Raw genomic sequence first — 50,080 nt, forward strand, 5'->3', positions numbered from 1 at the left:
TGACTCCTGACTCCTGACTCCTGACTCCTGACTCCTGACTCCTGACTCCTGACTCCTGACTCCTGACTCCTGACTCCTGACTCCTGACTCCTGACTCCTGACTCCTGACTCCTGACTCCTGACTCCTATGCCCTCACGGAAAGACTTTCTCAGCAACCCCTAGTTATAATAAGGTGATTTTAACCACTATTATCAAATAGCTAATTTCCGGGAACTGTCCACCATGCTAAGGAATAAGCTTGAGTTGGTTCGTTGACTTGTTGTTGAAACTGCACACGAATTTTATATTTACCATTAGCAGGCACAGGACAAAAAATATGCTCTACATTGTCAATTTCACTCACAGAAGCACAAGTAGAAATTTCCGTTTTTTGTCCATCTGCTGATACTAGAAATAAATCTAGATCATTTAAACCTTTATCTATAAAAGTTTCATCTTCATCATATAATTGATTTTGGTTTTTATCATTTAATTCTACTAATCGATCCCAAGTTAAGGTGACAGCAACAAAACTATTTTGTTTTAATGGTTTTTCTAAACTATATTCTAAGGCAGAATTAGCATTAATTTTGTTATAATCCCAACCAATAGCCGGAACAGGTGTGGTAGGTTGCCATTGACCAAACATAAATTGTTGATAGGCACGAAAGGCGTTTAAATGTCCAGCACCCATTTGATCATCTAAGGGAATTTTGGGATTTTTGTAAGCATCGGAAATAAACCAATCTCGATTTTGCTTATCAACTAAAGTCCTGGTCATTCCCAACCGCAAACCATCACCACTGTCTTGAATTTTTTCGGCTGAATTTAATAATACAGCTTTCATAACTTGATGATTTCTTGCATCAATAGTCCAATTTGGTTGTTTAATTCTTAACTGTCTATCGGCAAATTCTTGTAATAATGCAATGGTAGCTGTTAGGTGAGGAGCAGCAAAACTTGAACCTGTAGCGTTGTTTAATTTACCATCGGGATTAATTACAGGAATATTACTACCAGGAGCAACTAAACCGATGGATCTGCGTCCACCAATATTAAATTCTTTACCTGCGAGGCGATCGCCTACTCCTTGATTATTTCCTGCTAAATTAGAAACATGAACTTTATTAAAAATTCCCTCCCTAGCAGATGAAAAAGCCACGTTAATTGCGTTAAAATTATCTGTAGGAATGGGAATCCCACCTTTGCCTTGATTTCCGGCGATCGCATACACCACATTATGCACCCGACTTGACCAGTCAATACATAAAGTCAGCAAAGCTTGACCATCTAAAACCGCATTTGGTCGAGGATCACGGTACAAAGGTTCACCAAAACTAAAGTTAATAGCACGAACATCACCACCATTTTGTAATGCTATATGTTGAGTGGATAAACACTCTTCCGCTTGACCCATATTTCTGGTAGATCCCACCGCAGAAGAATATAATTTTGCGTCTGGTGCAACTCCTGTCCAAGCTTTATCTTTACTGATCATCACCGTAGCCACATTATAAGCATGAGGGTCTACACCAGAATTTGATTTAGCTGGTGTATTGCGTAAAAACACAGCTACAGGAGAAATAGCGCGATTTTTAGAGACTGCTTTATCTAACCCAAACATACCAGGACGACCGATTTCTACCTGACCGATCGCAATTTTGCGCCCAGTTAAATTGTATGGTGGTTGATGTAATTTAAGTGCATCAATACCATTACTGCCCAGAGAACTGCTCAACTTTACAAATGCCAATACAGGCACAGTTAAACAGGAAACAGCCAAACCGCAGATTATCCAGAATTTTTTCATAGTCATTAGTTATTAGTCCCTAGTACAGCACGGCGTAAATAAACCAACCATTCTCAATCGCTAAAAAGCTTACGACCTATTATTTTTGACTTTTGACTTTTGACTTTTGACTTCCGCGAAGCGGTACTAGTCCCCAATCACCAATCCCCAATCACCAATTTCCAAAAAATCCATATTTTGTTACAATGCCTACAGACAAGGACGATTAAGAACCCGCTAACCATGACCCAAAACCCATCTCAAAAGCCTATAGTTATCTCTCCATCTATCCTATCAGCAGATTTTAGTCGTCTGGGTGACGATATTCGTGCTGTAGACAAAGCGGGAGCAGATTGGATTCACGTTGATGTAATGGACGGACGTTTTGTACCTAATATTACAATTGGTCCTCTGGTTGTGGAGGCGATTCGTCCGATTACAACCAAACCTCTGGATGTCCATTTAATGATTGTGGAACCAGAAAAATATGTAGAAGGTTTTGCTAAAGCTGGTGCGGATATTATTTCTGTACACGCTGAACATAACGCTTCACCTCACTTACACCGGACTTTGGGACAAATCAAAGAACTCGGTAAACAAGCTGGTGTTGTGCTAAACCCCGGTACACCTTTAGAATTAATTGAATACGTACTGGAACTGTGTGATTTAGTGCTAATTATGAGCGTTAACCCCGGTTTCGGTGGACAAAGCTTTATTCCTAGCGTAGTTCCCAAAATTCGTAAACTGCGTCAAATGTGTGATGAACGCGGTTTAGATCCTTGGATCGAAGTTGACGGTGGACTCAAAGCCAATAACACCTGGCAAGTTTTGGAAGCCGGCGCTAATGCTATTGTAGCGGGTTCTGCTGTGTTTAACGCTCCTGATTATGCAGAAGCAATCAATAACATTCGTAACAGTAAGCCTCCTACTAAGGAATTAGCGGCTGTTTAATTGAATACTGTTAACTGAATATAGCGTTTCCCAGTCTCATGAGGTACACCCTAATTTATTCTCACTCAATTCCCAATTCCCAATTCCCAATTCTCAATTCCCAATTCCCTAAGATAAAAAACTCTGTACCTCACTAACTTGGTAAATGCTATTTTACTTAAATCCTCGATTTCTTTGGGAAGTCGGGGGTTTATTTTTTTGATGAAATCTGGATTTTAGATCCCCGACTTCTTTTTTAAACTTGTCAATAATGAATAATGCCAGTATTTATTATGGGATAAGGGTTTTATTTAGTTTCTGTAAATTACTTGACAACTCAGTGATGGATACGTTACTATATTTTTCTTTTTATCACTCTTAAACTAAATGCGCTCTCGTCCCAAAACCATACCTGTAAACGCTCTGGGGCTGATTTTGTTATTCTTAAAGATTTGGCTAATTTCTCTTTAAATAATCTACATTTCTCTGGATTTTGTTTGTCCTCTAGACTGTACTTTGCCCAAAGGTAAACGTAATTTTTTCTCTCTAAAATTCTCCTTACTTGCGAACTACTTAACTTTATTCCTGTCTCTATTGCTAGATAGGGGTTGCTGAATAAACCTAAAACCTTGATATATCAAAGGTTAGAGGCTGATAAACACAGAAATTAGTGCAAGGGTTTTGAAGGGTATACCGGAAAAAGTGTGCATTTTTTGGGATTTCAAGAGATGGCAAAGAAATTTTCAAATCTTCTCCTGACTCCTGACTCCTGACTCCTGACTCCTATGCCCTCACGGAAAGACTTTCTCAGCAACCCCTAGATATGTCGCTAGTCTTGATGATGTCCATCTGCCAAATTCATATCCACATTCATCAGGGTTCGATAAAGTATGTCCACCAAGTTCCGATACTTGATCGGGCGTGGTTTTAGCTTACTCGATTTTCTTATAAACATACCGCATGGTAACAATTTTCCTGATACTAGGTGAGTAATGCTGAAACAGCAAATAAAGAACTTTAGAAAAGAACTTGAGAGTAGAGTTTTTTATGAACAAAAATACTATTTCTCGATTATGTGCTTATATCTTGATAGGGTTGATATCTTTAACAACTGTTATTAGTACAACTACCTCTGCATTACCTCCAGTAGTCAAAGCTTCCGCAGTTAACCAAACTCCTTTACCTAGTAGCAACTTAATTTGGCCGACTCAGGGGATAATTTCCCAAGGTTTCCGTAAACATCAACATGAAGGAATTGATATTGCGGGTGCTATGGGAACTCCTATTTATGCGGCTGCATCTGGTAAAGTGGTAAAAGCTGGTTGGGATGATTGGGGATTAGGTAATTTTATTGAAATTAAACACCCCGATGGTACTATGACAGTCTATGGTCACAATAATCGTTTGTTAGTTAGCAAAGGTCAAACGGTGACTCAAGGACAAATTATTGCAGAAATGGGATCAACAGGTAACAGTACAGCGCCTCATTTGCATTTTGAATTTTATCAAAATAGTCGATTAGCAATTGATCCTCTGAAACTTTTATCATCTTCCACCACTGCTAAACTACCCTTAGATAAACCAGTTTCACCTTCACAACCCGTTCCCATCAATGTTTCACCCGTAAAAGTTAATCACGAATGTACTGGAATTATAGTGATCACAGGTGAAACTGCAAAAGCTCGTATTCAAGTCTGTAACGAAAATGGTCAACTTTTTTATATTGGGCAATTAAAGCAAGATACGAGTCAAGCTGTCAAGATACTTGCTTGGAATGTTGGTGAAAATAAATATCGAGCAGATAACGGTTCTTTTTCTTACTTAGTTAGTCCAGAAAAAGTAGAAGTATGGCGCAATGGTAGTCAAATTCGTTCTGATAATTTTGATAATTTCCAGCAAGCTAGTAATTAGGGTTTGCTGAATAAACTTAAAACCTTGATAAATCAAGGGTTTCAGGTGGAAAATCAGGAAAAAAGTGCAAGGGTTTTGAAGGGTATACCGGAAAAAGTGTGCATTTTTTGGGATTTCAAGAGATGGCAAAGAAATTTTCAAATCTCCTCCTGACTCCTGACTCCTGACTCCTGACTCCTATGCCCTCACGGAAAGACTTTCTCAGCAACCCCTAATTAACTAGCAATTAAAAATACTGTTTAGTTCAGTATGTGATGATTACTTAAAAATACGGTACTGTGACAGTTGAAAGGCCGGAATAAGGTATTAACAACTCTGCTAAATTAGGAGTATAAAATACATCTAGATTAAATCTAGAAAAAAGCAAAGTCATTTTTTGCAATATCCCAATTATTTACATAAAGGAGCAGAAAATCATGGAATATATGGCTTATTCCTATATGTACATGGCTAATGAAGAGACTCCGGTTAATTTAGAATTGAATTTGCCCAAATTGCAGTTTAATTGGCAAAAATTACTCAAGTCTTCTGCTTGGTTAGCGTTAGCTGGTGTGAGTATTTTTGTTGCTTCCCTTGCTCCCCTTCAGCAAGCTTCCGCCGAATATGTCAGAACTAATGGTAGTTGTTTATTTATCCGTAGGGGTCCTAGCACCGCTAACTCATCTGTAGCTTGTGTACCTAATGGTACAAATATTGGCAATACTGGTAATGTGAGAAATGGTTTTGCTCAAATTACTTCTGGACGTTACCAAGGATATTATGTTGCGGAAAGATGGCTAGGTACTACTCCTGGTAGATATCGTCGTCATTCTGGGGTTGGTGTTGGTGGTCGAGTATTATTAAGACCAGGTGCTAGAGGTGAGCGTGTGAGAACTGTGCAAAGAGCTTTAGGGATCAGAGTTGATGGTGTTTATGGATCTAGCACTGCTAGTGCAGTTCGCAATTTTCAACGCCGAAATGGTTTGCTTGTAGATGGTATAGTTGGTCCTACTACTCGCAGGGCTTTGGGTATCAATTGATAATTGATAATTGATAATTGATAATTGATAATTTACCCAATTACCAATTACCAATTACCCATTACCAATTACTAATTCTCAAATAATTTTTCACAATTTGCAAAATGCGTTCTGCTGCATGGCCGTCACCAAAGGGGTTAATAGCATTAGCCATTGCTGTATAGGCTTCTGGGTTACTCAGTAACTCACTAGCAGCAGTAACAATACTTTCAGTTTCCGTTCCCACCAGTTTAGCTGTCCCTGCGGTGACAGCTTCTGGTCTTTCTGTGGTGTCTCTGAGAACTAACACGGGTTTACCAAGACTGGGAGCTTCTTCTTGTAAACCACCGGAGTCTGTTAATAAAAGGTGCGATCGCCCTATTGCTCCTACTAATTCACCATAATCTAATGGTTCTGTCAAAAAGATCCGGGGATGTTTACCCAATAATTGCTGTAAGGGTTCTCTCACAGTGGGGTTTTTGTGTAAAGGCAGTAATAAAGCGGTATCAGGAAATTTGTCTAAAATCTGTAAAAATGATTGGGCGATCGCTTGTAGTGGTTCACCCCAATTTTCCCGACGATGCACTGTAGCCAAAATTGTCCGATATTCACCCCAGTTTAAACCTGGTATCTCACAAGCTGGGTTGGTTGCAGCCACATTCAATAACGCATCAATTACTGTATTACCCGTTAAGTGAATTTCTCCTAAAACTCCTGAAGCTTGCAAGTTTTCCACAGCTAAGGAAGTAGGGGCAAAATGTAATTGAGTAATTTGGGAAATTAACCTTCTATTTGCTTCTTCTGGATAAGGATTAAATAAATCATCAGTTCTTAACCCCGCTTCCACATGACCCACGGGGATTTTTTGATAAAAAGCTGCCAAAGCAGCTGCAAAAGCAGTTGTTGTATCTCCTTGGACTATAACTAAATCTAAATTTAGTTCTTTAAATAAAGCTTCTAAACCTTGCAAACTCCTACAGGTAATATCATTGAGAGATTGTTTAGGCTGCATAATCTCTAAATTATGATCTTCCTTGAGGTTGAATAGCTGCATCACCTGTGCAACCATCTCCCGATGCTGTCCTGTAAGAATAACCTGTACTTTCACATCTGGAGAACTTTGGAAAACCTGAATTACTGGTGCTAGTTTAATCGCTTCAGGACGAGTACCTAAAATAATGCCAATTTTTTTAGTCATTAGTTATTAGTCATAAGTCATTAGTCATTAGATATTAGACATTAGACATGAGACTTTTGTCATTAGTTATTAGTTATTAGTTATTAGTTATTAGTTATTAGTTATTTTTACCCAATCACCAATCCCCAGTCACCAGTCACCAGTCCCCAGTCACCAGTCACCAGTCACCAGTCACCAGTCCCCAGTCCCCAGTCACCAGTCCCCAATCACCAGTCCCCAGTCACCAATCACCTGTTCCCTCAAACATGAAAAAACCCGGCTTAACCGGGCAGATGCACTGTTTGTCGAATTTAGCAATGTTATTTATTTGAGTTCGCAAGTTAAAGGACAAGCAGCATAAACCGTGGTTTGCACTTTTTCTGCTTCACCATGTAGCCAGCTTAACCATTTAACTTCCTTGGGATGAATGCCTTTAGCAGTTAGTACACCAGCCACGATCAAAACTGTCAAAACATTGAACATGATTAAACCACCTGCTACCAGCAACACAGCACTGACAGGCATTACAGATTGTAGGACTATCGACAACAGGCATCCGACCGTAGCCATTACTACAACTAATGGAAAACCGACAACCAACAAACATACTGCCAATGTGAAAGTCCAGATTAAAAAGCTTTTAATCATTAACAAGGAGTAGGTCTTCCCTTGATTAGAGCTTTGAGCCGAAACCATGACTTTTCCTCCCAAATACACAGCAAAGTTTAAATTTGAATTTCAGTTGTGCCTCGCTGTTGACGAGTTAACTGTTTTGATTCAGTGAAATCCAGTATATAGAAACTTATGGAAAAGATGAGCATTTCTTTACTAAACTTTACAGTTTATTTTTTGTAATTATGGATATCTCCTCAAATGCCCCTTTGTGTAGTCAGTCTTGCTTGAGCATATATCTTGAGGAATATAACCTTGTGGAGAGAATAGTCCAATCATGATCTCCGAAATTAATGACCTGCTTTACTTAACATTTCTTATCAAAATTAGGATTGCTTCTCATAATTCAAGAGACTGGGCTGAAAAAGTTATGCAGGACTGATGCAAAACAAAACGAAAGCAGGGGTAATCATGAATTACCCCTACGTAAGAATCAGGTTTTTAGTCCAATCTTGCCTAAGTCCTAAGTAGAAAGGCGTAAAAAACCGAAGTATGTAGGGGTTGCTGAGAAAGTCTTTCCGTGAGGGCATAGGAGTCAGGAGTCAGGAGTCAGGAGTCAGGAGAAGATTTGAAAATTTCTTTGCCATCTCTTGAAATCCCAAAAAATGCACACTTTTTCCGGTATACCCTTCAAAACCCTTGCACTAATTTCTGTGTTTATCAGCCTCTAACCTTTGATATATCAAGGTTTTAGGTTTATTCAGCAAACCCTATGTAACTAAAGGTAAAGTTGCCGCAAATCCTCTTCCCTGCTGCCTTCCATAGCTGACAAATTTCTCATCTGGGGGTAGAAAAATTAAGTATTTGTAATTTAAGGTAGAAAAATTGCGTAGCATTACAGAAATATTTATGTTTTAATACTGAAGGTTAACCTGTGTAAAACCAGGTTATATTGATGAAGATATATGACAGAATTACCATCTCGCAATCTACCACCCAAACCACCAGCACCACCAGCGCCACCGGTAGCAACATCTATGACACAACGTAATAATACACAAATGTTGCAGAATCCCAGAGTAGGTTCACCAGCTGGCAATGCACCACCACCAATGGCAGCACCAAGGGCAACAGTTCCGGCAACTTCTAAACCACCTGCGGGACTGACCCTAGCTCAAATTGTGCAAGAAGCTTTTGATCAAGGATATTCTGACGTTCACTTGGGGATAGGTGAAATACCCCGTTTCCGTAACCGAGGAGAAATTCAAGTAACGAACTATCCAGAAACGGATGATAGTTGACAGTTGATTGGGAAACATAAAATTGATTACCCAGTCACCAGTCCCCAGTCACCAGTCCCCAGTCCCCAGTCCCCAGTCCCCAAAAGCATAATGACCAAGCTAACCACAGACAAACTATCTCCACCCCAGTTGTTTAAAGGTATTGCTCTTTTTACACCAGGGGGAGATTTAATTTACTGTATTGACCCTAGTAAGCAAGGTCGATGGCATTTACATCTGTGTGGGGCTTTGCAGGAAATTCTGGATTTATCAGAGCCGCCGCATTTTTTAGTACCTTGTTATACGGCTACTATTGATCATTGGTTAAATCCACGGACACAACAAGTACAGACTTTTGCGGAAGCTTATCCGGCGGTGATGCGTCATCAGTCGGTGCTAAGGGCAATTTTTGGGACGGGGGATATAGTGTGGCAAACAGCACCTTGGCAAGAGGGTTTGTGCGATCGCATGGTGTTAGCTACTTATCGTTCTTCTTTTCCCCAACTCTGGGAAGATCATGATTTAATTGTGCGTTTAGATCGTGCAGATATACCATCCCGATATCAGCAAAATCATTTACATCCACAACAGGGAAAATTGAATGGTCAAGGTTATGTATTGCGTTTATTTGTGGCTGGACATAGTATGAATACTGAGCGCATTTTAGAAAATTTACACGATTTATTAGAGCGATCGCTTGGTTATCCTTACACCCTCAAGGTAATTGATGTTTTAACACATCCAGAGCAAGCAGAAATTGATCAGGTTTCGGCAACTCCTACACTCGTTAAGGTTTGGCCTCATCCAATTCGGCGTATAGTAGGAGATATAGATAATGTGGAAAAACTATTACAAATATTAGGAGCGAAGGATAATTGACAATTGACAATTGATAATTGACAATTGATAATTCGTAATTAACAAGCTGTGTATTCGTGTTTAAAATCAGCGTGATCAGTTCGTAAAACTATCATAAATATTATAATAAATATTATAACAAATATTATAATTAATATTATAATTAATATTATAATTAATATTATAATTAATAATAAAAATCAGCACTACTCTTACTACCTTCAAAGTTATGTATTTCACTTGGTTAGACAGCAATAGTTGGTTAATGGAAATTGGTGGACAGCGGATACTTTTAGATCCTTGGTTGGTGGACTCATTAACCTTTAATAATTTAGATTGGTTATTTAAAGGTTCTCGAACGCAAGATCGACAAATACCAGAAAATATAGATTTGATTTTGTTGTCTCAAGGTTTGGAGGATCATGCACATCCCCCCACTTTGAGAAAATTGGACAAGAATATTCAAGTTGTCGCGTCTCCCAATGCAACTAAAGTAGTAAAAGAATTGGGTTATAAAAATATAACCACTCTTGATCATGGTGAGATTTTCACTTTAAATAATCAAGTAGAAATTAAAGCTTTTCCCGGTTCTCAAATTGGACCAACTTTGTTAGAAAATGGTTATCTGATCACAGAGTTAGCAAGTGGTGGAAAATTGTATTACGAACCGCATGGAAATCACTCAACACAACTCCAGCAGTTTGCACCAGTAGATGTGGTAATTACACCAATTATTGATTTAAGTTTACCTTTGGGACTACCAATAATTAAAGGAATGAATAGTGCTTTAGAAGTTGCTAAATGGTTACAACCGCGAATTATTCTTCCTACTGCTGCTGGTGGAGATGTTCAATTTGAGGGTGTATTAAACAACTTTTTGCAAGCAAAGGGAAGTGTTGAAGAATTTCAGGGATTATTAGAAAAAAACAATTTAGCTACGCGAGTTATTGCAGCTAAACCTGGTGAACAGGTAACATTTTAGGAAGTAGGTGACTGGTGACTGGTGATTGGGAAAAAGATAAATAACGCAATTACCAATTACCAATTACCAATTACCAATTACCAATTACCAATGATAAATGGATTGGATTACTTTATTGCGATCGCTACAATCTGATTTTATTAAAAGATTAAATTCTGGTTGTTTACTGCACTGTGAAACACCAGGAAATCATAGTGAATTAACTATTATTTCAGGAGAAAGATTAAAAACATTAAGAAATTTTTGCTGGTTAATGGCCGAAAAATATAAACGTACTTCCCCAGTTCGTAACGTTTTTATTAGTAATCTTAAAGGTAAATTAGGTGAAGAAGTTGTTAAAGAACGTTTAGCAGATTTAATTACAGAAGTTGATTATGAAAAACGCATGGGAGGAGATGGAAGACATGATTTTACACTAACTAAAAATCCGGAAATTCGTATACAAGTTAAATCTCGTCATGGTACAATTGAGCAGGTAAGATGGTCAGTGAGCACAGAGGAAGTTGAAAAAAATACAGTTATTGTTTGTATTTTAATTAAACAAGAAGTTAATGAAGCACAATCAGAATATCATTTATTTTTAGCAGGATTTTTACCTACAACAATGATTAAATTAAAAACTGGTAAAATTTCCTTTGGTATCCATCAATTATTATACGGTGGAGGTTTATTATCTTATTTAGAAAATTTCCCCACTGCTATAGATAATGATCATATAGATTCACAAAATCCGCAGATTTTCTATGAACAGAAAAAAATAATCAAAGAAATTGAATCACAGGATGATTTTCTTGACAATAATGATGATATTATTGATTATAAACATCGAGGTAATATTCGTTATGAATTAGGGGAGTATGAAGGAGCAATTGAAGATTATAATCAGGCAATTAAGATAAATGCTAATGATCAAGATATTTATTATGATCGTGGTAATGCTCATTTTGATTTAGGCAACTATGAAGCAGCAATCAATGATTTTAGTAAAGTGATCAAAATTAAACCTAATTATACAGATGCTTATTATCATCGAGGAAATGCCAGATTAATTATAGGAGATAAACAGGGAGCAATTGAGGATTTCCAGAAAGCAGCGGATTTGTATTGGCAAAATGGAAAAATAGAAGAACATAAAGATACTCAAGCAATGATTTTAGATTTAGAAATTGAAGAATCCTTAGATATTTTAAATTTTTAAAGAATGTCAGGAGTCAGGAGTCAGAATATTTGTAATCATGTTAAGAAACCTGGTTTCTGCGTGTTATATTTGTAATATTCTTGTTAATGACCCAGGTGTGTGAATATGATTTTCAATTTTAAAAAAAGTAGTGCTTTGTTAGCTTTATTTATCCTAGTTAGTAGCAGCTATTTTCATGATGTTGCTCAAGCATCGGTAAAAAATCAGCCGCAGGTAATAGCAAAACAGCAGGTTAATAGTAAAACTGCTCAACCCCATCCAGTTTTTAAGTCAATTTTGCCCAAATTAAAGAAAAATACGAAAATTACAATTTTATTACCTAACTATATTCCTGGTTTAGAAGGAGAAAACCCACTTTACGCAATTATCGAAACAGCTAACAAAAATAAGTATGATATTTTATTAGGATTTAGCCCTGATTGTACTGGAGGTACAGCGTGCCGTCTTGGTATGATTAGTGCGGAAGCTATTAATAGTAAAACCCCTAGACTGACTGGTAAAGCGGTATCTTTAGCTAAAGGTACAACTGCTTATTTTGTAGATGCTAAATGTGGTGCTAATTGTTCTGATTCTACCTTAACCTGGCGACAAAAGGGAGTACAGTACACTATTGGCATAAAAGCAGGTAAGCAGAAAGATTTGGTAGAAATGGCTAAGTCTGTGATTACACCATAGTTAATTTTGAATTTTCCAAGTATGGGAAAAACCTCTCTCTCACCCTCTCCTACAAGGAGAGTGAACAAGAATAACTGTTATTAATAGAAAAAGAGAAATTAAAGCCTCTCCCCCACTGGGGGAGAGGTTTGGAGAGGGGTCAGATTATTTTCGTTGAACTCCCATTTGTTTAATTTTCCATTTTTTGTTGCCAAGCTGCATAAAATTTAGGATAACTCAGATTTTGGGCAAAGTTCCAGAAAAGTTGATAAATGTTATAGTCAAAACTATCATAAGACCTTTCATAAACATCTTTTGGTAAATATTTCTGCAAATTGGTAATTACCATTGTCATTTGTTCAATTTCTGTAATTTTATCTAAGCTTCCAGCCGCCATATACTTGGTATATTCATCATCAGAATTGCCGATTAAATCAACCAAAGCCTGGATAGCATATTCATTGCCATTTCCTATTTCTCCTAAGCTTCCAGCCGCCATATACTTGGTATATTCATCATCAGAATTGCCGATTAAATCAACCAAAGCCTGGATAGCATATTCATTGCCATTTCCTATTTCTCCTAAGCTTTCAGCCGCCATATACTTGGTATATTCATCATCAGAATTGCCGATTAAATCAACCAAAGCCTGGATAGCATATTCATTGCCATTTCCTATTTCTCCTAAGCTTTCAGCCGCCATATACTTGGTATATTCATCATCAGAATTGCCGATTAAATCAACCAAAGCCTGGATAGCATATTCATTGCCATTTCCTATTTCTCCTAAGCTTTCAGCCGCCATATACTTGGTATATTCATCATCAGAATTGCGGATTAAATCAACCAAAGCCTGGATAGCATATTCATTGCCATTTCCTATTTCTCCTAAGCTTTCAGCCGCCATATACTTGGTATCTTCATCATCAGAATTGCGGATTAAATCAACCAAAGCCTGGATAGCATATTCATTGCCATTTCCTATTTCTCCTAAGCTTTCAGCCGCCATATACTTGGTATCTTCATCATCAGAATTGCGGATTAAATCAACCAAAGCCTGGATAGCATATTCATTGCCATTTCCTATTTCTCCTAAGCTTTCAGCCGCCCTTCTCTTGGTATCTTCATCATCAGAATTGCGGATTAAATCAACCAAAGCCTGGATAGCATCTTTATTGCCATTATCTATTTCTCCTAAGCTATCAGCCGCCCTTATCTTGGTATCTTCATCATCAGAATTGCGGATTAAATCAACCAAAGCCTGGATAGCATCTTTATTGCCATTTCCTATTTTGACTAAGCTATCAGCCGCCCTTATCTTGGTATCTTCATCATCAGAATTGCGGATTAAATCAACCAAAGCCTGGATAGCATCTTTATTGCCATTTCCTATTTTGACTAAGCTATCAGCCGCCCTTCTCTTGGTATATTCATCATCAGAATTGCGGATTAAATCAACCAAAGCCTGGATAGCATCTTTATTGCCATTATCTATTTCTCCTAAGCTATCAGCCGCCCTTATCTTGGTATATTCATCATCAGAATTGCCGATTAAATCAACCAAAGCCTGGATAGCATCTTTATTGCCATTTCCTATTTCTCCTAAGCTTTCAGCCGCCCTTATCTTGGTATATTCATCATCAGAATTGCCGATTAAATCAACCAAAGCCTGGATAGCATCTTTATTGCCATTATCTATTTTGACTAAGCTATCAGCCGCCGTTATCTTGGTATATTTATCATCAGAATTGCCGATTAAATCAACCAAAGCCTGGATAGCATCTTTATTGCCATTTCCTATTTCTCCTAAGCTATCAGCCGCCCTTCTCTTGGTATATTCATCATCAGAATTGCCGATTAAATCAACCAAAGCCTGGATAGCATATTCATTGCCATTTCCTATTTCTCCTAAGCTTTCAGCCGCCCTTCTCTTGGTATCTTCATCATCAGAATTGCGGATTAAATCAACCAAAGCCTGGATAGCATCTTTATTGCCATTATCTATTTCTCCTAAGCTATCAGCCGCCCTTATCTTGGTATCTTCATCATCAGAATTGCGGATTAAATCAACCAAAGCCTGGATAGCATCTTTATTGCCATTTCCTATTTTGACTAAGCTATCAGCCGCCCTTATCTTGGTATCTTCATCATCAGAATTGCGGATTAAATCAACCAAAGCCTGGATAGCATCTTTATTGCCATTTCCTATTTTGACTAAGCTATCAGCCGCCCTTCTCTTGGTATATTCATCATCAGAATTGCGGATTAAATCAACCAAAGCCTGGATAGCATCTTTATTGCCATTATCTATTTCTCCTAAGCTATCAGCCGCCCTTATCTTGGTATATTCATCATCAGAATTGCCGATTAAATCAACCAAAGCCTGGATAGCATCTTTATTGCCATTTCCTATTTTTCCTAAGCTTTCAGCCGCCGTTATCTTGGTATCTTCATCATCAGAATTGCCGATTAAATCAACCAAAGCCTGGATAGCATCTTTATTGCCATTTCCTATTTCTCCTAAGCTATCAGCCGCCCTTCTCTTGGTATCTTCATCATCAGAATTGCCGATTAAATCAACCAAAGCCTGGATAGCTTGTTGATGATTTGTTTCTGGGATAACTTTTGTAGCTGCGGTTGCTAATGTGTCAGTGAATCTTACCCAATTTTGTTGATCTTTGTCAAAATAACCAAAGCCATAGCGAATAAGTTTTTCTACAATTTGATCTGATAACTGACATTCTTTAAATTGATCAATTCCCGCAGCAGCTAATAAGAAAGCACGATATTGATAAAATTCACCACATCCATCCTGAAAACTGCATAAAGCTTGAATAAATGCTTCTTTTTGTTCCTCATTTACATCATCTCTTCCCAACCACAATAAAATTACTTCTTTCCACTGGGGTTGAAAAATCCGATATGTACCTTGACTGGGATTTTCAGCATTATGATGGAAAAAATATGTCCAATTATCAACAGCTAAAGCTGCAAAATATTCCTCAAAGGTAGCATGATAAAAAGCATAAACCTTTTGAGTTGGTGATTCTGCGGCTATACCCACATGATTTAACCAACCCAGTTTTAAAGCCGGATAAAACAGGGAATTTTCATCATCAGGATCTCCCAATTCTTTAATAATAAAATCCTCACGCAAGCGAAACCGCGAACCACCCGCATCTATATCTCGTCGTGCTAATTTACCTAAACCTGTATTTAATTCTCGTTGTTGTTGTTTTTTAGTAGGAAATTGATTGATTTTCCAGTTATAAATATAATTGACAAACTGTTGATATAGTCCCGCTTTGGTTTCTGGTAAATTTCCTTCTTCCCGTTGCCAAATACTACACAACAGCGTCAACCGCAAAGGATTTTGAATCAAATCTTGCAACCGTGCTTTTTCTGTTTTACCTAATTCTTTTTTTAACCTTTCGCCTTTTTCACTTTCTTCTTTATTGCCAAACCAATTATTAATAAACTGATGCACTTGTGAGGGATAATCAAAATCAAGTAAGCGATAGGTTTCAAAATCCGATAGTGCATTAACATCAGCTTGCCACACATTCAACCGACAAGTTAACACCACCCGCGTTGTCTGCTGTATCGATCCTTTTAACTGCTGGGCGATAGTTTCTAAAGGTTGGTGAAACTGAGTCCCCACAGACATTTCATCAGCACCATCCAACAGCAACCACACCCGTCCCTGTGCCATTTGCTGCTGGAAATCTGCTTGTGTTTCAGGAGTCAATTCTGTAGCTGAAACAGCCTGTTTTAACCAAATTTCACAAATATATTGTTGTAAATTTATTTCATTACCATTTCGTCCCAAATCTGCCAAAGAAATCCAAATTGGTAAACCTAAATTTTGATCTAAAATCCAAAATGCAATAGTTTGTAGCAGCGTGGTTTTCCCAGCACCTGGTTCACCTATTAATGCTACTTGTCTTCCTTTGGTTTTACCTTCTCCCTTTTCTAAAATTTGACTTAAAAAAGCCCCATGTTCAAATTTTTGTTCTTGTTCATAGTTTGGTTCATATAACTGTGTTCCTGCGTCTGGTGGAAAGTCACCTTTATCTCGTTTTTCTACTTGCTTACGCTGCACCAATGCTAAGGGTACATAAATCTGTTCTCGTTTTTTTTTCGTGTCTTCATCTTGGTGCAACAGTTGATTGCTGGTTGCTTGCTTTGGCAACATTCCACGGCAGATATCTGGCCAGTTTATGGAACTGTCTCGTTTTTTTTCTGGTGGAACTGGGGGAGTATCTTCCGGGGGTGTGGTGTCAATTAAATCATCTAGGTTTAAGTTTAAAGCTTTAGCTATGGCTTCAGCGTATGGTCTATCAACATCCTTTCTAGCAAAAAACCGTTTTACCGTGGCTTCTGAAACATTAGATGCTGTAGCAATATCTGGGTATGTCCAAAGTTTACCTTCATGGTTTGTTTTACTAGCCTTAGCCTGTATAAGCTGCTTTTTCCCCTCCTCATTGACTCGAACAGTATCACGGTTGCGTTTTGGACTCATATTTAAAAATTAATATCTGTGATTAATATATTGAGTTGATTATAGCTTTAAATAACATCTTGATTGACAGATCATTTAAGGTCATTTAAGGTGTAGTTGAAAATTTAATTTTTATAAATAGGGCGGGCAAGATGACCACCCCACAAGAGTTTGAGGTAACTAGATATGTAAATTAGATGTCATTTAGTTAACTGAACTCAACTGTGCTTAATTGCACCGAAAGCACTTGATAGTTTGGGAACAACAAAAACAAATCACAGGAGTTCCTAAATGTCCTTACTCAATAATCAAGAAAACCATTTAGTTGTAAATAACTTACCATTTTCTACTCCCTTAGAAACCAAATCTGATCACATTATTGAAGTAGCAACCCAGCAACCAGGAGACATTTACAAAGTTGTGTCTGAGCATCCTCATAGTCCAGTAGCCTGGGGTTTTGCTACAGCTATAGTAATAGTAGCAATAGGAGGGGTAATCAAGGTATGGAAATCTGACCCACAAGAATTGAAATATCTGGGTGAATGTATATCAACGGTTATCCACGCTGTAGCTGACTTTGTACAAGTTCTCAAATCTCAAAACAAGGAAGATCATCAGGAAGAGAACAAGGGTGATCAGAACAAAGATAACAAGTAATAATATTGTGGGATGGGCTTCTAGCCCGTCCGGTTTCGCGGTTGGGTTGACACTGAAACAAATCCCCGACTTATTGACTAAATCGGGGATCTAGATTTACAAAACTTAATATCCGCCTTCTTCTTCGTATTCCACCTGTCTTTCCTTCACCTTCTTAGGAATATTCACGGGTTTGGGTGCATCATCCCAAGCATCACCTTCTACATCATCATAATCATCATATTCATCAGCGTAGGTTTTGCTGTAGGGTTGAGGTGCTGGTTTTTTAGGTGCTGGTGCTTGATATCTATCGCTACTCGTTGCTTCACTCCAGTTATCTTCCTCTTCCTCTTCGTAGCGTATGGATTCGTAAGCGCGGGCTTCCATTACCCGACGTTGTGGACGTTCTTCTTCTATATAATCTTCCGTCCATTCTTCCTCTTCCCGTGCTACAGGTTCAGGAGTGCGAACTTTTGGCCGGGGTGGTTCTAATGGTACTCCGCTAGGTAACTGGTTTGCTGGAGAAACTGCGCGGGGTGCAGAATAACCATATTCTTCTTCTGCATCTCTTTCCCAAGGCGCTCTACCAATACCCAACCGTTCTAAAACACCGACTGTTAACTGGTTTACCCGTTCTTCCGCACCTTCAAATACAATTAGTCTACTCGGTCCAGTGCTGACAACTTCATCTATGGATATTTCGTAGGTACTCAAAAACTGGTCAGGTATTTGGGGTACTCCCAAGGAGGCGATGACGATAGAGTAAATTTTACCACTTTCGCCATTGAATTTAAAGCCCCTAACTCTGCCTAATACTTCCCCTGTTTCAGTGATCACTTCCCAGTTCATCAAGTTACTGAGAGCTTCCACCTCAACATCTTCGATCACATCTTCGTTATCAACCAAGATCACATCACCGATTTGGTTGATACTGCTAAGATACATTTGGCGAGGCAGTCCAGAGATAGAGATCAGGCTGTCTCGCAACCCAAGCGCCACAACCTCTCTTTGATCAATGTCTACCCAAAGTTGACTCACGATACCGAGCCTTTTGCCATTATCGCGGGTAATTACTTGGGTGTTTAATATATCGGAACGTCTAATTATTTGTTCGGAGGTCATTCTATAGGTCGTCCTGTTATCTTAGCGTGCCGTAGGCAATCTGTAATCCGGTTTGTATATAAACTATTTTTAACAGAAAATCAAGGTAATTGGTGATTGGTCATGGGTAATTGGTCATGGGTAATTGGTCATGGGTAATTGGTCAGAATATTATTCTACTCTTGCCTTTTGCCTTTTGCTTATCACCTTGAGGTTGAGTTACGCCAATTGTACGTTCAATTGTACGTTCGGCTGATTTTATCATCGGAAGGCGCAAACTGACAACAATAAACTATGCCTGTTGGGCTTGTTGTTTAATCATTCTAGCTAATCTTTCCACGTTTGCCCCATCCAAAAATATATCTACTTCATCAATACCTTACCTTAGCCAAAACGCTGAAACCCTATTGATATCGTCACGATTTCATTGGGTTTCAGACCTATATTTGGAAAATTGGCATAGGTAAGCTGTTGTGCATTTAATTTGTATAAGTGGAACAGGCAAGATGCCTGTTCCACAAAAGTTCAGAATATTAGGATTATACAATTTAGCTGTGTAACAGCTTATTGCTTCATCAAATGAGATTTTTTCAGACAGTCATACCCAGAGCAACAGTATCCTCCTGTAGTCACGTCTATGTTAAGCTAGGTGGTTATAATAAGTTTAAATGCTCAAATTGCGAAGATTATCCTCAATCAGCGACGCTAACGCAGGGAGCTAATCAATCATGTATCAAATAGATCCACCATTATCTCCTCAAGAAGCATTGCCTACAATGTATGATTTACCCAGTGAAAATCAGGAGGAACGGGGATTGCCGGATGAATTTCACCTATTACAACCTGAATTATTACGCCTTACGTTTCGCCCACCTACCTATACTGAAGATAATATATTTACAGGCAGTGATTTAAACTTATATTATGATCCTCTCCATCCCCAATGGTATAAACGCCCTGATTGGTTTGCGGTGTTGGGGGTGTCTCGATTTTATCAACAAACAGAACTCAGATTAAGTTACGTTACTTGGCAGGAGGGAGTAAATCCTTTTGTGGCTATAGAATTGATCTCACCAGGTACGGAAGCGGAAGATTTAGGTAGAAGTTTAAGGGAAGTTAATCAACCGCCTAATAAATGGTCAGTTTATGAACAAATCCTGAGAATCCCCTATTATTTTGTTTATAACCGTTATACAGATGAGTTTAATTGTTTTGGGTTGGTAATGAGTCGTTATCAGCCTTTGTCAATAAATGGACTAGGGGTATGGTTAGAAGAAGCAGAATTGGGTTTAGGATTATGGCATGGAGAATATCAAGGATTAACTAGATCGTGGCTACGTTGGTATGATCGAGATAATAATTGGTTGCCTACACCTGTAGAACAAGAAAAGCAACGTGCTGAACAGGAAAAGCAGCGTGCAGATTTAGCCGAAGCAGAATTAGCTAAATTAAGACAGTTATTAGCAGAAAAGGGAGTTAATTTGTAGTATTTCCATAAATGGTGAACTCGCACTAATGAATAATCAAAATATCTCTGGTCATTTCTAAAAAATCATAGGTCAAAAACAATTCGATTATTTGAGTAATATTTTGTAGAAAAAGCTGTTCAATTTGTTTGTTACTGATATTACCTGTCGTTATTAGTATTATACAGAATTTTTCCGTATAACACCCTGCGGCAAGCGATCACCCCAACTCAACACCAAAATATCACAATATTATTTACTCTAATGATTTCTTATACAGCGATCACTTAATAATTATAGATTGGCGATTCCCGCAGAGCGATAGTTCCCTCCGAGACGCTTTGCGAACGCGATCGCTCTTTTCTTCGTATGTATCGTATATTAAGTATTAGAACCTAGATAAAATTCCTAAACTTCTAAAATTCATGTAATTGCTACAAGGATTTAACTGTGATTACAAATGCTAGTAGCCTTACCCTTAGCAATCTCCGTCAAACCTTTGGCTTGAGACTCAATTCTAGCGATCGCTTTTTTGATGAATGGTTAAATAATGCGCCGACTCTAACCGAAGCGGAACTACAAGGACTAGATCGCCTCACTCGTAACTATACCTATCTCAGTCAAGAGGAAGCACCACTCGAAGAAATTGTTAAGCTTGTCGTGGTATCGCCATTGCTAGATTTGGCTGGTTTCTATCAATCTCCTTTTTTGGTAAAAGCAGAAGTAAGCACCAATATCGAAGTTGCTGACGAAGCTAATGCTATGGTGGTTCAAGGCAGAATTGATATTTTGGTAATCCAAGATAGTTTTTGGATTTTGGTAATCGAATCAAAACCTGCAAGGCTAGACGTTACCGCAGGAATTCCTCAAGCACTCACCTACTTGTTGAGCGCTCCTAATTTGCAGTCAAGTTGTTATGGAATGGTGACAAATGGCAGAGAAGTATTGTTTTTGAAATGCGATCGCAGCCAAGATGCCCCTCAATATACGCGATCGCATACTTATCGGTTACTTGAAAATACATCAGAACGTATACAAGTTTTGCAGGGACTTAAACAAATTGGGACTTATATTGGCGATTTAAGGCGTTAGGCGATCACCTTTATCAATCATTCCCACCTCACATGACTGATGTAGATAAATAACTATATTTGACTATATTTTTGTTATTCAAACCCAATACTGCTTGCCGTGCTTGCTCAATGCTGAGAGTATGTTTGCGAGAAATATAGAAAATATCCGTTAGCGTTGTTGCTGTCACATAGCCAACAACTTGACCACTATCAATCGCTTGAAACAGCAGTTCTGCATCTTGGGAAAATGGCTCTCGTTGCAATAGAAAATCTAGGACAATATTGGTATCAACTAAAACTCTCATTAAAGATACTTCTCCGCTCCTCGCTCTTCTAACATTGCAGCTACTTGCTCATCAGTTGGGGCAGGTTGATCTGTTTTCAATAAGCCCCGCATCCGTATCTGATCCTTGATTTTAGTAAATAGGCGATCGCAATAAGGGGAAGATTGACGAACTATATCGGCATTAAGACGTTTTAAAATTTCTAAAGCATGGTGAGGTGGACGACGAGTTTTTTTATCATATTTACCATGTTTAGAATGACGAGTTGCTGACTCTAACCATACTAATAAAGTTTTAGGAGAAACCTGTTCTATATTTTGGTAATTTCTCATTCCTCTTGTGATTTTTTCTTCTTTAAATCCTTCACCATAGAAGTTTCTTAAAGCATCAATATCAGCAACAAACCAAGATTCCATTGCTTGAACCATAAAGTGACATTGATCATCATCATAATCCAGGTTATCACCTCTAATCCAGGATTGATCCTCTTTTCTATTTCTCAAATGTTCCCAAGAATTTTGATCAGGAGATATTGGAGATTCGGAATCAATTAATAAAATATTGAAAGATTCAGGATTAGATTCTAAGGACAATTTAAAATTTTCATAAGCATCTGCACGAGAACCGCACATGACTATCCTAAACTCTATTTTTTGTTCTTTAGCGAGATCAACTAATTCTTGAAAAAGTTGACTAAATCCTTCACGGAGACTGCTTGTAGTTTCCTTACCTGCAATAATTTTACTTCTAAAACCTGGACGTTGCATTGGTAAAAGTTCGTCATCATCATTTGCATTTCCAGCACCCTCAATATAAATATGAATACTCACCATCTATTTCCACCAATTTCCCCTATTCTCCAAAGATCACCAAGAGTATATTTTTCCAACCATTTTTTTAATTTTTCTGGTTGAAGTCTCCTTAAATGAGTTCCTGTATTATCTCTTTCACAAACTACTACAGATTCAGGATATTCACTCAACGCAGAAACCAAAGCATCAGAATGAGTTGTGATAATTAATTGAGTTCTCTGAGATGCTTCAATTAACAATTCTGCAATTGTTGGTAAAATATCTGGATGTAAACCTAATTCTGGTTCTTCAATACAAATTAGTGGTGGTGGAGTAGGATCTAAAAGTAACGCCATTAAAAACAAATATCGCAATGTTCCATCAGATAACCTAGTAGCTGGAATTGGTTGAATTAACCCTTTTTCCCGAATAAATATTTGTACAGTACCGCCATATATTCTCACATCTAATTCTTCCGCTTCTTCATAAAATTTTTCTAGATATTCAATAATTTTTCTACTACCTAATCTATATTTTAAATCATTTAAAAACAAACCTAAATTACTACCATCTTCCAATAAAGGATGTTGAGGCAAATCAGCTTTTTGAGCATTTCTTGGTTCTGAATATCTCCCAATTTGCCAATGACGATATAAACCTATCTGAGAAAATTCTGTACTCAGATAAGAAAGTTCAGGATATAAGTCAGGATCTTTTCTTTGAGATAAAACTGACTGATCTAAAATTAAATCTTCTCTGCGGAGATTTCTTCTAAACTCCTTACCATCATCTGTAATTGTGTTAATATTTAAAACAGGCCGACCATTTTGATAACGATAATAAAAATATACATCTTGTCGTCCTTCATAGACTTGTGCATTTTCTATAGCTTCATCTACTAATTCTAATCTTTGTCCTACTTCTGTTATGCTTAATTTATAATGTAGATTATTTTCATGTCTTTCTGGATAATTTAATATAACGTCTATATTAGCTATAGAATTACTTTTTTCACCTTTCCATAAAAATTCATTAATACCTCCACCTTGACGAAATGGTGCTGGTAAATCTGTGGGTGTTGCTTTTAAAATACCAAAAGCTTCAATAAAATTAGATTTACCAGAAGCATTGGGTCCAATTAACACATTTAGCGGTTGTAGTTCTATTTCTTCCCCCATACTTCCATAGGAAAGAAAGTTTTGTAATTTGATTTTATGAATAAATCTTTTACCTTCCATTTACTTCTCCTAATATTAAATAAAACTATATTTTTGCTAATATTTTGGGTCACTTTACTCTAATGTAGCTATCCATTTCCTGATAGTGAATAAACAATTATTGATCTTTTGCGATCGCTTGATGGTAGTTTAAATATCTGCTCTTTAAGTTCTTGTAACAACATAGATAGCTCCCATACTTGAATGGTTGTCTAATATATGTTGTCTATTCAACATATTATAAACAATCTCGGTTTATCAGTCTAATTTGAGCGATCGCACTTTATCAATCTAAGCAATAAGCGATCGCCCCCGACTCAAAACCAAAATATCACAATATTATCCGTTCCCATGATTTGTTATGGAGCAAATCGCCTAATCCTCGGTAACTATTTTATCCTAAGTAAACATGGCTTACAGCACTTTATCTGCCAGCCTTTAAAACTTGTTCGGCTGTCAGTTTGAGATTTGGGAATGTCAGCGAAGTAATGGGTTGATTGCCTCGAATCTGCTGAATTTCATACTCTCCTTTCACTAACGTACAAATGGAAAGGGTTGGTTGTTTCGGTTTCCCAATATGTCGAGTCCCGCCCAGACCTGCATAATCCGCAATCCAATATTCAGGAATACCTAAAATTGCGTAGTCTTCGACTTTACGCGCATAGTCGTTTTGCCAGTTGCTACTAACTACTTCCATCACAAATTTAATCGAACTGCCCAGGGTGATGATTGATTGGTCATTCCAAAGTAGTTCTTTCGCAAGTTCATTGCGATCAATAACCATAACATCAGGTCGAAATGCTGTCATACCCAAGTTAGAAGGACGTAGTAATCCTCGCTGAAGGACAAACCAATTTAAACCTATTGCATCAATTTGGGCGCAGATTTTTGTGGTGGTAAAAGCTGAAACTTCTTCATGGTAGCCTGTTGGTTCCAAATCAAATACCTCTCCATCAATCAATTCGTAGCGGTTACTGTCACCATAACGGACGATAAAATCACCAAAACTTAGTAACTGCTGTTGTATTGGTATTCCGGTTGCAATGGTCATAGGTCAACTTAGCCCCATCAATATCATCACTCTAGCATTTTCGCTAAATCCATCTACTCCGATTTCTTAACCTTTGCGATCGCTTCACAATTACTTGTGTTTGGCGATCGCTATTACTGTGAGTCATGATTTTTAGTTAATAGACATCAAATTCTCAAAAGGATGACGATTTTTCCAGCGGTAAGTATTAAAGTACCGAAAATCAACAGATAGAATCCGCCCATGCCCCAAATGTTCGGCAAGAATAATCAATGAAGCGTCCGCTAAATCCATTGGCAGAGAACTATATTGATTCATCAATTCACTGATTCTTTTCCCATCTTGAACCTTGAGATCAAAAACCTCAAAAGCACCAATTTCTAAGCTATGAATAAACGTCTGTTGAGCATTTGTGCCTTGGCTGATTTTGCAATGACTCAATTATGGCACTTACTAAGGCAAGGCGATCGCTTGATGGTAGTTTAAATATCTGCTCTTTAAGTTCTTGTAACAACATAGATAGCTCCCATACTTGAATGGTTGTCTAATATATGTTGTCTATTCAACATATTATAAACAATCTCGGTTTATCAGTCTAATTTGAGCGATCGGCGATCGCACCTAACCCTATAGCTAAAAATTGACGTACTTGATAAAGTTGAGCTTTACTATTGTAATTTTGGATATGCTCTAAAAGCAGTATTGAATGTTTTCCTAACACTGAATTACAATCATTTTACTCATTTGGGAAATGCGATCACATTGCTCTATGTTTCTGAATATTCACCGACTAAATATTTGACATAGTACCTCACGCAGCAAGGGTTCAGCAAATTCAACTACAAATCCTTCATCATCATTAGACATAACATATTCACCTATGCGATTGTGAGCAGTACAACATCTTACACGATATATACAATAGGCTGAAAAATTAATCACTAAATCATCATAGGTATTTTCTGATATGCCTTTGATAGATTTACCTCTAGAATTACTTCGGGTAAATCCTCCCCTGTTCATCAAATCTACAAATGGAATCATCTTATCAGGATCAATTTTGTAAGGATTTCCGTCTTTCCCATAATCAAAAAAAATCTCTAATCCCTTAGCTAGATAATTTGAAGATTTGATTCTGTTGAGGCAGTTCGCTATTTTATCAACATCTAGCTTACCTTCTTTATCCTTATCTTTTAGTAAAATTTTTAACCTATCCAATTCCTTAGTATTGCTATATTGATTGAGTAATTGTCCTATTCCTTGTAAATCATCATTTAAACTTTTTATTTTCTCAACTAGTTTCCAGTCGAAAATCAGTTCTAGAAGATGATAAAGCTTCAAAAATCTTTCAAAAGCATAGGGTTGGACTACCGAACGAATGCAACTTTCTTTATGATAGTCAGTTGGAAGTTCAATTCTAGGTCTAGCAATCAATTTAGAAGGCTGAAAATGATATGCTTCCTGTAAGCTAGATTCACCATTTGAATGAAAAAATCCTCCCCAAATAGGTGCAGAATCCATATATTTATTTTTATAATCGTCATATTCACATACATCAATCACTAAGTAGTTTTTAGTAAATTTGTAGGGAAGTCCAACCTCAAACGTATGTTTATCAACTTCATGAATATAAGCAATATACCTTGCGTCTGTTAGACTTGCAATATTTATATCAGTAAGAGATTTACATATACAGAGAAAACCCAAAAGATTATCATGCTCATTACAAACTTCAATGTCTACATCACCTTCGTAAGAAAATGATACTGCATCTACTTGTATCGGTATCATCCCGTTCAAAGTACAAATACCATCATGCTCAGAGAAGTGAGTTATATCATAGCGAAGCTCGCTATCATCAAGTTCTTTTAAATCATCATAGTTCATAGTTATTCTGCTGCTGTTATCCAACAATTAAGAAAAGGTACTTTTCCTGCCTCACGAAAGTATTCTTTGAATCCATTTGTCAGAAGTTTCCTTTTTGCAAAGCCCAGACTTACCTTACGCGGATTAAATCCACTTTCTAACTCCTGTAATTTTTCTAACGCGAGAGGATCATCATTCTCTTTTGTATCTCTAAGTAATTTTAGGAGAGTATCTAAAGCCTTTTGTACTCGCTCTGAATTATTGCTAGAAACAAGCGCAAGGGCAGCAAAAAAAGAGTTCATAACACTTTCTTCTCCAAACCATTTTATACCATTTGGTATTTCCTTATCAGCATTTCCTATATATATTCGAGATACTTCAACATCTAAATCAGCATAAATTTTTAGATAATTTTTGAAAGCATCAAATTGCTCTCCAAGTTGCTCTTCTGTAGAATCCAAAATTTCTTCTTCCACTAATTTCTGCGCGACAACATTTTGTCTCTGTGTTTCTGGACTTTTGGTTATAAAACTTTGATATGCGGTGGCAATTCTATCAAGAGGGTACTTCCTAGCCTTTTTTCGGCGTGCAGATTCTTTTTCTTTGAAAATTTCAATATCTGGTATTTCGTCCTTAAGTGTGTCATTTAGAGTGATAAACAAAAGACCGATCTGATGTTTCATTGACATAGGTTTCTGTCCTGCATTTAGGACAATAATCCGGTAAATAAGATTTCGGATGTTACCTTCAAGCCAGAACTCCACAAGAAGTTTCTGTTCTGAGTTAAAGTCAAAATCCTCCTTAGCTATGTCCTTTAGAATAAACGTCCGTTGTAATCCATCTAAAATATTTACTTGTCCTGGTTTACTTAATGCCCTTTCAAGTTCTTGCCTGTCATCTTTTTGTACAATTGGTAAGATATCACTCACTAATTCTGGTTTTACTGCGAGAGTTATGGAAGGCAACAAAGCACCATTCATGATGTCAACTTTCATGCGTTCATAAGCTTTATATTTCTCGCGTTTTCTTTGAGGTTCATAATCATCAAAATTATCACCTACTAAATCTAAATAGTCTTGTATAGATAATTGAGCATAAAGAATATCTGTATTGGTTCGTAAATCTTTTGCTTTTCCAATGATTTTTACTTGCATAAGGTCATTTTTACCTAAAATTGGGCATTTGAATAACTCATAAAAATTAAATATATTGTATCATCAGTTACGTCCTGTTTGCTGTACCGTAGGCAATCTCGAATCCGGCTTATGTATATCACTATTTTTAACACAAACGTGACAATTGAGAATAGGCAATTGAAAAGTTAAATTTTTATTACCATTCTTAATTCTTAATTCTTAACTCTTACCTATCAATCAGATGATTTCAATTTAATCCCCAAAACCTGAGTATAAGCACCTCTAGCTTGAGTCACCCCTATTGTACGCTGTGCCGATTCTATCATCGGACGACGCAGACTCACAACGATAAACTGCGCTTGTTGTGCTTGTTGTTGAATCATTCTCGCTAATCTTTCCACATTTGCCCCATCCAAAAACATATCCACCTCATCAAAGGCGTAAAATGGGGATGGGCGATAACGTTGCAGTGAGAAAATAAAACTTAGTGCTGTTAAAGATTTTTCTCCCCCAGACATGGATGCTAAACGTTGTACGGGTTTTCCTTTGGGGTGTGCAACTAAGTTTAAACCACTAATAAAGGGATCTTCCGGGTTATCAAGTTGTAAATAACCGTCACCATCGGATAAGGTGGCAAAAATTGATTGAAAGTTCTCGTTTACTGCGTCGAAAGCTTCTTTAAAAGCAGTTTGTCGTAAAGTGGTAAAATTCTCAATCCTTAATAATAATTCTGTTCTTTCTGCTTCTAAAGTTTCTAATTTCTGGGTTAGTTCTTGTAAACGTCCTTCTACTATTTCATAATCAGTCAAAGCTAACATATTTACGGGTTCCATTGTCTGTAAACGTTTGCCTAAACTGCGTAATTCTTTCTGCAATTCTTCTAAATCTACTTTATCCGGTACTTCTGGTAAGGGGTTGGGTAATTCTGCGGCTAAGGTTTGCAATTGCGCTTGCAATGCAGTTAAGTCTTCTCTGCGTTTTTCTTGGGTTTGTTGCAGCTTCTCAATTTCCCATTGTAATTTTTGTTGACGTAATATTAAATCTCTTAATTCCTGTTCTGCTGTATCTCGTTTCTTTTTCTCCTCACCTAAATTCTGCTCAAGTTCTTTTAAACTAGCTTGAGTTGCGGTAATTTGAGTATTCAGTTCTGCAAGTTGACTGTTAACTGTTGACTGTTGACTTTCAAGATTAGTTTTTTCATTTTGATATTCAATAACTCGCGTTTCTGATTCGGTAATTTTCTCTTGTAAACGCTGTTTCTGATTTTCCAGGTTTTGCAATCTTTGTTCTACTTCCCTGACAGTAGTTTCTTTTTGTTGTAATTGCTGCTCTTGTTCTCTAATGGTAGCTTGAATTTCCTGCCATTCGCTGGGGGTTTGCGATGCTTCCAACTCAGCTAAGGTATGTCGTAATTGTTGCAGTTGATTTTCTTGATCTGGTAATTCCCGATCTAGAACTTCTAACCGAGTTTGAGCATGATTGAATTTTTCAGTATTTTGGGATAGTTGAGAGCGGGTATTTTCTAACTGCGCGTTTAAAGTTTTTACCTCTTTTTTTAACTGTTCTAAATATAATTGTTGTTCTCTGCGCCCTTGTCTTGCTTCCGTTAACTCCAAACTTAGTTGTTTACTACGAGCAGATAAATTAGTGATAGCTTCTGCACAACGTTCTAAAACTCTTTCAATATCTCCTAGTCGCGTCCTTAAATTGACAACTTCCTCAGATTCTTTTTGTTCACCAGTGCCAAATTTTAAACTTGAGCGTTGCGTATTACTACCACCAGTCATAGCACCGCTAGTTTCTAATAATTCCCCATCTAAGGTAACAATGCGATAAAGTCCGATTTGAGTTCTCGCTTGTTCCAAAGTTCTGAAAACTACTGTATTTCCAAAAACATACTTAAAAACTTCTTGATAACGCTGCTCGCACTCTACCAGATTCATCGCATATTCAACAAAACCATCAACATAACGCAGTGTTAAATCTGGGGTAAACTTAGAAGCTTTTATTTTATTCAAAGGTAAAAAAGTTGCTCTTCCCGCACGTTTTTGTTTTAATAATTCAATTCCCGCAGCAGCAACACGATCATCTTCTACTACTATATGACCTAATCTTGCACCCGCAGCAGTTTCCAAAGCCAGATGATAGCGAGAGTCAACCTTACCCAAATCTACAACTAATCCACATAAACCGGGTAAACCAGATTGAATAATAATTTTACTTGCTTGAGTTCCCTGTACTTCTTGCTGTGCTTGGGTTTGTGCTTCCAGTTTATCTAGCTGACGTTGTTTATCGCGTTGTTCTTGTAATAAACGTTTTTGGGTATCTTGTTGTATTTGTAATTCTTGATCTGTCGCTGCTAAATTCTCTGCTAAATTTTGAATCGGTTTACTAGAACCGTTAAACTCAACTTCTAATTTTTCGCATTCTGCTTGTTTTTCTGCCAATTGTGGTTCTAAATCAGCAAGAATCTGAGATTCTTCTGTAATAAGTTCCTGTAACTGAAAATTCCTTTCTCTCAGTTGTGCTTGCTCAGTTCTTTGAGGTTCAATAGTTTGCAGTAAAGTTTCAATTTGCCGACTTAAAGCTGTTTGTTGTTGTACCCAAACTTCCGAAGCGGTAGCAATTTCCGCAGCAACTTGACGAGATGATTCTAACCTTTCTCGTGCTTGATTGCGTTCATTTTGCAAAGACGTTAAATTTAAACTTGCTGAATTATATTGTTGTTGATTTTGTTGGAGAGAAACCTGATACTCTTGAATTTCCTGTTGAGTTTGGTTTAACCGTTTAACAGTTTCCTGTAAATGAGACTCTAACTCACCCTTTTGTCGTTGAAGTTGCTTGCGTTCCGCTTCTTTGGTTGCAAAAGTAGACTGAACCGCTAAAAGCTGATCCTCACCCAAAGATTTTACATGAGCATTTAATTCATTGAGAAGTGTACTTTGTTGATCAATATTTTGATTGACAGTATTTAAACTTTCAGAAATTTGAGTAAACGCAACATCACCAGCTTGAATATCCGTTGCTAACTTTTCCTGCTGTGCTTGGAGAGAACGCCATGATAACACAGATTCCCAAGATTGCTTTTCTTGAAACTCCTGTTTTAACTGACGATACTTTTCAGCTTTTAGCTTATCTTGATAAAGGCGATCGCGTTGTAAAGTCAACTCCCCTTCTATAATTTTACAACTATCTTCCTTTTCCTTAACCTCATCTAAAGTTCCCTTAGCTTGATTAATCTTTCTATCAAACGCAGCAACACCAGCTAACTCATCAATAATTTCTCGACGTTCCCTAGCATTCATAGAAATAATGCTGGTGACATCACCCTGCAAAACCACATTATAACCTTCAGGGTAAATTCTTAAATTTTCCAACTCCTCATGTAATTCAGTCAAAGTACAAGAAGACCCATTAATATAATAATTAGAAGTATAACCACCCTGAGAGTTAACCCGTAAACGTCGAGTAACACTCCACTCAGTTGGTGACTGGGGACTGGTGACTGGTGACTGGGAATTATTTTCCGCTTCCTCTACTTCCCTAACTTCCTCAACTTCCTGATCTTCCTCACTCTGCGCCTTTGCGTCTTTGCGTGAGACAATATCAGAAATATCAAAAGTAACAGTTACAATAGCCTCAATGGCATTACGTCCTTTAGCGACTTGATTATTATTAACCAAATCTGGCAATTTATCAGCACGCATACCCTTAGAACTGGATAGTCCTAAGCAGAACAGCAACGCATCCAGAATATTTGACTTTCCCGATCCGTTAGGACCAGAAATGACAGTACAACCCGGTAGTAAAGGGACAGAAGTTGTACCACCGAAAGACTTAAAATTAGTAAGTTCAACCCGCTTGATATGCACCATTATGGGCGCTGCTTCACTGTAAACTGGTATAAAGGAACAAGTGTATCAATTATTTTTTAATATTTGCAACTGTTTAGGAATTTTAGATTTTGGATTTTAGATTGATTCTGATAATTAATACTAACAACTTACCTTAATATTTAACTTAATATTTAACTTAATATTTAACTTAGATTTTAAATCCAACCTCTGACACAAAAAATCTCTCGAAAACATCCTTCCTTTGTGTACTTTGCGTACTTTGTGGTTCGTTCCTCTTAATTCCCTAATCAACATGAAACTATTGTACCAAAACTTTATCATTCGTGACTGGCAAAAGAGCGATTGCACAGCAGCAGCAAACGTAATTAGTACAGTCTTAGCAGAATATGGCTTAGGTTGGGAAGCAGACGGTGCAGATAGAGACGTTTTAGAAATTGAGGAATATTACTTAGCTGTTGGTGGTGAATTTTGGGTAATTGAACACCAAAACAAAATAGTAGGTACAGGGGCATATTATCCCATAAAACGGGGAGAACAGGCTGTAGAAATCAGAAAAATGTATCTTTTACCAGAAATTCGTGGTTTAGGTTTAGGAAAATATTTATTACAGCAGCTAGAATTAACTATAGAAAAACGCGGATTTAAACAAATTTGGATAGAAACAGCCAGCGTCTTAAAAGAAGCAGTCCAGCTTTATGAGAATAATGGATATATCCCCGCGACAGGAGTGGAAACAAAAAGATGCGATCGCGTGTATGTGAAATACTTGAGGTGACTGGTGACTGGGAAAAATAACTAATGACCAATCAGCAATTAGCAATTACTATGTTTAAAAATTTACTAAATTTGTTTTTACAGAACAATTGCCCTATCTGCCAGCGAAACACAAAACAGCAACTTTGTCAATATTGTAATAAACAATTACAAAGCTGCCATCTGCAAAACCCCAATGTCTTATGGAAAGAACCTTTACCCGTGTTTAGTTGGGGGAGTTATGGAGGAACATTAAAAAGGGCGATCGCCGTCATGAAATATGAAAACCAGCCAGAAATGGGGCGGTTATTGGGTCAGTATCTAGGAGAATCATGGATATTAAATTGTACATTAAAAAATCAAAAACCTGTAATTGTACCCATACCACTTCACCCAAAAAAGCTCAAAGAAAGGGGTTTTAATCAAGCTGAAATAATCGCCCAAGGATTTTGTCAGATCACTGGGTTAAAATTAAAATCAAATGGGTTAGCCAGAGTTAAAGATACAAAAGCACAATTTAGCGTATCCGGTGCAGAACGAGAACAAAATTTAGCAGATGCTTTTGCTCTAGGATCGGATTTTAGCCGTATTCGTCCAGATGCACCCGTGCTGTTAGTGGATGATATTTATACTACTGGCGCAACCGTCAAATCTGCTGTATATACACTTAATCAAGGTCATATTTCTGTATTGGGGGTAGCTGCTGTAGCCACAACGGGTAAAGATAGATCAGCCTAGAGTTAATGGGCAACTTGTGGGTGATAAATCTATAATTAACAAAATTATACCCTGTGTTTGAGGGAAAAATGTTTTCATTTATGAACAAAGGTTTTGCAGTGGGTTTAAAAAAAATAATTATCTTTCCTGTAAGTATACTGACAATTTTAATCAGTATAAATACAGTATTTGCTCAAAATACGAATAATGCAAATACAAATACAAATACAAATACAAATAATTTATATAAACCCATTCCCTTAAATAGTAGTTCAGAAATTGCTGATACATTAAAAGCTACAGACATTCCCACAGGTCAAGGGGGGTTTGCGCGTGATTATACAGTCAAATTAAATAAAGGTGATAATTTAGCAATTGATTTGTCATCTGAAAACTTTGACACTATTATTACTCTTTTAGGTCCTGATGGTTCAACGGTGGCAGAAAATGATGATGGACCTGATGGTACAAGTAATTCTCTCCTGTTTACCCGCATCACCGAAACAGGAAATTATATTGTTCGTGTCCGGTCTTTTGGAGAAACTGGGGTTGGTAACTTTAAACTCAAGGTGACAAAACTGCAAGCAGTTAAGTAGGGTGTGGGGAGATGGAGAGCATTGTCCTGATTGATTATTTACTAAACAATGTTGAATATTGCACCAACAAGCCTAGATTTTTGAAGTAGCCATTGAATTTAATTTCTCAGCAAAATCAAATTCCGACGCTAATACAGCAGTATACTTATTCAGGTCGTAGGGTTTAACATTTTGATTGTCCATCCAAAACCGTAGGCACTGCTTGGGGAGAGAACCACCTCGCTTGTTAGACACCGCAAGGGATCTAATCTAAGTGGACTCGTTGAACCAAGAATCTCCGTGGCTTCAGCCCGGAGAGTGTCAAAATTAACTATCCCCAGTCCCCAGTCCCCAGTCCCCAGTCCCCAGTCCCCAGTCCCCAGTCCCCAGTCCCCAGTCCCCAGTCCCCAGTTCCCATATCACTCAACTAATGTAGCGGTAGTTCCCTCACTTGATGGTGGTGCGCTGGGCAACTCTAGACAGTATCCTGCACCATAAACCGTCTTAATGTAGCAGGGATGGCGAGGATCTGGTTCGAGTTTAGTTCTCAAGTGGCGAATATGCACCCGAATAGTTTCAATGTCATCATCAGGGTCATAACCCCAAACTTCTCGCAAAATTTCACTGGGAGAAACTGTTTGTCCATGACGCTGAAGCAAGCAATGAAGCAACTCAAATTCTAAATGAGTCAGTTTTACAGTTTCACCAAACCAAATGGCCTCAAATCTTTCTGGAACGAGGGTAAGAGAACCATAGTTAAGAATTTCACTGTGTTTTGCGGCTTGGGGAATGCGGTCAGTACGTCGTAACAAAGCCCGCACTCGTGCCAGCATTTCTTCTACTTCAAAAGGTTTGGTCAAGTAGTCATCTGCGCCAGCATTGAAACCCTCAACTTTATATTGAGTTTGGTTTAATGCTGTCAGCATTAAAACCGGAATTTCAGATGTGCGATCATCCCGACGTAAACGCTGGCAAATGGTAAAACCGTCTACTTTGGGCAACATCAGATCAAGCATGATCAAGTCGGGTTGTAACTGGAGCGCCAGCGCCTGACCTTTGATGCCATCTTCAGCTTGACTAACATCGTAGCCAGCCATTTCCAAGTTGACGGCAACAAGTTCTGAAATCGCTGGGTCATCATCTATGACAAGAATCCTGGGCATTATTAAAAAATTATGACTACTTTATTTAAGGATAAATTAAGAACCTTTGAGAGATACAAAGATTACTTTTTTGATTGTAAAAAAAGATTTAAAATCCAACATAAATATTAAAATTAGAGATTGTGAAAACAATACTAATTTACACGAAAATTAATATATGGTGTGTAACTCTACCTACAGTCCGCCCTATTTCTTGCGAAATGGTGCTGCCATGACTGCTTACACTGCTTTATGGGCAGGAAATAACTGGGAAAGCACAATTTCACACCCAGAACCACTTTATCAGCAGGTCGTATTTACGGGAGGGCAGGATGTACCAATTTTCGGTTGGGTTGCCATACCCGAAAATGCCCACAGCACAATTATTGGCACTTATGGTATTACAGGAGAGTTAGAACAACAATGGTTTTTAAGATTGTTGGGACGTAAAGCATACTCTCAAGGTTATGCTGTGGTTCTCTTTGATTGGCGGGCGCATGGTAAAACGGCAGAATTATCCCCAACTTTAACTTCTGATGGGTTGTATGAAGGGGAAGATTTTGTCAGAATTGCCCAGCAAACGGTAGCAATGGGTTGTCCTCCAAAATGCTGGTTTACAGGGTATTCTCTAGGGGGACAATTGGCGCTGTGGGGAATCAAAGCAGCACAAGATTTTAAATTACAAGATATAGACATTGCTGGAGGAGCAGTGATTTGTCCTAGTTTAGATTCGTTGCGATCGCTCACTTATTTAGTCACTCACCCTTTTGGTAAGTATGTTGAATCCCGCATTGCTGGAGAATTAAAAAAACTAGCCTGGAAATTACATCATACTCATGATAATTCTTTTGATTCGGCAGCAATAGAAAGAGCAAATAGCATTTGGGGATTTGATGAAGAACTTGTCATTGGCCGCTTGGGTTTTAGTTCTGTGGAAGAATATTATCAGACCAGCAGTGGTTTACATCTGTTACCTCTGTTGCAAAAACCAACTTTAATTATTTATGCTGCTGATGATCCCTTATTTCATCCCGATCTTGTTGATGATTTAAAAGTTGCCAGTGCCAAAAATCCTGCTATAGATTTGTTACTTACATCCTACGGTGGTCATGTAGGTTATATAAGTAGTAAAAAGTGTCAAATTCAATCCCAAGATCCTGATCAATGGTGGGCTTGGAATCGTATTTTAGAATGGATAGGAATTAATGAAGGCAGGAGGCAGAAGGCAGAAGACAGGAGTCTGTTATTATAAGGGGTATTTATCATAAATCTCCCAAAAATTTTCGCTTTCAAAGGCGGAGTTTTAGACCCTATTCTTTCATCAATGTAGTGCTTAGGTTTATCAGGTAGTATTGATCAAACATACCTGATTTTTTGAAGAATTAATTATCTAGAACCCAAACTTTTTAGTTGTGAATTAGTTGTGAATAACTTTCCCTCAAACTGGCTACCTGCACCTAAAAAATTAGTATTGTTATCTGATGATGTGCATATCTGGAAAATAAACTTACAGCAATCTGAATCACAGATACAATCTTTCAGAGAAACTTTATCTAGTGATGAAGTTGCTCGTGCAGAAAGGTTTTATTTTCCTGAACATCGACAGCGTTTTATTGTTGGGCGTGGTAGTCTGCGGACTATTTTAGGAAGTTATTTAGGTGTAGAACCGTCTCAATTAGAATTTGATTATCAACAACGGGGCAAACCAATTTTAGCAGCTAAGTTTGCTGATTCAGGAATATTTTTTAATTTGTCACATTCGCAAGATTTGGGTTTGTGTGGCGTAAGTTATCAAAGATTAATTGGGGTAGATTTAGAATTTATTCGCCCAATGTCTGATTTAGAAAATCTTGTTCGACGTTTCTTTTTACCCCAAGAATATGCAGTAATTAAATTACTTACACCTGAACAAAAACAACAAGTATTTTTTCGTTACTGGACTTGTAAAGAAGCTTATTTAAAAGCCACGGGAGATGGTTTAATTCAATTAGAACAAATCGGAATTGAATTAACACCTACAGAACCTGCTCAGTTAAAAGTTTCAGGAAATTGGCAATTGAAAGAATTACTACCAGCAGATAATTTTGTTGCTGCGGTTGTTGTAGATAATCATAGCAATAATTTCCAATTTTGGCAATTATAGCAGATGAAAAATAACAGATTAAGTCTGTTTCAAACATAATGGGTGAGCTATATGCTATATTTTGTGGGTTGCCCTCTTTAATGAATTTGGTGTCTATAAATTAAATCTGTCAAAAAAAGCCGAGCTTGTTCTAAAGATATATGTCTAGGTTTTCCTTGATAAACAATTTGGTATTCATTCATATTTTGCCCATCTCCATATCCTGAAATTAACTTGCGGTGAAATGCTTCCTCAGCCAATTCTCTAACTTCATTTCTGAGAGCAGAATGTGTGTTATTCATAACTAAGATATCTTCTGAATTACCTGTTTTTCTTTTATTGAAAAAGTAACTTCATTAAATCTATCCCCAGTATTATTTTTATCTTGATTCTCTCAACCGTGATTTCAGAAACTTTAATTAAATGGAAATTATGCCCTGAGATAGCTGAATCTTATTCATAATAGGAGTAAGTTGAACTTGGCTAAATAACCTCAAAAATTGTCAATAAATCGAAAATCAATGGTTCAAGAGCAAAGTACCGATGTCATCCGCATCAATGCTAGAAGAACTGATGTATTTGATATTTTTAACTTCAAGTATTATATTGGACCCAACCCTTATTTAGATACAGGGGCGCTAGTATTTGATTTTTCTTTGACTGAATTTCAAGATCCTTTACCGATAGAGGATTATATTGACGTTATCAGTGATTTTTATCCGCACTTAGCGGAGCAAAGATATCAGTTATATGCTGATTTATTTGCTCGTGTTGTTTCCGAAGTGAGCAAATTAGATATAGGTTTATACCTTAATCTTTGGAGTATCACAGCATATCATTCCTATGTAAGAATTGCCATTCAAGCACTACATGAAGGTACTGCAAGAGCAGTAGTGTACTTGGTTTGGGATTGGTTGGAAAGTATTACTAAAGATGAGTATTTCCCCTTTGAGGAACGGTTAATTAAATTGCAAAATAAGTTCCGAGAATCTGTTTATGGTGGACCAACAGTTTATGCTTTATGGCAAGCTGCATATCAACAAGGTATTCCTACTTGCTATTTATGGGAAGAAGGATTAATGCAATATGGTTATGGTAAAAAACAAGTGCGAGGAGTAGCAACAACTTTTGATATTGATAGTCATCTAGATTCTGAATTTACTACCCGCAAAGATGATTGTAAAGAATTTTTAGAAAGATTGGGTTTTCCCGTGCCAAAGGGTGATATTGTAACTTCAGAAACAGAAGCGTTAGATATAGCTAGAAAAATCGGTTATCCAGTGGCAATTAAACCTGTAGTGGGTCATAAAGGAATTGGTGTAACTCCTAATGTAAATGATTCTAGAAAATTGAAATCTGCTTATAATTTTGCAGTATTAGCAATTCCCGAAGATGAATCAATTAGAATTATTATGGAGCAAAGTATATCAGGAAGGGATTTTCGTTTATTGTGTGTCAATGGTAAATTTGTCGCTGCTACAGAACGTAGGCCACCATCGGTTGTGGGTAATGGATATTCAACAATTAGAGAATTAATTAAAAAAGAAAATCGCAAACCAGAACGGAGAGATACACCCACATCATCCATGAGTAAAATTGTCATTGATGAAGCGATGGAACGATATTTATATGAACAAAGATTAGATGTGGATAGTATAATTGAACGCGATCGCATTATTTATCTTACCAAAGTTGCTAATATCTCATCCGGTGGTATCAGCATTAATGCTACCAATAAAATTCATCCTGATAATATTATCTTAGCAGAAGAAATTGCCCAACATTTTCGCCTTACTTGTTTAGGCATTGATGTGATTACTAAAAATATTTCCCACTCTTGGAAGAATGGTAATTTTGCCATCTTAGAAATTAACGCTGCACCAGGTATTTTCATGCACCTTAACCCCGCGATTGGTACAAGTGTTGATGTTCCTGCCCATATTTTATCAACCTTTTTTCCATCTGCCCAAGATGCCAGAATACCAATTATTACGTTTAATAAAATTACTGTACTTGAATTACAAGCAATAATTGATCAGATTCTTTTACAACATCCACAAATGAAAATAGGTGCTGTGTGTCGCGAGGGAATATTTATCAATCGTTGCCAAAAATTTTGGAGTCAAGAATACAATCGCAATATACAAACTTTGTTGCGTCATCCTCAGCTTGATTTATTAATTGCTGAATACGCAGAAGATACTCTAGAATCAGAAGGAATGGTTTACAAAGGTAGTAATATTGTGGTATTGGATAATCCTACAGAAACAGAAATGATATTATTAAGAGATGCCATAGATGGTTCGATTGTGATCATTAAGAAAGACAACAATGTTTCTATTCTACATAAAGGAGCAAGCGAAGATTTAATTTTAGACGTAGAAACAGATTTTTTCAATGTTTATCTACCAGCAATTGAACAAACAATTACTATAGCAGGTGATTGGTGATTGGGGATACAATTTTGGATTTTGGATTTTGGATTTTGGATTGTATTTCATGAATCCAATCTAAAATCTAAAATCTAAAATCTAAAATTCTCCTGCCTCCTAACTTTACTTGAGTTTGGCATGAGCAGCTAAAATAATTCTTTCTGTTTCTTCCCAACTAATACATTTGTCAGTTACTGAAACACCATATTGTAATTCTTCCCGTTTTCCTGTAATTGGTTGATTACCTTCATATAAATTTGATTCCAGCATCATTCCCAAAATTGAATTATTACCAGCAACTATTTGCTGAATTATATTTTCTAACACCGCAGATTGCAATCTATAATCTTTATTGGTGTTACCATGACTGCAATCAATGACTATTCTTGGTGGTAAACCTGCGGCTTTTAATTGTTCCTCTACCAATTTCACATTCTCCGGATCATAATTAGGCTGACTTCCACCCCGCAAAATTACATGACCATGAGAATTACCTCTTGTTTGAAATACACTCACCTGTCCCTTTTGGTTAATTCCTAAAAAATTATGTGGAGTTTGCGCTGATTTGAGAGCATTCAAAGCCACATTAATATTACCATCTGTACCATTTTTAAAACCCACCGGCATGGAAAGACCACTGGCCATTTCGCGGTGAGTTTGTGATTCAGTTGTCCTCGCTCCAATTGCTGACCAACAAACCAATTCACTGATATATTGAGGAATAATCGGATCAAGTGCTTCCGTTGCTGTTGGTAATCCTAATTCTGCCAATTTTAATAATAAACTCCGAGCAATTAAAATCCCTTTTTCTACATGAAAAGAATCATCCATATCGGGATCGTTAATTAATCCTTTCCAACCTACAGTAGTTCTAGGTTTTTCAAAATAAACCCGCATGATCAGCAACAATTTATCATGCACTTTATCAGCTATAACTTTCAACTTCTCAGCATATTCTATCGCCGCTTTAGGATCATGTATAGAACAAGGACCAACTACAATGAATTTTCTGCTATCTTTAAAATCAAGAATATGTTCTATTTCCTGTCTGAATTGCAAAATTGTATGTTCAGCAGATTTAGTTAAAGGCAATTTTTCTTTAACTTGATTAGGAGTTAATAAAACGTGCGAACTCTTAATATTAGTGTTAATTAATTTGTTGATCATGGTGTAAAACTCTAAACTTGTGTAATGCGCTGTATTGTGTAAAGGAATACTATACACATTTTTCAGGAAAAATACAAGATACATCAGGAGTCAGGAGTCAGGAGTCAGTAGGGGCAACCTTACAAGGGTAGGTTTTTTACATTGTCGTGAGGGCAAGACTTGGGGGACAAGGAAGGACAGTGGACAAGGGAGGAAAACCGTACAAAATCATCTTCTCTTGGTAACAAAAAGACCATTGTGCTGATAAAATCTTCCTTGTCTACTTTCCCTCCTTGTCTTCCAGGTCTTGCCTCAACAGATAATATTAAAAACCTACCCCTGTGAGGTAGGGGCAACCCCCCCCGTGGTTGCCCGTACAGGAGTCAGGAGTAAAACGCTCTTTCGGGCTATGTTTTAATTGAGATGCTGTATCTATAATAGAGAAGTCAGGATATCTAGTATTCAGAATATCCAGTATTGAGAAAAATAGTAATTAGTTCTCAGAAAAATGAAAACCTGAAAAATTAGTTAGATTTGATGAGACTTGACTAATCACTAATTACCATTAAGTAATTACGTGCATTATTGTGATCTAGTTCAACAATACATAAAAATCAAAAAACATGAATCTATAAAAAAGCAGATTTTTAGGAAAAAATCTATGTTTATGTATATTGTTTATGTATATTTTTGTCGCCCAGATGCTAGATCGTCGATTCAGTAATGCTAGGTAATCTGTTTTCATCTTGTAGGGGCGAAGCATTCGGGTGATAACCTATCGTTGAAACAATTGATATTCTTTCCGAATGCTATGCATTCGGCACACTACGCGAACGCCCTTACGATTAATGAATCGGTGTTCTAGGAAATTTTATTAAAAATCAATTATATCAAAATCAGCTTTTGGTAACTGGTTGATTTTTCCCAATCACCAATCACCAATCACCAATCACCAATCACCAAATATCATATTATTCAATTTTACCAGTAGTGATCATCATATAACTTAATAACCAACCTGCCATAGTTGCCCTGCGAGTTTGCCGAGGACCAAATTCTCCGATTTTATAACCTTTAAAACCTAGTTTTTGTTTGAGCAGTTGTTTATTTTCTTGGGGAATAGAACGAGTTAATTTCATTGTTGCTGGGCGAGACTCAATAAAATTCCCAGGTTCTGGATATTCAGCCACCCATTCTGGTGCTACTTGGCTAGTATCCCATTTTTCAGTGTTAGCATCATAACGATAACCCAAGTGATACCATACCAATTGGTTAACAGTAGTATCATCAATATTATCGTTGATAATATCCCAAATTGTTTCTTTATTGAGTGGTGGCAAGTTAGACATAAGTAATTTTAATTTTGTCCGTGTTTTGTTGTCAGTTGTCAGTTGTCAGTTGTAAACTCAGTCAGTAACCTAGAAGATTTTAGCGTTTTAGGGGTGAAATTAAAGATTTATCAGTGACAACCGAGAAACCCAACTGTACCAACAAAGTTGCAGATTAAAAAGTAAACCTGAAATCGTAAAATACTAGAAACTGTTAATTTCTGCTTACTGTCTCCTGAAACCAGACTTTTTTATGCAATCTACAACACCACTACCAAAACTAATCCGCGCCCATGTCTTCATTACTGGCAGAGTTCAAGGTGTGGGGTATCGTTACGCCACTGTAGATACTGCTACCCAGTTGGGGTTAACTGGTTGGGTGCGAAATCTCCCAGATAGTGGAGTGGAAGCAGTTTTTGAGGGTGCTAAAGAAATTGTAGAGGAAATGGTGCGTTGGTGTCATGCAGGACCACCTGCGGCAATGGTAAAGGAAGTTACAGTTGAGTATGAACACCCAGAAGGTTTGCGGGGCTTTGAAGTGAGGCGTTAGCTGCTATTATTAACAGCAGCTACATAACCCAGCTTTGCTAAATGCTCAGTTCGTTGTTTAGCATAAGACTGCAAACCATTCCATTCATGAACCACCAACACACCTGGAGGCTTACCCTTGAGCGAGTCATCATAAGCCAAATGACCTTTTAAAACTGTCTTTCCTTGTTTGTATCCAATTTTGTTGATTTTAATCGCTGCTAATACATCTATACAAATCAGCAATACAACCACAGGTGTAAACAAAACAGAAAGCAGAATTTTTATGACTTTGTAAATACTAAAACACTGATTATGGTAAATTATCCCTGTAAAATCATGAAAAAACCTATTTATGCCTTATCTATTACTGGGAAAATTTTGCTTCTCCTTTCTGGCTGATTTTGAGAAATTTATAAGAATGCCATTCTAGCAAGGCTAAATTGTGTAGTTACGTTACATTATTAGTTATATAAATAAAAGTCATTGTTGTTCTGCCTATTGATCGGCTACTAACATAAAACCATGAGTGCAACTGCTATTATTTCTCAAAACCCCCTACTCCAAGGCAGAGGTTTACCGCCATTTGCAGATATTACACCAGAGCAAGTAGAACCTGCTTTTAAACATCTGTTAACAGAATTGCAACAACAACTAGCTATATTAGAAACTAATGTAGAGCCTACATGGACTGGTTTAGTAGAACCTCTAGAAAAGTTAACAGAAAAGCTGTACTGGAGTTGGGGTATACTCAACCATTTAATGGGTGTCAAAAATAGCCCTGATTTACGTATAGCATATCAAAAGGTTCAGCCACAAGTAGTACACTTTATTAACACCCTTGGACAAAGCAAACCGATTTACAAGGCTTTTAAAGCCCTCCGTGCCAGTGATACCTGGGAAACCTTAGAATCTGCCCAGCAACGCATTGTAGAAGCAGCGATTCGAGATGCAAAATTATCTGGTGTGGGTTTGGAAGGAGAAGCACGAGAGCGTTTTAATGTGATTCAAATGCAATTAGCAGAACTGGCTACAGATTTTGCTAATAATCTTTTGGATGCTACCTCAGCCTTTAGTCTAGTTTTAACAACCAAAGCAGAAATTGACGGTTTACCCAGTAGCTTAATCAGTTTAGCTGCTCAGGCGGCTCGCATTGCCGGGGAAGAACAGGCCACCCCAGAAAATGGACCTTGGCACATCACATTAGATTTTCCCAGTTATTTTCCCTTCATGCAACACAGCACCCGTCGGGATTTACGGGAAAAATTATACAAAGCTTATATTACCCGTGCTTCCTCTGGGGAATTAAATAACAACCCTCTCATTGAAAAAATTTTACAGTTACGGCAAGAATTGGCAAAGTTACTGGGCTTTGAAAATTTTGCCGAACTGAGTTTAGCTAGTAAAATGGCGAAAAATGTCCCAGCCGTGGAAAAGCTGTTAGAAGAACTGCGTCAAGCTAGTTATGATGCTGCTGTTAAAGATTTAGAAGCACTCAAAGATTTTGCTAAATCTCAGAAAGCAGCAGAAGTGGAAGATTTGCAACACTGGGACATCAGTTTTTGGGCAGAACGTCAAAGAGAAGCCAAATTCGCTTTTACTGAAGAGGAATTACGTCCTTATTTCCCCCTTCCCCAAGTTCTTGATGGCTTATTTGGACTAATTAAACGGCTATTTGGTGTGACTGTGACACCTGCTGATGGTCAAGCTCCAGTTTGGCATGAGGATGTCCGTTATTTCCAAATTTCTGATAAAAATGGTACTCCCATTGCTTACTTTTATCTCGATCCCTACATTCGTCCTGCCGAAAAACGTGGTGGTGCTTGGATGGAAGCTTGTATTCATCGCAGCAAAATCACAGAACGGGGTATAACTAGCACCCGCTTACCAGTAGCTTATTTGATTTGTAACCAAACTCCCCCAGTGGATAATAAACCAAGTTTGATGACTTTTGATGATGTAGAAACTTTGTTCCACGAATTTGGACATGGTTTACACCATATGCTCACCAAGGTTGATTATACTGGCGCAGCAGGTATTAATAATGTGGAGTGGGATGCAATAGAATTACCTAGCCAATTTATGGAAAATTGGTGTTATGACCGTCCCACCTTATTCAGTATGGCTAAACACTACGAAACAGGTGAACCATTACCAGAGCATTATTATCAAAAGCTGTTAGCAGCCCGTAATTACATGAGTGGTTCGGCAATGTTACGGCAAATTCACCTCAGCAGTGTGGACATGGAACTACATTACCGCTATCGTCCTGGTGGTGATGAAACTCCCATAGATGTCCGTGAACGAATTGCCAAAACTACTACTGTTTTACCACCATTGCCTGAGGATGCCTTTTTATGTGCTTTCGGTCACATCTTTGAAGGGGGCTATGCGGCTGGATACTATAGCTATAAGTGGGCTGAAGTTCTAAGTGCTGATGCTTTTGCTGCTTTTGAAGAAGCGGATTTAGAAGATGAAGTGGCAATACATGATACTGGTAGGCTCTATCGAGATACGATCTTAGCTATGGGTGGTAGTATGCACCCAATGGAAATTTTTAAAGCCTTCCGGGGTCGTGAACCAAAAACAACTGCTTTACTTAAGCATAATGGTTTGTTGGCTGCTACCTAAAAGATTCTATGGTTGGGTTGACGTAAGGAAACCCAACATTCCCAATATCTTTCTTTGTGGAAAATAAATAAAATAAATTTTACAGTTAGGAGAGGGAACAGAGAACGGGGAACAGGAATTTAGGAATACAGACACTTTTGTTTTCACTCAATATCTATATGTTAAATTAATTTTGCTTGGGTATTTCTACAGTTTAACTAAAAAAATAAAAACACTATGTGCAATTAATTTTGCCTGGGTACTTATTAACTCAATTGTGTCAATATTTGTCAAAATAAGTCAAAATAATTATATTTTGACAATAAGATTGTCAGCTTAGGAATAGCTCCTCAGAAAAGTTAATATAGTGAGAATTTAATTTCTGTTGTATTTCTTTACTAATTTCTCATCAACAAAAATGAATATAGATTAAAAATAATAAATAACATTATATTTCGTAAACTTAATTAGGCTAAATTGAGAGTATGCTGAATCTAGGAAAAACCTGGGGGCAATTTTCAGTAACTAAGCGCAAACAAACTTAAAGTTTTATTAGTTTTCTACTCATTGGTAAGTTTTGGTTGTAATGACTCAAGACTAATAACTAAAGACTAATAACTAATAACTAAAATTTATTTGCGTTCATTTGCTAACTAGGTTTTTCAGATAAATTGAGAACATCAGTTCTGATGCTCGGTACTGGCAGCGCAACCCAAAGAAACCTTAAGAACAATTACGGACAATGATACAAAAAATTTTGCTGGCTGTCTCTGGACTAGGACACGCAGAAGAAATGATGAAGACATTGAAAGAACTGCCATCTATCCAATCTGCAAAAGTTACAGTTCTGCACGTTGTACCTTCACAAACTACTGCTGCGGCAATGACAGATAAATGGGAAGAAGGTGGTAAGATCCTAGCTAATGCAATTCAGTCTTTGGATTTAGATCCCAGTCGGGTTTCTTCTATTTTACGCCAAGGAGATCCCAAAGATGTAGTTTGTCAAGTCGCTGATGAAATAGAAGCTGACTTGATTATCATGGGTTCAAGAGGACTGAAACGACTGAAATCAATTTTAGCTAACTCTGTCAGTCAGTATGTTTTCCAATTGTCTTCTCGTCCCATGTTGCTGGTTAAAGATGACATTTATGTCAAAAGAATTAAGCGTGTAATGGTGGCAATAGATAATTCTGATGCTTCCCAAAATTGTTTGAACTTAGCCTTATTTTTGCTCAGAGATGTTAGTGGTGGTCAGTTAATTTTGGCTAATATCAATACAGACTTGGGCAGTAAATTATCAGGTATTGCTGATATTAAACCAGAAAAAGATACAGTGTTGGGAAATGCTGTAACAGCAGCGGAAAGACAAGGTGTTTCTGTGCGTTGTGTAACAAGTAGTGGCAAACCAGGTGAAGAAATTTGTCGTTTAGCTGAAGAACTCAATGTAGACTTATTGTTGTTAGGTTCTCCAGATCGTCGGCCATCTATTGCTAAGAGTTTTGTAGATTTGGATCGACTTGTTGGCGCTTCTTTATCTGACTATGTGCGTGTTAATGCCACTTGTCCAGTATTGTTGGCTAGAACTGTTGCATAAATAGGGACTGGTGACTGGTGACTGGTGACTGGTGACTGGTGACTGGTGACTGGTGAATGGTGACTGGTGACTGGTGACTGGTGACTGGTGACTGGTGACTGGTGACTGGTGACTGGTGACTGGTGACTGGTGACTGGTGAATGGTGACTGGTGACTGGTGACTGGTGACTGGTGACTGGTGACTGGTGACTGGTGACTGGTGACTGGTGACTGGTGACTGGGGAAGCAGGGGAAGAAAAATTAATTCTTTATTCTTCAATTCTTTTTTCTCTTGCCTTTTGCTTTCTTTCTGCTATGTAAAACCTAGACAAAGCTAGACTTTACTTTCTACTTCAACGGGAGCATGGGAGCAGTTATCCCTCAGTAGACTTGCACGCCTTAGCCAGACGCGATATTTCTCAAGTTAAGATTTACAAGAAAGACTACGGCTATCATTGCTTGGTTTTCGCGTTGGCAATAGTCTTAATTCAATACTTGATATCGTAGGATTATATATCAAGTGGGTGATTTTCTTAACTCACTTATGTCAATGCTTGTCAACATAAGTACAGTTTTATCTATAAAATAGTCAGCTTAGGACTATCTCAATTACCAATTACCAATTACCAATTACCAATTACCAATTACCAATTACCAAACTGTTAGTTTTTACCACCTTCGCGGCTGGCAGTTTGGATGTAAAGAATTATTAAAAATACGGCAGGAACAAGCACAAATAAGATGCTTGCTACAAAGCCCAGGTCATTAACTTGCATGGCAAGATAGCCTCTCTCTAAATTGATTTTCAGTCAACAATTTTAGAATAGCATCATAGTTACTAAAAATATAGTCCAATATTTCTAGCTTGGTAAGGTCTTACACCTTACAGGGCTAACTACAAGCCGCACTATTCGGTTTCTAATCTGAGATAGATTTCCGAACTACTTTTACCTTTTTTCAGTTCTGATTTGATTAGCTACTCTTGAAAATGTTTTATTTCGTCTAATTTATAGGATTTCCTGCCACACAGGAGCTATGGTTAGGTTAATTCTAACTCTCCGCACTCTCAGATCAGGACTTTCACCACTTTCCAAGGATCTACGCTTCTTGAACTCAAGACTAATATATCACATTCACCCCCCGTACAATAGGCCTCCTCCTGCCTCCTGCCTCCTGCCTCCTGCCTCCTGCCTCCTGCCTCCTGCCTCCTGCCTCCTGCCTTCGTTAAGGTTTAGTAACTACGCTAACAGGTCCGTTAACTAGGGTTTGGCACGCAAGACGATAGTTATCTGGTTTGTTCTTAAATTTGCGATTTTCTACATCAGTACGGGGTGAGAGGTTTTCCAGCCCTTCCACTACTTCCACAATACAGGTGGCACATTGTCCATAACCACCGCAGTTGGTCATTTTTCCCCAAAATTTATAAATATCAATCCCATTTTCCATTGCTTTGAGCCGCAGGTTTGCACCATCAGCCGCAATTATTTCTTTATTCTCGTTGACAAACTTAATATTTCCCATAGTTGTTTCCTGTGTGAGTGGTAAATTTTTGTTAATTTTTAGTTAGTGGTTGTTACAGTATTTTACTTAATTGGGTGAATTTATTGCAAAACATTAAAAAATACAAAGTTTATTAAAAATAAATCTTGAAAAAATAGGACAGGTGTATAATCCCTGTCCAAAAAATTAAAGCCAGATTAATTTACCTGAAACCAACAGCAGCTTGCCAAACAAAAGCAAGCAACAGGAAGAATACAGGAATAACTGGGAGTACATCTACCAAAGGATCAAAAATTTGGTACGCTTCGGGCAGTTTTGCTAATAAAAGTGCTGCTTCCATGTTTTTTTCTATCCACCTAATAATCCAACACAGCTTTCATATTTGAGGAGTATATTAACATGGTTTGGGAATTGGGAATTGGTGATTGGGTTATTAATCTTCCCCTGCCTCCTGTCACCTGTCACCTGTCACCTGTCACCTGTCACCTGTCACCTCTTCCTCTTTTAGCCAGTGTCCGAAGTCTTGAACGAAGCGATCGCTTAAAATTGATTCTCTAATTTTTTGGGTGAAGCGGATCAGTTCGGTGATGTTGTGAATACTTAATAATGTATAAGCTAAGATTTCTTGCGATCGCACTAAATGGGAAATATAAGCACGGGTGAAATTTGTGCAAGCATAACAAGGGCAAGTTTCATCTAATGGTGTAAAATCTTCGCGAAACTTGGCATTTTTCAGATTCCATCTTTCACCGTTAACTATCGCTGTTCCATGTCGCGCCCATCGGGTAGGAATCACACAATCAAATAAATCTATACCTGAAGCGATCGCAATAGCCATTTCTTTATAAGTTCCCACACCCATCAAATACCGGGGTTTATTTGCTGGTAACAAAGGTGTTGTCGCTTTAACTATCTGTGCCATTAACTCCGGTGGTTCACCCACACTCACCCCACCAATAGCAAAACCAGGCATATCCAACTTAGCCAACTCTGAGGCAGCACGGGCGCGTAAATCTAAATATACACCACCTTGAACAATGGGAAACAAAGCTTGATCAGTTCTTTGATGTGCTGCTATGCACCTTTCTAACCAGCGATAAGTCCGATCCGTCGCTGCTTCCACCTCTTGACGGGTAGCGGGATAGGGTGGACATTCATCAAACGCCATGATCACATCAGCACCCAGAGTATTCTGTATTTCTATGGAACGTTCTGGCGTTAGTTTAATAATTTGTCCATCATGGGGCGAACGAAAAGTTACACCTTCTTCTGTAATTTTTCGCATTTCGCTGAGACTGAAAACCTGAAAACCGCCAGAGTCTGTGAGCATCGGACCATTCCAGCCCATGAACTTATGCAGTCCACCACCACCGGCAACAATATTTTCTCCTGGTTGCAGGTGCAAATGATAGGTATTAGATAAAACCATTTGCGCCCCTGTATCCTTGAGTTGAGCCGGGGTAATAGTTTTTACAGTTGCCAATGTTCCCACAGGCATAAATCTGGGAGTTTCCACAATACCATGAGGGGTAGAAAACACACCGACTCTGGCTTTGGTTTGACTACAGGTAGCTAGGAGTTGAAAAGAGAATTTGGACATTGGTAATTGGTAATTGGTGATTGGTGATTGGGGAAGAAAATTTTAGATTTTAGATTTTAGATTTTAGATTAGAGTTGACAAAAACAATCCAAAATCTAATATCCAAAATAAATATCTCCTGCCTCCTGCCTTCTGCCTCCTACCTCCTGCCATCATCCCAAAAATTGGGGGTTAGTAGCTAGTTACTGTTTTCTTAACCAATACTAACAAATACTCACATTTGCTGAAAATTTCCTGTCATCTTTTGGCTTTGTGACAGAATTACAGTAAAATCACTGTATGCTACTAGGATTCAAAACCCAACTCAAAGTTAACAAGCAACAACGACTACTACTGGCGCAACACGCAGGAGTAGCCAGACACGCTTGGAATCAAGGGTTAGCACTTTGTCAACAGGTATTATTACATAATAAACTTAATCCTGAAGAAAAAATCAAATTTCCCACAGCCATAGATTTACACAAATGGTTAGTAGCAGCCATTAAATCTACCCATCCTTGGTATTATGAAGTGTCTAAATGCGCCCCTCAATACGCATTAAGATATTTGTCAGATGCTTTTAAATCTTTCTTCAAGAAAAGTAAAGGGTTTCCTAAGTTTAAGAAAAAGGGTAAACATGATTCTTTTACCTTAGATGGTGTCATAAAAATTGACTACAGAAAGGTAAAAGTACCCGTAATTGGTTGGATAAAAACTTATGAAATTCTCCCTACAGGATATAAACCGA

45 protein-coding genes and 3 pseudogenes are annotated in these 50,080 nt (G+C 37.6%); 22 read left to right on the top strand and 26 right to left on the bottom strand.

Annotated elements, in window-relative coordinates; genetic code table 11:
* Positions 1-200: 200 nt before the first annotated feature.
* Positions 201-1,796, bottom strand: coding sequence for a S8 family serine peptidase (locus tag H6F45_RS20185; protein ID WP_190348206.1), 1,596 nt, complete (start codon positions 1,794-1,796; stop codon positions 201-203).
* Between the two features lie 216 nt (positions 1,797-2,012).
* Between H6F45_RS20185 and rpe the strand changes: the two genes are divergently transcribed.
* A complete protein-coding gene (gene rpe, locus H6F45_RS20190) occupies positions 2,013-2,720 on the top strand; it encodes a ribulose-phosphate 3-epimerase (protein WP_137668261.1) in 708 nt (235 codons plus the stop codon).
* 376 nt (positions 2,721-3,096) lie between these two features.
* Here the strand turns inward: rpe and H6F45_RS20195 are convergent.
* A pseudogene (locus H6F45_RS20195) lies at positions 3,097-3,303 on the bottom strand (winged helix-turn-helix domain-containing protein); the annotation flags it as partial.
* 443 nt (positions 3,304-3,746) lie between these two features.
* Here H6F45_RS20195 and H6F45_RS20200 point away from each other — a divergent pair.
* Together H6F45_RS20200 and H6F45_RS20205 are read left to right on the top strand one after the other, a co-directional pair.
* Positions 3,747-4,610, top strand: coding sequence for a M23 family metallopeptidase (locus tag H6F45_RS20200; RefSeq protein WP_190348207.1), 864 nt, complete (start codon positions 3,747-3,749; stop codon positions 4,608-4,610).
* 416 nt (positions 4,611-5,026) lie between these two features.
* The gene (locus tag H6F45_RS20205) at positions 5,027-5,629 is read left to right on the top strand and encodes a peptidoglycan-binding domain-containing protein (protein ID WP_190348208.1); all 603 of its coding nucleotides are present in this window, start codon (positions 5,027-5,029) and stop codon (positions 5,627-5,629) included.
* Positions 5,630-5,690: 61 nt separating this feature from the next.
* Here H6F45_RS20205 and wecB read toward each other — a convergent pair whose 3' ends face one another.
* Positions 5,691-6,806 (bottom strand): UDP-N-acetylglucosamine 2-epimerase (non-hydrolyzing), encoded by a 1,116-nt coding sequence (wecB, locus tag H6F45_RS20210; protein WP_096564962.1) that lies wholly within the window; start codon positions 6,804-6,806, stop codon positions 5,691-5,693.
* Between the two features lie 303 nt (positions 6,807-7,109).
* Positions 7,110-7,481 carry a hypothetical protein gene (locus tag H6F45_RS20215; protein ID WP_096564960.1) on the bottom strand — a complete coding sequence of 124 codons (372 nt, stop codon included), beginning with the start codon at positions 7,479-7,481 and terminating at the stop codon, positions 7,110-7,112.
* An 881-nt stretch (positions 7,482-8,362) separates the two neighbouring features.
* Between H6F45_RS20215 and H6F45_RS20220 the strand changes: the two genes are divergently transcribed.
* From H6F45_RS20220 to H6F45_RS20240, 5 genes are all read left to right on the top strand, one after another.
* Complete coding sequence (locus H6F45_RS20220) at positions 8,363-8,698, top strand: hypothetical protein (RefSeq protein WP_190348209.1); 336 nt, start codon at positions 8,363-8,365, stop codon at positions 8,696-8,698.
* A gap of 90 nt (positions 8,699-8,788) precedes the next feature.
* On the top strand, positions 8,789-9,556 hold the full coding sequence (locus tag H6F45_RS20225) for a circadian clock KaiB family protein (protein WP_096572527.1): 768 nt from the start codon (positions 8,789-8,791) through the stop codon (positions 9,554-9,556).
* Between the two features lie 208 nt (positions 9,557-9,764).
* Positions 9,765-10,517 (top strand): MBL fold metallo-hydrolase, encoded by a 753-nt coding sequence (locus H6F45_RS20230; protein ID WP_190348210.1) that lies wholly within the window; start codon positions 9,765-9,767, stop codon positions 10,515-10,517.
* Positions 10,518-10,614: 97 nt separating this feature from the next.
* Complete coding sequence (locus H6F45_RS20235) at positions 10,615-11,715, top strand: tetratricopeptide repeat protein (RefSeq protein WP_190348211.1); 1,101 nt, start codon at positions 10,615-10,617, stop codon at positions 11,713-11,715.
* Positions 11,716-11,820: 105 nt separating this feature from the next.
* Positions 11,821-12,390, top strand: coding sequence for a hypothetical protein (locus H6F45_RS20240; RefSeq protein ID WP_190348212.1), 570 nt, complete (start codon positions 11,821-11,823; stop codon positions 12,388-12,390).
* Between the two features lie 169 nt (positions 12,391-12,559).
* On the opposite strand, the gene H6F45_RS20245 is transcribed toward H6F45_RS20240, so the two are convergent.
* The gene (locus tag H6F45_RS20245) at positions 12,560-16,891 is read right to left on the bottom strand and encodes a HEAT repeat domain-containing protein (RefSeq protein WP_190348213.1); all 4,332 of its coding nucleotides are present in this window, start codon (positions 16,889-16,891) and stop codon (positions 12,560-12,562) included.
* 270 nt (positions 16,892-17,161) lie between these two features.
* Between H6F45_RS20245 and H6F45_RS20250 the strand changes: the two genes are divergently transcribed.
* Positions 17,162-17,527 carry a hypothetical protein gene (locus H6F45_RS20250; RefSeq protein ID WP_096564952.1) on the top strand — a complete coding sequence of 122 codons (366 nt, stop codon included), beginning with the start codon at positions 17,162-17,164 and terminating at the stop codon, positions 17,525-17,527.
* A gap of 105 nt (positions 17,528-17,632) precedes the next feature.
* Here H6F45_RS20250 and H6F45_RS20255 read toward each other — a convergent pair whose 3' ends face one another.
* Positions 17,633-18,628 (bottom strand): PRC-barrel domain-containing protein, encoded by a 996-nt coding sequence (locus H6F45_RS20255; protein ID WP_190348214.1) that lies wholly within the window; start codon positions 18,626-18,628, stop codon positions 17,633-17,635.
* 707 nt (positions 18,629-19,335) lie between these two features.
* Between H6F45_RS20255 and H6F45_RS20260 the strand changes: the two genes are divergently transcribed.
* Entirely contained in the window at positions 19,336-20,094 is a 759-nt protein-coding gene (locus H6F45_RS20260; protein ID WP_190348215.1) for a Uma2 family endonuclease, read from the top strand.
* Positions 20,095-20,523: 429 nt separating this feature from the next.
* Positions 20,524-21,165, top strand: coding sequence for a type I restriction enzyme HsdR N-terminal domain-containing protein (locus H6F45_RS20265; protein ID WP_096564946.1), 642 nt, complete (start codon positions 20,524-20,526; stop codon positions 21,163-21,165).
* A gap of 28 nt (positions 21,166-21,193) precedes the next feature.
* Here H6F45_RS20265 and H6F45_RS20270 read toward each other — a convergent pair whose 3' ends face one another.
* The 9 genes from H6F45_RS20270 to smc all read right to left on the bottom strand — a co-directional run bounded on the left by H6F45_RS20270 (position 21,194) and on the right by smc (position 31,345).
* Positions 21,194-21,451 (bottom strand): PIN domain-containing protein, encoded by a 258-nt coding sequence (locus H6F45_RS20270; RefSeq protein ID WP_137667935.1) that lies wholly within the window; start codon positions 21,449-21,451, stop codon positions 21,194-21,196.
* Complete coding sequence (locus tag H6F45_RS20275) at positions 21,451-22,263, bottom strand: DUF4276 family protein (protein WP_190348216.1); 813 nt, start codon at positions 22,261-22,263, stop codon at positions 21,451-21,453. The genes H6F45_RS20270 and H6F45_RS20275 overlap by 1 nt, the downstream gene beginning before the upstream one ends.
* Entirely contained in the window at positions 22,257-23,459 is a 1,203-nt protein-coding gene (locus H6F45_RS20280; protein WP_190348217.1) for an AAA family ATPase, read from the bottom strand. The genes H6F45_RS20275 and H6F45_RS20280 overlap by 7 nt, the downstream gene beginning before the upstream one ends.
* Before the next feature lie 403 nt (positions 23,460-23,862).
* Entirely contained in the window at positions 23,863-24,489 is a 627-nt protein-coding gene (locus H6F45_RS20285) for a Uma2 family endonuclease (RefSeq protein ID WP_190348218.1), read from the bottom strand.
* Between the two features lie 132 nt (positions 24,490-24,621).
* Positions 24,622-24,909 (bottom strand): hypothetical protein, encoded by a 288-nt coding sequence (locus H6F45_RS20290; RefSeq protein WP_199301864.1) that lies wholly within the window; start codon positions 24,907-24,909, stop codon positions 24,622-24,624.
* Between the two features lie 154 nt (positions 24,910-25,063).
* On the bottom strand, positions 25,064-25,189 hold the full coding sequence (locus tag H6F45_RS27110) for a hypothetical protein (RefSeq protein WP_277877004.1): 126 nt from the start codon (positions 25,187-25,189) through the stop codon (positions 25,064-25,066).
* Positions 25,190-25,251: 62 nt separating this feature from the next.
* On the bottom strand, positions 25,252-26,355 hold the full coding sequence (locus tag H6F45_RS20295) for a hypothetical protein (protein ID WP_190348219.1): 1,104 nt from the start codon (positions 26,353-26,355) through the stop codon (positions 25,252-25,254).
* A gap of 2 nt (positions 26,356-26,357) precedes the next feature.
* Positions 26,358-27,488 (bottom strand): hypothetical protein, encoded by a 1,131-nt coding sequence (locus H6F45_RS20300; RefSeq protein WP_199301865.1) that lies wholly within the window; start codon positions 27,486-27,488, stop codon positions 26,358-26,360.
* A gap of 215 nt (positions 27,489-27,703) precedes the next feature.
* On the bottom strand, positions 27,704-31,345 hold the full coding sequence (gene smc, locus H6F45_RS20305; protein ID WP_190348220.1) for a chromosome segregation protein SMC: 3,642 nt from the start codon (positions 31,343-31,345) through the stop codon (positions 27,704-27,706).
* Positions 31,346-31,619: 274 nt separating this feature from the next.
* Between smc and H6F45_RS20310 the strand changes: the two genes are divergently transcribed.
* The 3 genes from H6F45_RS20310 to H6F45_RS20320 all read left to right on the top strand — a co-directional run bounded on the left by H6F45_RS20310 (position 31,620) and on the right by H6F45_RS20320 (position 33,393).
* Entirely contained in the window at positions 31,620-32,102 is a 483-nt protein-coding gene (locus tag H6F45_RS20310; RefSeq protein WP_190348221.1) for a GNAT family N-acetyltransferase, read from the top strand.
* A 23-nt stretch (positions 32,103-32,125) separates the two neighbouring features.
* Positions 32,126-32,818 carry a ComF family protein gene (locus H6F45_RS20315; RefSeq protein ID WP_228051621.1) on the top strand — a complete coding sequence of 231 codons (693 nt, stop codon included), beginning with the start codon at positions 32,126-32,128 and terminating at the stop codon, positions 32,816-32,818.
* Positions 32,819-32,898: 80 nt separating this feature from the next.
* Entirely contained in the window at positions 32,899-33,393 is a 495-nt protein-coding gene (locus tag H6F45_RS20320; RefSeq protein WP_190348222.1) for a PPC domain-containing protein, read from the top strand.
* A gap of 87 nt (positions 33,394-33,480) precedes the next feature.
* Here H6F45_RS20320 and H6F45_RS26705 read toward each other — a convergent pair.
* Positions 33,481-33,594: pseudogene (locus H6F45_RS26705) on the bottom strand (RNA-guided endonuclease TnpB family protein); the annotation flags it as partial.
* Positions 33,595-33,690: 96 nt separating this feature from the next.
* On the opposite strand from H6F45_RS26705, the gene H6F45_RS26710 reads away from it, so the two are divergent.
* Positions 33,691-33,870, top strand: a complete 180-nt coding sequence (locus H6F45_RS26710) for a hypothetical protein (protein ID WP_242052686.1) — start codon at positions 33,691-33,693, stop codon at positions 33,868-33,870.
* On the opposite strand, the gene H6F45_RS20330 is transcribed toward H6F45_RS26710, so the two are convergent.
* The gene (locus H6F45_RS20330) at positions 33,792-34,535 is read right to left on the bottom strand and encodes a response regulator transcription factor (RefSeq protein ID WP_096564935.1); all 744 of its coding nucleotides are present in this window, start codon (positions 34,533-34,535) and stop codon (positions 33,792-33,794) included. The two genes, H6F45_RS26710 and H6F45_RS20330, sit on opposite strands and share 79 nt — an antisense overlap.
* Positions 34,536-34,692: 157 nt before the next feature.
* Between H6F45_RS20330 and H6F45_RS20335 the strand changes: the two genes are divergently transcribed.
* Positions 34,693-35,766, top strand: coding sequence for an alpha/beta fold hydrolase (locus H6F45_RS20335; RefSeq protein ID WP_190348223.1), 1,074 nt, complete (start codon positions 34,693-34,695; stop codon positions 35,764-35,766).
* A gap of 171 nt (positions 35,767-35,937) precedes the next feature.
* Positions 35,938-36,657 carry a 4'-phosphopantetheinyl transferase HetI gene (gene hetI, locus H6F45_RS20340; protein ID WP_190348224.1) on the top strand — a complete coding sequence of 240 codons (720 nt, stop codon included), beginning with the start codon at positions 35,938-35,940 and terminating at the stop codon, positions 36,655-36,657.
* Between the two features lie 77 nt (positions 36,658-36,734).
* Here hetI and H6F45_RS20345 read toward each other — a convergent pair whose 3' ends face one another.
* A complete protein-coding gene (locus H6F45_RS20345) occupies positions 36,735-36,938 on the bottom strand; it encodes a hypothetical protein (RefSeq protein ID WP_096564929.1) in 204 nt (67 codons plus the stop codon).
* 219 nt (positions 36,939-37,157) lie between these two features.
* Between H6F45_RS20345 and H6F45_RS20350 the strand changes: the two genes are divergently transcribed.
* Complete coding sequence (locus H6F45_RS20350; RefSeq protein ID WP_190348225.1) at positions 37,158-39,086, top strand: acetate--CoA ligase family protein; 1,929 nt, start codon at positions 37,158-37,160, stop codon at positions 39,084-39,086.
* Positions 39,087-39,191: 105 nt separating this feature from the next.
* Here H6F45_RS20350 and H6F45_RS20355 read toward each other — a convergent pair whose 3' ends face one another.
* Together H6F45_RS20355 and H6F45_RS20360 are read right to left on the bottom strand one after the other, a co-directional pair.
* Entirely contained in the window at positions 39,192-40,235 is a 1,044-nt protein-coding gene (locus H6F45_RS20355) for a 3-deoxy-7-phosphoheptulonate synthase (RefSeq protein WP_190348226.1), read from the bottom strand.
* Positions 40,236-41,185: 950 nt separating this feature from the next.
* On the bottom strand, positions 41,186-41,563 hold the full coding sequence (locus H6F45_RS20360) for a DUF1823 family protein (protein ID WP_096564925.1): 378 nt from the start codon (positions 41,561-41,563) through the stop codon (positions 41,186-41,188).
* A 232-nt stretch (positions 41,564-41,795) separates the two neighbouring features.
* Between H6F45_RS20360 and H6F45_RS20365 the strand changes: the two genes are divergently transcribed.
* Positions 41,796-42,092 (top strand): acylphosphatase, encoded by a 297-nt coding sequence (locus H6F45_RS20365; protein WP_096564923.1) that lies wholly within the window; start codon positions 41,796-41,798, stop codon positions 42,090-42,092.
* A 17-nt stretch (positions 42,093-42,109) separates the two neighbouring features.
* On the opposite strand, the pseudogene H6F45_RS20370 reads toward H6F45_RS20365, so the two are convergent.
* Positions 42,110-42,358: pseudogene (locus tag H6F45_RS20370) on the bottom strand (dienelactone hydrolase family protein); the annotation flags it as partial.
* 237 nt (positions 42,359-42,595) lie between these two features.
* Here H6F45_RS20370 and H6F45_RS20375 point away from each other — a divergent pair.
* Together H6F45_RS20375 and H6F45_RS20380 are read left to right on the top strand one after the other, a co-directional pair.
* Positions 42,596-44,701: a M3 family metallopeptidase gene (locus tag H6F45_RS20375; RefSeq protein WP_190348227.1), complete on the top strand. Its 2,106-nt coding sequence runs from the start codon at positions 42,596-42,598 to the stop codon at positions 44,699-44,701.
* Between the two features lie 721 nt (positions 44,702-45,422).
* Entirely contained in the window at positions 45,423-46,274 is an 852-nt protein-coding gene (locus tag H6F45_RS20380; RefSeq protein WP_096564919.1) for a universal stress protein, read from the top strand.
* Here H6F45_RS20380 and H6F45_RS20385 read toward each other — a convergent pair.
* The 5 genes from H6F45_RS20385 to tgt form a co-directional block, all read right to left on the bottom strand.
* Complete coding sequence (locus H6F45_RS20385; protein ID WP_190348228.1) at positions 46,258-46,533, bottom strand: hypothetical protein; 276 nt, start codon at positions 46,531-46,533, stop codon at positions 46,258-46,260. The genes H6F45_RS20380 and H6F45_RS20385 overlap by 17 nt on opposite strands.
* Before the next feature lie 382 nt (positions 46,534-46,915).
* Entirely contained in the window at positions 46,916-47,029 is a 114-nt protein-coding gene (gene psbM / locus H6F45_RS20390; RefSeq protein WP_071985120.1) for a photosystem II reaction center protein PsbM, read from the bottom strand.
* A gap of 448 nt (positions 47,030-47,477) precedes the next feature.
* The gene (locus H6F45_RS20395) at positions 47,478-47,774 is read right to left on the bottom strand and encodes a 2Fe-2S iron-sulfur cluster-binding protein (protein WP_190348229.1); all 297 of its coding nucleotides are present in this window, start codon (positions 47,772-47,774) and stop codon (positions 47,478-47,480) included.
* Between the two features lie 181 nt (positions 47,775-47,955).
* Positions 47,956-48,093, bottom strand: coding sequence for a photosystem II reaction center protein K (locus H6F45_RS20400; protein ID WP_006195022.1), 138 nt, complete (start codon positions 48,091-48,093; stop codon positions 47,956-47,958).
* Positions 48,094-48,228: 135 nt separating this feature from the next.
* Entirely contained in the window at positions 48,229-49,353 is a 1,125-nt protein-coding gene (gene tgt / locus H6F45_RS20405; RefSeq protein WP_190348230.1) for a tRNA guanosine(34) transglycosylase Tgt, read from the bottom strand.
* Between the two features lie 279 nt (positions 49,354-49,632).
* Between tgt and H6F45_RS20410 the strand changes: the two genes are divergently transcribed.
* On the top strand, positions 49,633-50,080 hold a 448-nt coding region (locus H6F45_RS20410), incomplete at its 3' end, for a helix-turn-helix domain-containing protein (RefSeq protein WP_190348231.1).

The sequence above is a fragment of the Sphaerospermopsis sp. FACHB-1194 genome, assembly GCF_014696235.1.
In the GTDB taxonomy this organism is placed as follows: Bacteria; Cyanobacteriota; Cyanobacteriia; order Cyanobacteriales; family Nostocaceae; genus Sphaerospermopsis; species Sphaerospermopsis kisseleviana.

Excerpts from the sequence above, each read along its gene's own strand:
- H6F45_RS20185 (WP_190348206.1), bottom strand. The coding sequence starts at position 1,796 with ATGACTATGAAAAAATTCTGGATAATCTGCGGTTTGGCTGTTTCCTGT.
- rpe (WP_137668261.1), top strand. The coding sequence starts at position 2,013 with ATGACCCAAAACCCATCTCAAAAGCCTATAGTTATCTCTCCATCTATC.
- H6F45_RS20200 (WP_190348207.1), top strand. The coding sequence starts at position 3,747 with ATGAACAAAAATACTATTTCTCGATTATGTGCTTATATCTTGATAGGG.
- H6F45_RS20205 (WP_190348208.1), top strand. The coding sequence starts at position 5,027 with ATGGAATATATGGCTTATTCCTATATGTACATGGCTAATGAAGAGACT.
- wecB (WP_096564962.1), bottom strand. The coding sequence starts at position 6,806 with ATGACTAAAAAAATTGGCATTATTTTAGGTACTCGTCCTGAAGCGATT.
- H6F45_RS20215 (WP_096564960.1), bottom strand. The coding sequence starts at position 7,481 with ATGGTTTCGGCTCAAAGCTCTAATCAAGGGAAGACCTACTCCTTGTTA.
- H6F45_RS20220 (WP_190348209.1), top strand. The coding sequence starts at position 8,363 with ATGACAGAATTACCATCTCGCAATCTACCACCCAAACCACCAGCACCA.
- H6F45_RS20225 (WP_096572527.1), top strand. The coding sequence starts at position 8,789 with ATGACCAAGCTAACCACAGACAAACTATCTCCACCCCAGTTGTTTAAA.
- H6F45_RS20230 (WP_190348210.1), top strand. The coding sequence starts at position 9,765 with ATGTATTTCACTTGGTTAGACAGCAATAGTTGGTTAATGGAAATTGGT.
- H6F45_RS20235 (WP_190348211.1), top strand. The coding sequence starts at position 10,615 with ATGGATTGGATTACTTTATTGCGATCGCTACAATCTGATTTTATTAAA.
- H6F45_RS20240 (WP_190348212.1), top strand. The coding sequence starts at position 11,821 with ATGATTTTCAATTTTAAAAAAAGTAGTGCTTTGTTAGCTTTATTTATC.
- H6F45_RS20245 (WP_190348213.1), bottom strand. The coding sequence starts at position 16,891 with ATGAGTCCAAAACGCAACCGTGATACTGTTCGAGTCAATGAGGAGGGG.
- H6F45_RS20250 (WP_096564952.1), top strand. The coding sequence starts at position 17,162 with ATGTCCTTACTCAATAATCAAGAAAACCATTTAGTTGTAAATAACTTA.
- H6F45_RS20255 (WP_190348214.1), bottom strand. The coding sequence starts at position 18,628 with ATGACCTCCGAACAAATAATTAGACGTTCCGATATATTAAACACCCAA.
- H6F45_RS20260 (WP_190348215.1), top strand. The coding sequence starts at position 19,336 with ATGTATCAAATAGATCCACCATTATCTCCTCAAGAAGCATTGCCTACA.
- H6F45_RS20270 (WP_137667935.1), bottom strand. The coding sequence starts at position 21,451 with ATGAGAGTTTTAGTTGATACCAATATTGTCCTAGATTTTCTATTGCAA.
- H6F45_RS20275 (WP_190348216.1), bottom strand. The coding sequence starts at position 22,263 with ATGGTGAGTATTCATATTTATATTGAGGGTGCTGGAAATGCAAATGAT.
- H6F45_RS20280 (WP_190348217.1), bottom strand. The coding sequence starts at position 23,459 with ATGGAAGGTAAAAGATTTATTCATAAAATCAAATTACAAAACTTTCTT.
- H6F45_RS20285 (WP_190348218.1), bottom strand. The coding sequence starts at position 24,489 with ATGACCATTGCAACCGGAATACCAATACAACAGCAGTTACTAAGTTTT.
- H6F45_RS20295 (WP_190348219.1), bottom strand. The coding sequence starts at position 26,355 with ATGAACTATGATGATTTAAAAGAACTTGATGATAGCGAGCTTCGCTAT.
- H6F45_RS20300 (WP_199301865.1), bottom strand. The coding sequence starts at position 27,488 with ATGCAAGTAAAAATCATTGGAAAAGCAAAAGATTTACGAACCAATACA.
- smc (WP_190348220.1), bottom strand. The coding sequence starts at position 31,345 with ATGGTGCATATCAAGCGGGTTGAACTTACTAATTTTAAGTCTTTCGGT.
- H6F45_RS20310 (WP_190348221.1), top strand. The coding sequence starts at position 31,620 with ATGAAACTATTGTACCAAAACTTTATCATTCGTGACTGGCAAAAGAGC.
- H6F45_RS20315 (WP_228051621.1), top strand. The coding sequence starts at position 32,126 with ATGACCAATCAGCAATTAGCAATTACTATGTTTAAAAATTTACTAAAT.
- H6F45_RS20320 (WP_190348222.1), top strand. The coding sequence starts at position 32,899 with ATGAACAAAGGTTTTGCAGTGGGTTTAAAAAAAATAATTATCTTTCCT.
- H6F45_RS20330 (WP_096564935.1), bottom strand. The coding sequence starts at position 34,535 with ATGCCCAGGATTCTTGTCATAGATGATGACCCAGCGATTTCAGAACTT.
- H6F45_RS20335 (WP_190348223.1), top strand. The coding sequence starts at position 34,693 with ATGGTGTGTAACTCTACCTACAGTCCGCCCTATTTCTTGCGAAATGGT.
- H6F45_RS20345 (WP_096564929.1), bottom strand. The coding sequence starts at position 36,938 with ATGAATAACACACATTCTGCTCTCAGAAATGAAGTTAGAGAATTGGCT.
- H6F45_RS20350 (WP_190348225.1), top strand. The coding sequence starts at position 37,158 with ATGGTTCAAGAGCAAAGTACCGATGTCATCCGCATCAATGCTAGAAGA.
- H6F45_RS20355 (WP_190348226.1), bottom strand. The coding sequence starts at position 40,235 with ATGATCAACAAATTAATTAACACTAATATTAAGAGTTCGCACGTTTTA.
- H6F45_RS20360 (WP_096564925.1), bottom strand. The coding sequence starts at position 41,563 with ATGTCTAACTTGCCACCACTCAATAAAGAAACAATTTGGGATATTATC.
- H6F45_RS20365 (WP_096564923.1), top strand. The coding sequence starts at position 41,796 with ATGCAATCTACAACACCACTACCAAAACTAATCCGCGCCCATGTCTTC.
- H6F45_RS20375 (WP_190348227.1), top strand. The coding sequence starts at position 42,596 with ATGAGTGCAACTGCTATTATTTCTCAAAACCCCCTACTCCAAGGCAGA.
- H6F45_RS20380 (WP_096564919.1), top strand. The coding sequence starts at position 45,423 with ATGATACAAAAAATTTTGCTGGCTGTCTCTGGACTAGGACACGCAGAA.
- psbM (WP_071985120.1), bottom strand. The coding sequence starts at position 47,029 with ATGCAAGTTAATGACCTGGGCTTTGTAGCAAGCATCTTATTTGTGCTT.
- H6F45_RS20395 (WP_190348229.1), bottom strand. The coding sequence starts at position 47,774 with ATGGGAAATATTAAGTTTGTCAACGAGAATAAAGAAATAATTGCGGCT.
- H6F45_RS20400 (WP_006195022.1), bottom strand. The coding sequence starts at position 48,093 with ATGGAAGCAGCACTTTTATTAGCAAAACTGCCCGAAGCGTACCAAATT.
- tgt (WP_190348230.1), bottom strand. The coding sequence starts at position 49,353 with ATGTCCAAATTCTCTTTTCAACTCCTAGCTACCTGTAGTCAAACCAAA.